This window comes from Halostagnicola sp. A-GB9-2 (assembly GCF_030068615.1).
In the GTDB taxonomy this organism is placed as follows: Archaea; Halobacteriota; Halobacteria; order Halobacteriales; family Natrialbaceae; genus Halostagnicola.
In genome coordinates this window covers 1-57671 of sequence record NZ_JASJOC010000017.1, presented here as the reverse complement: position 1 = coordinate 57671, position 57671 = coordinate 1, and the positions used below count along the sequence as shown (strand labels likewise).

Genomic DNA, 57671 nt, shown 5'->3' with positions numbered 1-57671 from the left:
ACTATCAAGTGCGGCCGCCAAACGACCTCAAGGTTCCTCGCGGCGTCGAGTCGAAATTCGATTCACAGGCCGATCTTCGGCGCTTCATGGAGGATGTCGTTCCCGAGTGGCTGGGACAGATCGACGAGGCAATCGCCAACGGACGGTTCCACACGACGTTGCAGTCCCCTCGAGACGCGAACTGCCAGTACTGTGACTACCGTCGAGCGTGTGACGTTCGCCACCATCGCAAGCGCGAGTTCGTCGACGAGGTCAGCAAGGATGACGCCGCATACGTGCCGCTCCGTGTTCGAGACGACGAAGATCTCCAGGCGGTGATGAGCGATGACTGAGGAAACTGAGACCATTCAGCTGACAGCGGAACAGCAAGACGCACTGATCCAGGACCGAAACGTCGCGATCACTGCTGGTGCTGGCACCGGCAAGACGACGACACTGGCCGAACGGTACGTGACGATACTGGACGAGAATCCCGACCTCACGCCCGAAAATATCGTCACAATCACCTTTACTCGCAAAGCGGCCGCTGAACTGACCGAGCGCGTTCGAGAGGAAGTATACGAGAAACTCGAGACCGTCAATTCAGGGGACGAGTATCATCGCTGGCGAGGCGTCCTCGACGTACTCGAGGACGGGTACGTCCACACGATTCATGCGTTCTGTACACGCCTGTTGCGAGAGCGGGCTGTCGAGGCTCCGGTTTCGCTTGGATTCGACGTGGTCGATGAGGACGGTGCGACGACACTCCAGCGGGAGGTTGTGACTGAATTCCTCGAACGAAATCAGGACGATACCGACATCAGACTCCTTGCCCAGCTATGGAGTCGCGATCAACTAATCGACGTTCTCGCAGGGTTGCTCGATGAACGCCCACAGAGCGAGGCTGTCCTAGACGCATGGCAGGATGCCGACGTCACGGACTACATTGACATTCTCTGGGAGACCGTCTGTGACTTAGACGCTGTAGCCGCCCGCGAAACGCTCTACGACAACGAGCTCTTGGACGAGTTGCGAACGGTTGTTAGCCGAGTGGATACACAGACGACGATAGCCGATGAAGACGGACTCCAGGCCTATCAGACGTTCGAGGATGTGGTCGAACGGCTTTCCGCAGACTCAGGTGCGAGTAAGTTACGCGCCTGTCAACGGGCGATCCTCGATCTCTATGAGGTCTGTGAGAAGAAAAATGGCGGCCTGTATAGCAGCTCAGGCTACGTCGTCGGCGACAAAGACGACTGGGGGGAATACGGTGCCGTCTATGATGACCTGAAAGACGTCATCAACACCGTGATCGAAGCAGTCGAACCCCACGAGGAAGGGGTTGAGACCACGCCCGGCGAACTTGAGGAACATAGCGCTCACTACGCACTCACCTTACTGGGTGTATTTGAGGACGTTCTGGAGGCCTACAACGCGGAGAAGGACCGTCGGGATACCCTTGATTTTCCCGATGTGATCGAAACCACACTGCAATTTCTTCGAGCCAACGAGAGCGTCAGGGAGCGCCTTCAGGAGCAGTTCGATTCCGTGCTGGTCGACGAGTTCCAGGACACGGATCCGCGGCAGTGGGAACTGGTAAAACTCCTCAGCGACGTCGACGGCGAAACGGCGTCGAACGTCTTCCTCGTCGGCGACGAAAAACAGAGCATCTACGGGTTTCGTGGGGCAGACGTAACGACGTTCGGTGATGCTCGAGCCGATCTCCAGTCGGTTAATGCATCGCGTGGCGTCGATACCGTTCCCGAGAGCGAAGCGGCACATCCGACTGCCCTTGAGCTTTCGGGGAACTTCCGAACGTTAGACGAGCCTCTGTCGTTCCTCAACGAACTCTTCGGGCACCTATTCCAGCCAGAAGGTGACGCCCATGCACCATTCGAAGCCCCGCCACAAAGCCTGACCACGGAACGCGACCGCGTCGAGGACATTGAGGGGTTGACGGGAAGCGTCGAATATCTCGTCGTCCCGGACGATGCCGAGACTGCAGAAACGATCTTCGGCGCGGATCATCCCGTTGCAGACGGCGCGCTCGATCACACTATCGAAGCTGAAGCACAGGGGCTTGCCGCCCGGTTAACGCATCTGTTCGATGACCCGCCGGAAGTCCAAGATCCCGATACGGGTGACCACCGAGAAGCAACGCCTGACGACGTCGCAATCCTACTCCGCCGGCGAACGCATCTGGATCGGTATCAGCGGGCACTCGAGGAGTACGATATTCCCTACACCGTCATTGGCGGCGTCGGATTTTACGATACGCCCGAGGTGCAGGCACTTACGAATCTCCTTCGGGCGCTCGGTGACCCAGCGGACGATGTCTCACTCTACGGTGTGCTTCGCTCGCCGTTGTTCGGATTTACCGATAACCGTCTCGCCCCTGCGATCGCGGACGCCGATTCAGTCTGGAATGCACTCGCCGAGACGGACGATCCACAGCTCGCGGATGCGTTCGATCTCTTGTCGACGTGGCGGACGCTCAGTGGCTGTGCAACGCCGACCGATAACGGCGTCCTTCCGTGGAACCAACTCCTGACCCGTGTGATCGACGATACGGGATATTTGACTTCAATTAGTGCTGACGAACGCGGTCGGCAGGCCGTCGCGAACGTCGAGAAGTTCCGGGACCAAGTCCGAACCTGGAGTGAGAACGGCGTCCACACGGCAGCTGGGTTACTTCACCGAATCGACCGACAGGTCGAGACCGACCCGCGTGAAGGGGAAGCCGATATCCCAGGTGACACCGAAGGCGTACGCCTACTAACGGTTCACACCGCCAAGGGACTCGAGTTCCCGATCGTCACAGTGCCTGACCTGGGTAGTGATCTCAACTTTGGTCGTTCCATCGACGACCATGGCTACGTCCGGCTTGTCGACGGCACCGATGACGCACCACCGATTCCAGCGGTTGGTGGTCCAGATCCGAACGATGCCTTCGCGATTGAAAAGACAGCTGTTCACGAGTACGCTGATCGACGATACCACCCCCAAGAACGAGCGGAGGCAAAGCGGCTCCTTTACGTGGCGTGTACGAGGACACGGGATCATCTCCTCCTCTGTGGCACTCACGATATCGACATCGACGAGTCCGGAGGCGTGGCGCTCGGTGAACCGGCCGAATTTGCTGAAGCCGATCGATGGCGGGACTGGCTCCAACCGATCCTCCTCGAGGATGGTGAGCTACTCGAACAGGCAATTCGGGGCGACCAAGCACACAGCCAGCTCGGCGACGCGAACTACACCGTTCGGACTCCACCTCGCCCCGTAGACTGGCAGCGCGAGGAACCCGCCGGAGATTCGGTGCCGGAGATATCGATTCCCTCGCCATCTGCTCACACGCCGGCGATGGGAGTCGCTGCGACAACGCTCGTGAACGAGGTCGCAAACGCCTCCGAAGGAGGTCACAGTTATAGTGACAGCGATAGCGACGAGTCGACTGGCTTGAGCCCGACCACCTTCGGAACGGTTGTCCACCGTCTCAACGAACTTCGTCCGCCGAGAGACGAATGGGAGGGAATAATTCGCCGGCTGGGCCAGATGGCTGGTGAAGAACCCACGGAGACTGATCTTCGGGAAGCCGTTGAACACGCCGCTGATGCAGTCGACTTTGTGGACGCGGTTGAGGCTACTTCCACGCTCGAGGCGACTTACGACGAGTACTCTGTCGTCGCCCGGATCGATGAGACACGGATCGTCGGTGATATCGACCGGCTGCTCGTTACTCCGGACGGTTTCCATATTATCGACTACAAATCGAACGACCTCTCATCGACGACGAGCACTGAACTTGCAGAGCACTATCGCCCCCAGATGCTCGCATACGCGCTGGCTCTGTTACAGCATGATCCCGATCGTGATGTCCGTGCCTCACTTCGATTCACCGATACCGGGGTCGAAGAACGGTTTGAATGGGATTCAAAAGAGTACTCTATGATCGAGTCGGAGCTTCGTTCGATGGTGGGGTTGATTATCTGAAGGAGCCATAGAAGACTCGTTTCAAGGCATAGATTGCAAGTGTTTATAGGTGGTATTTTATATATCTTTAACGAGTACAGTTTCTGACCAATTTGACATCCAGTATTTACAGAAGCTGACGTTGATGATTCTGTTATCGTGCCAGCCTTTACGAGGAAGTGTGAACACGACGGCTTGGATATCAATCTCGAGGAAGGACTTCCGAGAGAGAAGCGTGCTGAGATTCGTGATGGCTGGCAGAATACGCCCCCCTGATCTCGTTGCCGATCTCCCCGAGTTCGATTCTGTCTACGAAATATTGGGGGACTATATTGAATCACTGACGCAGCTCCACTAGGTTAAATCCGTCTGCTCAAGTGCTTTGATTGGCGGTTGATTTTCCAGTACTAGAGAAACTATTCAAAATTGAGACGGTTTGGTGGTGCTGAATTGAGATGATGTCTTCGGCACTCAAACACCGGTAATTCCTCGAGTGTTCAGTGAACTAGCCAACCTGACGAGCGATGACCGATACACTCGATTGTAATGGCTGGCGTAAACGTTTGGGAGTCCCTGTTGTCGACCACAGAGCTCTGGCTGGAGAGCCAAAATCCGAGGATGGCAGACGATAAGCGCGGCCGAGACAAGCAAGCACACGACGCTGAAAGACGCCAGCAAAAGCGTGAGATCGAATCGGTCGAGGGGAGCTACAGTATCGAGGAACTAGTACCGGAGACAGACGAGGAGACGTTCGACTCTTCAGCTGCCGTCCGGGTGCAGGTACAGTGGCCAACAGTTGCCGAAGCCATGAAACGGGTCGTGGAAGCCAGCAAGATGCTTCGGAATACGGATTTCAGTTGGTCACAGCGCAAGGCGTACGAGAAGACCTTCCAGGAACTCAACGCGATCGATGCCGATGACGATGATGAAGGAATCCAGGCTATCAGCGACTGGATCATCGAACGAATTCGCGACAAAGAAACGCTCCCGACGTCCCGGGCGGTACGCCGAGAAGCGGCGAAGTTCTGTCGGACGAACGGATATCAGGTCCGAAACGACGAGTGTCTCGGGATGTGACCTCCTCCTCACCGTAAACGGTGAGGGATCAAAGATCCCTCAGGCAGTCGGGCTACGCCCAACGACGGTGGGGTCGTCCGAGAGAGCGAGCTCTCTTGTGATCACGACAGATCGAAGATCTGTCGAACGACTTCACACGGCACCGCACCGCTAGGTTGGGATATTTGCTGGTTTGTAACCCGGTCGGCATGACAGGGCCACTGGCAGGGTCACACCCCCGTTACTCCTTTCCTCGGCAAGGGGACTCGGAGTTATCTCGCTGGCCGAGACACCACAGCGGTTCGAGATGGGTGTCTCGAACATTCTGCGTCTCGGAGTCCCGATATTGTCCGATTGAGTGGGGCGGTTGTATCGCCTCGGTGTACGTCATATTACAACGCGATAGCACTTGAATATCCGTTTTTGCTACCGAACGTGGATTGTGTAGGCGTTTTCGGATTCACGCCTGCCGTGAACGGCAGGATTCTCTCCTCGAAGAAAGACAGAGGTCCCGGAACCACCAGACCTCTCGAACCGAGGAATGCCGCACGAGTTCGAGTGGCAAGAAGAGACACTCGGGTCAGAGGACTTCTACCGCGAGGATATCGAAGACTTGCTCGCTTCTCAAACCGCGCTAACTAAACGGTGCCGTCTCGATATTATCGAGAAGGGAGCAAATTATTTGAGTTTCGACTACGTATGTGTTCCAATGACCTCGAAACCCGGATCATGGAAGAAAAAAACGAGTGGACGTGAGCGCGTTCGCATGGTGGTTGACACGCTCAACGAACCAACGACTATCAACAACATCGCAGAACAAGCGGAGGTTGCGTGGGAGACTGCCGATAGCGAGGTCAAGCGGCTTCAGACGGAAAACAAAGTCCGCGAAAGGGACGATGGACTCTACGAACCGAATCCAGTCCAACAGTTCCTCGACCAGATTCTCCAACTCATCGAAGACCACTCAAAGTCTGAGCTTGAATCACAGCTCCAAGAGTATCAAGAGCAAGTAGAGAATCTCTCGGAGGAGTACGGCGTCCCCTCTGTCAAAGAGTTGCGAGAGCAGTTGACCAACGATGATGTCTCTGCCGCAGAAATGCAAGAGATACGGAACGTCAGCGATACGTGGGAGGCACTCGAGTTGGAGATTCGACTCCTGAAAAACGCCCTGCAACTCTATGATGATCTCTCTCAGCTGTCTCAATCAAACGGAGAAACGCCAATTACTGTATGACCGCTATTCACTGTCACCACAGAGGTGATCTATATTCCACTATTTCTCGTTAATTGGATGCGTCCTGGGATGCGAACACTTCATCGGGTCCACCTCGTCCGTGAATTGCAGAATGATGATCGGTTTGATACCGTCGAGTTTCGGCTGGCCCAGCCCCGGGAATCCGGGAGTTATCGTGTAGTCGGATCTACGAAGACACAATGGGTTCTCGATGACCCCACCTACCCGTCAACCGATGCACGTATTGAGATCGGATTTACGGACCCAAAGCAGGACAGTAATTATTGGTACTGGTTCAACTGGATCGAGCCGGAGCGGTCGTTCATGCTTGGCTGGCATCGAGATGGCGACCATCCAGACCTCGGACCAACTCACGTGCAAATCAATCAAGGAGAGTCTGTTGTTGCTCGAGAATCAGTTGAAACCATTGATAGCCATCCAGGAGCGATCTTCCACAGGAGACTGGATCAACTCCCACGTTTGCTGAACCGGATTACGTGGGATGATGATCAAGCTATCGGGTTCAATTGATATCATCCTCCGCCTTCAGGCGAGGGATCCCGAGTCAAGCGAATCAAAGGTTCCGTCCATCGCAAATCGCTGGTCATTCCTCGTCGCCGTAGTAGTCGTCCGTCGTCGAAGTGGAACTGGCGTTCGTCTGTGCAGCGTAGGAGGCAAGACGGTCGTCCTGGGCGATGGCCCAGTATCGGCCACGGTGGCGAACAAGCCCACGCTCCTCAAGACGGGACAGTGCAGCGCCGACGCTTCCACGCTTGATGCCGGTCGCTTCGTGGAGTTCCGTCTGCGTGAACGCCTGGTCGCTCGGGCCGCGAGGAATTGCAACAGCCGATACGGATGTCTCCCTTCCTAGAGATCGAGTGCGTCCACGGGTTCTTCGTCGAACCGGTTTGACTGGATAGACCGAGCAGAAACGACAACGTGGATTACCCTTTTAGGAGAGGTACAAGTAGGAGTGCGAGTCCACGATGGTCCACGAGCGGGTAAAATCATGGACCGCGTCCACGAACGGCTAGCCACGTTCGAGCAGATGCCCCAGATGAATTACGTAAGGCCGATGCTGAACTGCCCACAGCTGCCGTAATGGTTCTCGGGTCAATGGCACACGAGTCCGTTGGGGTTTTGATGGATGATCGGAACGCTGAACAACCGATCACAGGTGTGATTTCGAACACGTATTACGAGGGTCGAACTCGTGTTATCAACATACGGACTGCAATTGACTATATGATGTCCCAGATAGAGTGATAAGTCTACTTGTGAACCGCCTCGAGGTCAAGTGGTTTGAGAATCAAAAATTACTATCATCAAACGAACACTTTGCGTTCGCGGACATCGCTAATTTTGGCGGGACGAAGTCCCCGCTGACCTCACGGGAATTATGTTCCCGCTTCGTTCCGGTTCGCTCAGTTACGGAAGATCGAAGATCTTCCGAACATCCCCGAGGTATTCTCCTGTAACGCTGATAAATGACTGAGCGTCTACTCTGTTCATTTTCGAATTATAATCTGTTTGCATCATCTGATAAGCATCGATTCACAACGTGAGATCAGCCCGTCGCAGGAGTTGTGCGTTGATTGCGACGATGACAGTACTCGCCGACATCAGGACGGCTCCGAGAGCAGGTGAAAGCAGGATGCCGATCGGGGCGAGGATACCCGCGGCGAGCGGGAGTGCGAACACGTTGTAGCCGGCCGCCCACACGAGGTTTTCCTGCATCTTTCGGTAGCTCTTCCGACTCAGCCGAACGAGATGCGCGACGTCTCGCGGATCGTTTTCCACGAGGACGACGTCTGCGGATTCCACGGCGACGTCGGTCTCCGAGCCGATGGCGATTCCAACGTCGGAACGCGTCAGTGCGGGTGCATCGTTCACCCCGTCACCAACCATCGCCACGAGCTTTTCCTGTTCTTGCAGTTCGATGATTTTCTTGTCCTTGTCTTCCGGGAGGACTTCCGCGAAGTACGTGTCAATCTCGAGTTCCTTGACCGCTCGTTCACGATCCCACTGATAGACCTCTATGACCTCCTCTGTAGTGACCGGTCGCCAGACCCTGATTCAGCCGGTTGTTCCCAGTCAGAATTCGTCGGAGAAAGACGTGGATTGCTCGAGGAGACAGCTGTCTCAGAGGAGCTTTAGATCCGCTCGACAGAATCAGCGCAGGTCGCCTGCTTGTTAGTTTTCAGGTATCGTTATGCGGAGTTCGCCGTTTACTTCGTAGAGATAGCCGCGATCGATCAGCCGGGACAGTGCATGGGTCGCATCCCCCGCTTCGAGATCCAACTGCTCAGCGTCACGAAGGACCTCGAGAGCTTGCTCACGCGGAATCGGCTGCCCGCCTTGATCCTCCGCTGTGTTGTGACTGTGAGTAGCGAGGATTTCGTAGGCGTCTACAATCCACGCTGGAAGCGGTGGTCGTGGATCAGTGAGGTCGGTCATCTCAGTTCGTACTCCCATATTCAGGTTCGACTCGGTTAAGAATATCCCCCGATCGAACGGTGAGTTGATTCCGGAGGTGCCAGTTAGTGATCGCTATCTTCTGGCTTTGCGTATGCGGTTCGAAGCTCATAATCAGCAGATTCGTGTGTCTGGATCGGATTTGGAGGGAGAGTAGTACTGATGAGTCAGGATACTTATCAAAGCAACTGAGGTGCGTCTGTGCGTCGACGGAAGACACGTCGGAGATTCCTCCAAGTCGCCAGTGTTGGAACTGTTGGTATCGCTGGGTGTACCAGCTTTGGCTTTACCAACAAGACGCCAATGACCGAGCTATCAACGTTCATCGCGACGTGGCGGGGACACGATCCAACCACTTCAGTCACGCTACAATGGCTCGTACCGACAGTGGAACAGTCAGATCCGGTGACTGTCGACGTTTCGGCCAAAAATAGCGCCGCTTTCTCGAGCGAACGGACGACCGGCCTCGCCGTTTAAACTGCTCCCGAGGAGATCCCGGAGACCATGACGTTCGCCGAAGGCGGTGATATCGGAACGTCGTTGAGTGTCCCGCCACTGCACAAACAGGCGTCGTCGTGGGATCCGTTATTCGGGCTCGTTGGCGGCGACTTGGCGTACGCTGATGGAGTTTATCGGGGTTGATCTCTCGATACTGCTCCTTGATTCGAATCACACGACCACTGTCGCGGGAGCCCAAACCGAGTGACTCGATTGTGCGCTGTTCGAGCGGTGACTCGAGCGCGCGCTGTCCGAGCGTACCGACCGCGCCCACGTGATGACTATGAGCCACATTCTCGCCTATCCCTGTGCGAAGCCGATCGAAGCCGAAGAGCGGGGCGATATTCGTCAGCACTGGACACCGCTGTTTGAGGCGTACAACGTCAATACCGTGTTCGAACACGACGATCACGTGTATAAACGAACGCGTCGCCTCCGAGACGGCGAACCGGATCCCGACGGTGGCATCCTCTCCCTCGGCGATGGTGCTTGGGAGCTTCGAGCAACTAATTCTAACGGTGATACGATCGATCGGTTCGATGGCGATGGCACTTCGCTGTAGAAGTTTCTGCGTGATTCCATGTCAATCGATCTACGTAGGTAGATCCGGCAGTATCGGTTCCTTCTCGTACCCGAAGATGCGGGGTTCCGCTCTGTGATCTCTGAGCGATAATGGTGATGCGATGCTCGTGAATTACCCAAAACATGAACGTCTTCTCGATTGACGTGAACGCTGCTTCGACGTCAGCGTGTAGTAGCCATCAGTCAGCAGTTGATCTGCACCCGAAAGCGACCGACAGGTCTTGGGAAGTTGAACGAGTCGCTTGTAGATTGGTTCGACGGCGTCGTTCACTATTAAGCGGTCACGCCGAACCGGCCGTTGACGCCGTGAGATACTACGAAATTTTACCGGGTTTTTCACCGAGTGGGCGGTATGGCCTTAACTGCCGAATTTCAACTTCGATCGGAGGAACTGCCGCTTGACAACGTTGCTGCTTCCTCGCCACTCTCCCGTTCCGCGCTTGCCGAGCGCTTACGGCGAGCACATCCCATCTCTCCGTGCATTTTACTACCAGGCCTATATCAAACCCCGGCGAATTCGGGGTCGTTCTGATTCGATTCCTTCGCTTTGAGTAACATGTGAATTAGATGCAAAAACAACACAAATCCACCGACGAGAACACCGGCACGGAACCGACCTACGCGGTCGAAACCCAGGGACTCGTCAAACATTTCGGGGACACGAAAGCGGTCGATGGCGTCGACCTCTCCGTCCCGACCGGCGGAATCTACGGACTGCTCGGTCCCAACGGTGCCGGCAAGACCACCATCATCCGCATGCTCGCGACGCTCTTGCGACCCGACGCGGGAACGACGCGCGTGTTCGGCCACAACGTTGTGAAAGCGGGAGACGAAGTTCGGGGCCGAGTGAGTCTGACCGGCCAGTTCGCCTCAGTCGACGAGGATTTGACCGGTCGCGAGAATCTCATTTTCTTGGCGAGATTACTCGGCTACTCGCGGACGGGGGCAAAAGCGCGAAGCGCCGATCTCCTCGAGGCGTTCGGACTGACTGAGGCCGCAACACGTCAAGTGAAGACGTATTCCGGCGGAATGCGTCGCCGCCTCGATATTGCGGCGAGCATCGTCGTCACACCCGATTTGCTGTTTCTGGACGAACCCACGACCGGACTCGATCCACGCAACCGGAATCAAGTGTGGGAGATCATCCGAGCGCTCGTCGCCAACGGGACGACCGTGCTCCTGACGACGCAGTACCTCGAGGAGGCTGATCAGTTGGCCGACCTGATCGCCGTCATCGACGAGGGCCGGATCATCGCCAAAGGGACGCCCGATGAACTGAAAGCGTCCGTCGGTTCGTGTATGTTGAACGTTCGAGTTCGGACTCCGGAACAGCGAGCGGAAGCCGAACGGGTACTCGAGTCGGTGCTCGAGGCGCCCATCGAGCGCCGTTCCGACCCGTTGTCGCTGTCTGCGAGGGTGTTGGACGCCGAGCGCGCTTCCCACGCTTTCGTGAAACTGTCTCAGTCCGGCGTCGAAACGTCCGAGTTCGCGCTCGGTCAGCCCAGCCTCGACGAGGTGTTTCTCGCGCTGACCGATCGGCCTGCACGCGGCGGTCCCTCCGGGGGTGACCGCCGGTGACGGACTCGCCGACGGATCCCGACGTCGAGCGTATCCAAACAGCTGTTGGGACCGGCGACCGACCCGTGCCGCCTTCCGCCCTCTCGGCGTCGATCACGTTCGGCTGGCGGGCGCTGTTGAAGATCAAGCACGTCCCCGAGCAACTGCTCGACGTGACTTCGCCGGTGCGTCGATTGCCGCGCTCACCGGTGTCGATGACCGGGATCACGGGATTGCGCCAGGAATCGAGGAGACGACGTACCAGATCGGCAGCCCCATCGGCATCGCGGTTCTCTCGGCCGTCGCGGTCTCGCACACCGAGACCCTCCTCGCAAACGGGAGCGGGACGCTGGTCGCGCAGACGGCGGGCTATCGGCTCGCGTTTGCCGTCGCCATCGGGTTCGCGCTCGTCGGCGTCGTTATCGCGCTCGTCTTTCTCGGGGAGATGGACGCCGATCAGGATCCGAACTACGAATCGACGTCCGAGATGGAGGGCGTCTCATCGTACCCGATCGATTCAGAAAACGACGATTGACGTCCCCGTCGCCGTGATGGGCAAGCGGCCACACGGCTGTGAGCTGGACGGGGGGTCCGTCCTCGAGGGCGCAGGGTTCATGAGAATCTTCGATCATCAACAGCCAATGGGGTTGTGGCTGCTCTGAGTGTTCTTTTCAAGAGCAGCGAACACTTCTCCGACTGTCGTCGTCACCGATCAGGACGCGACGCAGTGATCATCCGAGCTGTAATGCGGCACTGTAGATCGAGGTAACAGCGGTATTTCGGGTCAGAAAGAGCTGACGTACAAGAACTCGTTGGTGCGTGGATGAACCGTAGCGGACAGCCAATAGCGCTGGTCGGTGAGTTGGATCACTACCCCATCGAGGGCAACGTGAGCCGGTAATTTTCCACTGAAGGGCTGTAGATCAGCCTTTTGCACCCAGTTGTGAATGGTGGATCTGATACCTTAGCCATCTGATCTAACCGACTCATCACCTACAGCTATCAGGTTGGTTTATCTGACATCTAAGTATTGTGATCGAGACCTCGATTGAGGCGACCGAAAGCATCTTTTTTGGGTGTGTGCTAGAAGGCGGTGAATTCCTCTAGGTACCTGAAACGTAGGATAGGCGAATCGTCTCTTGTTCCTAGAACGGATACAGTCATGAGGCAGAAATCCATCAAGCTATTGAGTCGTATTTTGATATGTCTATCGCGGTCAAATTCAGTTCCACTGTCCTCGCTAACGGCACTGTCAAAATTTGACAGCTCAAGCTGCACAACCATTTAAACTAAATACCCATCAGAATTTGTGAATTTATGAACGATTTATTCAACGATTGGCACTACGCGGATACCAATCTCCTTCATGCGGACATTCGTGGATCCGAGTACGACCCAGTCGACGTGTCTACAGCGGCAAAGCGTGCAAAAGAGCTACTCGACATCAAAACCCCGGATGGGGACAAGTACGTCGTTCCCCTGTTCGCGGTCGACGAGCCGGTACCGACGAACGAGTACGTTCTCTATCGACCGGAGCAGGACCACATCGGTTGGTTCGACAGCGGATTCGGTATCTCCGGAACCGAACGGTTCACCTCCTGCGAGAAATTGCGGACGAAAGAGATCGGTCATCGACTCCGGTTCTGGCTTCCCGAGCATCGGGAGGAACCGGAACTACCGATCGACGAATCCGAATTCCCACCGGAGCGGATCCAGCCGTCCGATCGATTGAGTACTGACGATCGAGCGGCGTTCTTCGAAGAACTGAAAGAATTCGTTCGCACCGAACGCGAAACGCAACGCGAGTCAAACTGGAAGACGTATTCCGACATCGGTCTTGATACCGCAGTGCGTCGGAATTACGTCTCCGGGCCGTTTCTCCCTATCCGCACAAGACGTGGCAAAACCGAAGGTATGGCCTACGTCTTCCAGATCGCGGATGATGAGGACGACGATAGAGACGGCGATATCGACCTTCGCGACGACGAAGGGCTCTTCGAAAGGAACTTCTGTATCGTAGATACCGACGCGAACGACGAGCAGTTCCCGCTCGAGGGTGAGATCCTCGATATCGACGGACCGAATGTCACTATCCAACCGGTTTGGGATTCCGTCGGTGATCGCGCTGTCGTCGAGAAGATCCTGGCTAGCGACGAGATCGAATGCTGGGTACAAGAACTGCTGAACCCGATCCCGTTTAACCGGCGTCTCAAAGCGATCACCCAGGTGGAGGCCAACGATTCGAAGCGAGATCTTCTCACCGGAAACCGTTCCGTCGCATTCGACGTTAACAAGTACGCGCTTCCAGCGCCCAACATCGGACTGAACGAGTATCAGTATCGGGCGTTACTCTGGGCGGATGGAGCGAACGATGTCGTCTGTATTCACGGTCCACCGGGGACGGGGAAAACGCGGACCCTGACTGCATACGTCCAACATGCCGTCGATAAGGGACAATCGGTACTGGTAACGGCCCACTCGAATCAGGCCGTCGACAATCTACTGGTCGGCGATAGCACTCGAGACGCGCCGGAGACGGACACGCTGCACGCAATGGCACAGGATTCGGAGACGGAGCTGTCGATCGCTCGGGTTGGGAATAATACCCGGAATCCGGTCGTGGACGAGCACTACATCGACCGATCGCCTGGGGCCGCCGACGTCGTCGCCGCAACGACCAGTGGGGCGTCGCAGTTTGACCAGAACGCCTTCGACGTGGCAGTCGTCGACGAGGCGACGCAGGCGAGCCGACCGGCAACGGCGATCGTTCTCAACTGCGCTCGCAAACTCGTCCTCGCGGGAGACCACAAGCAACTCCCGCCGTACTGCGCGGACGAGTCGATGCAAGAGGAGGAGATGCATATCTCCCTCTTCGAATACCTCCTCAACCGATACGAGGATGAGATCTCCGTTCTCCTCCGGAAACAGTATCGAATGAACGAGGAGATCGCGACGTTTCCGAACGAAGCGTTCTACAACGGTGAGTTGCAAACGGCCGACCGATGTCGTGAGTGGACCGTTGATGAGCTAAACCCCATCATGGGTATCGACATCGCCGGAGCGGAGCAACGCCAGACGAACGGTAACTCTCTCTATAATCTCGAGGAGGCACGAGCGGTCGCAAAACAAGTGAAACTCCTGGTTCAGAACGGTGTCGACCCCAGTGATGTCGGCGTTATCACTGCCTACAGTGGACAAGTTGGAGAAGTAATCAATCGAGTCAATCAGCTCGAGATCGACAACTCGAGACGCGTTGATGTCGATACGGTTGATTCCTTCCAGGGCGGGGAACGCGAAGCGATTATCGTCTCGTTCGTCCGGAGCAACGACGAGGGACACAGCGGCTTTCTCGAATTCCCGGATGAAGGCCCTCGCCGACTGAACGTTGCACTCACTCGAGCCCGAAAACGGCTGGTGCTAATCGGTAATTGGGAGACACTGGGAACAGTCGCTCCACACCGATCACCCGACGAGAGCTGTGCCTCGTTCTATGCGAGCCTAGCCGACCAACTTCAAACAAGTGACCGGATGGTCTCTTGAGTACTAGAAAATCCTCTCTCGTACCCACTCCTCAGAATTTGATATCTAAGCTGAGTTCTGGATAGACAAGGGTTGATTCGGCATTACAGCCCTATTTTGCTTCAGTTGTTGTGACCATAAACAATCTCACCAGCAATGTCGTGAACTAGGTTCGGTGTCTACTGTTCAGGGTGGAGAGGATGGTAACGTAACGGAATGTGTCATAGAACCCATCTCATCGATTAAAATTTTCACGGATCGGATCGTCTCCTTGCTCGTAGTTGGTGATTGTGACGACGAGCCGTAGGCAGAGCGAAAGGAGCACTCGAGACGAGCGAAAATAGAGCCGCCCAAGTGGTGCTCAAAGGAACCTTGGGCGTTCGTTCACACGGATTATCAGTCAGAAAAACAACTGCCGTGTTACGGCGGTTCGGCATAGACTGTTTGCACGGAGCTGTCTGAGTGTGGACGCATTGGCTGGCAGATCGCCAACCAACCACCGGGGCTACGCCGCCGCAAGTCACCATTATGTGAACTACCTGTTGAGATAAGTTCCAATTAACATTGGGTATATAGTACAATATAATGGGGTCAAATCTGATTCTCGATGTCGTAGTCTTCGGGCGGCGAGGCACCGATCTAGCCGCCGTACCATAATATTAAAAAATTTATAAATATATTTCATTTGAAGCGATATTTCTCGTCGGTGACTATGATCACATGTCTTTCCTCGCTTAATTGGGCTTGAACAGTCAGCTGGACTATGTCGAATGAAACCTGATCAAACAAGTGGTTATATACTTATAGAATTCCCGTTCGAAACTTGAATTGATTGCTTCATAGTTCGTCGGTGACTAACTGATCGAGACAACACTATATTGTATGATACACATATTACCACACCAGAACGCTTTGCGTCTGATGTCGAGGCGAATCGAAGATTCGCCGACCGTTGGAGAGTTTTGCTCTCCAAGAGGCCGCACGAAAACTCTGCTCTCGTGGACATCGGCGGGTCTGGAACGCTGTCAGCCAACCATTGTATCCAGTTTCGGATTATTTGATGAGAGCGTTCAACACCGATCAAGCGAAGAATCGCTTGTGTCTCTCGAAGCGAACAACCGGTCGCGTGAAGCCGGACAGCGAACATCCTGACGCAATCGCTGTCCGCTCACGCTCCCAGTATTCATCAAATTCCGTCGCGTAGAACTTGCTGAGCAGGCCTACGAGTGACATTCCAAACTAGCTCTACGACCTGCTCGCTTCTCAAGTGGAGTCGAATACCGAGTTCCATCAGCTGACGCGGTGTCCGCTCACGCTCCACAAAACTCAAATCGATCCAGTCGTTACATCCGATAAGGCGGTCGATTTTTGGCATAGAGCACCACAAAATCACATCGCCTCACTTTCGCCTGACGAAACAGCGCCGCGCCAGCCCGGTCCGCACACTTGTCGATCAAGCCAGCAACCACGTAGATATCCTACTTATTTCAGGAATTGTAGGGATTGGGTCCCAGTCACGGTCTCCTCTCGCCACGTCGCTGTCGCAGTCACGCGATCACCATCGACAGACACCGATTGGTCTTCGCCAGATGCACCGACGAAATCCTCCAGCGCGTCCTCGTCTGGATTGTCGATAATCGCCACAAAATCGCCGGTCGACGTTGTCTCGTCCTCGACGGTGAGCGACGAGACGATCCCTTCGGCGTCTTCGAGTCCCTCAAAGTCAAGGTCGACGAATACATCGTCCTCGACTGGATCTCCGTGCTGTCCGACGGTGACGTCGCCGTGACCACCCGTCTCGACGAGCCATTCAAACGATTCGGATTCGTCGGTCGCTCTGTCTATTTCGCCGTCCGAAGCGCCGATGGCCGTCTCGAGTATCGCCATCGAATCGTCGCTTGCGTCGACGGCCATACTATCAGCGACGACGAGCGCCTCATCGCCGACGGCGATCATTACATCGTCCTCCTCTACATCCTCGACCGACGTGTACACATCGTACTCTCCGATCTCGTCCGTCCGTTCGAATTGCCTGATGAACTCGATCCCCGTCTCCTGGGTCAGCTGTGCGTCGATTTCGGCGGCATCGATGCCCGTCGCAACGAACGTCGCGTCGGTCAACACCAGGTCTTGAGGCGTCGATTCGAACGTCGTCTCGTCGAGGAGCCTGCCCAGTCCGTACGGGGCGAGGGTGAGCCCGATGAAGAAGTACATCGAGATCATTCCCTCCGAAACGGGCGCGATCATCGGATCGGCTTCGAACTCCGCGGGCAGTTCCGGGTCGTCTTCCGTCTGTGCTTGCTCGAGTTCGTCTTCGACATACTCGCCGACGGTCTCCCAGTCGACGGAGACGAACTCGAGGTCACCGGTATCGAGTGTGAGCCATCGACTGTACTCCGGGAGGCCGTCGTCGACTGCTGGACGTGGGCGCGGGTGCGCCCCGACTGTCGTCGCGCCCGCCAGTCCGACTGTACTGATTACTGCCGTTGCGCTTGCGCGTTCGAGGATGTCCCGTCGGTTCGATGTCATCAGTCCTCGTACACGAGCAATTTCAATATAGCCCCCACCATCGTTCGATTCAGCTGACTGGTAGGTGCCCGATACACAGACGAACGGTTGGATCCGTTCAAATGTCTCGTCGCGTGAAGACGACGGTCGCAACCCCCAGTAAGACGAGAAACGCCCCCACCAAAATGACGGCATCGAAATAGGCGTACTCCTCGCGGACGAGGATCGCGGTTTCGTCGTAGTAGCGACTGGGCGAGAGGACACCGGCCCACTCGAATTCCGGATCCAGCTGGGAGACGCCGTCGAGCAACCAGAGGACGAACACCAGACTCAGCGCCGTCGCCCTGGCACTTCTCGCGCGGTCGAGGACGACGGAGGCCACGAGTCCAATGGTGGCACAAACCAGCAGGTAGGGGACCGACAGCAGGTGTACCATCGTGATGGCGACGGGGTTGATATGCTCCCCGATCACGAGTGCCCCCACGTAGACGATAACGGCAACCCCGACGTTCAGCACGACCAGCGGAACCCACAGTCCCGCCACCTTCTGGAGCACGACTGACTCCCTCGAGACGGGATTCGAGAGCGTCAGATCCATCTTGCGACCACGGATGTCTCCGGCGATCAGCCCGGCACCGACGTACGAGAAATAGATGCCAACGAGGACTACCCAGAAAAACGAGTAGATCTCCGCGGCGATGAATCCCTCGATCGTGTGCAGTGCTTCGATGCCGAACAGGTCGAAAAAGAAGTCCGGAAACCCCTCCATGAGCGCCTCGATGTCTTCTTCGATGCTCGGAAACATCGAGAAGTAGAGGGCTGAGAGAAGCGCGAAAACGACGACCAGCACGACCGAACTCCGAATACGCTTTCTGGATTCCAGACGCAGTATGGCCGTCATGGTGATCCCTCCACGCCGTCGTTGAGGAACCGGTGGACGCGGTTATCGACTGTCGTGGGCGTGATAGTCATCTCAGATATCCCTCCGTGTGAAGATGAAGACAGCGAGTCCCAGCAGGACGAAAAAAACTGCGAGGAGAATTCCGGCTTCCCCGTAGGCGTACTCCTCGTGTACGAGGACGTCCGTCGGCGTAACGTACCGACTTGGTGTGAACTGTCCCACCCACCCGAAATCGGGACCCATGTTCGATAACCCGTCGACCAGCCAGAGAACGAACACCAGTCCCAACGCGCTGGCTTGGGCGGTTTCGACGCGGTCGACGGTCACGGACAGCACGATCCCGACTCCGGCACAGACCAGCAAATAAGGAACGCTGAGCAGGAGCGCCACTCCCAGATCGATCGGGTCGAGCGACTCGCCGAGGACGTTTGCACCCGCGAGAAGCACGACCAACAGGCCGACGTTCACCACGACGAGGGGGACCCAGAGCGCGGCCACCTTCTGGAGGACGACTGACTCTCGCGAGACGGGGTTCGACAGGATGAGATCCATCTTTCGGGTCCGGACGTCCTCGACGATCAGGCCCGCACTGACGTACGCGAAGAACATGCCGGCGAACAGGACCCAGATGAGCGAGAAGAGGTAGCTGGCGACGAACCCCTCAATCGTGTGCAGCGCTTCGAATCCGAAGAGTCCGATGAGGACCGGCGGAAACGCCTCCTCGACGAACTCCGCTTCCTCCGCAAAGCCTGGGAAGGCGGCGAACATAAACGCCGAGAGCAGCGCAAACATCCCTGTCAGTAGTACCGAACTACGCAGCAGTTTGCCGGATTCGGTGCGCAGGATCGCCGTCATTCTGCCTCCGCTGTGGTGTCCTCCTCGATTCCGGTTGCGGGTGCGTTCTCAGTTCCACCCTCATCACCGTAGTAGTGTTTGAAGATATCGTCCAGTTGTGGATCGCCGATATCGACGTCGGCGACCTCGAACTGGACGAGATGCGCCAACAGCGTCTTCACGTCGCCGGTGTAGGTAAACTGAATCGTCGCGTCAGTTACCTCCACATCGATCATGTCGTCAGTGCGAAACCGCGCGTCCTCGACCGGATCGTCCAGGCGGACCCACACGTCTTTGCCGCTGCGCGTGAGCAAGTTCTCGACGTTTTCCAGAGCGGCCAGTTTACCCGCCCGAATAATCCCCACGCGATCGCAGATACGCTGAACCTCGCTCAGGACGTGTGACGAGAGGAAAATGGTCGTTCCAGCGTTGCGTTCAGTTTCGAGGAACTGATGGAGTCGATCCTGCTTGAGCGGGTCGAGTCCGGCCGTCGGTTCGTCCATGATAACGAGATCTGGATCGTGCATGAACGCCTGAACGATCCCGAGCATTCGCTTGTTTCCCGATGAATATGTCTCGACTGGCTTTTCCAGTGGCGGACGAAACAGGTCGAGAAGCTCTTCGCGTCGCTCGTCGCCGCGCATTCGTGCGAAGTAATCGAGTATCTGGTTTCCGGTCAGTCGTTCCTCGAATCCGAGCGTATCCGGGAGATAGCCGATGTTGGCTTTGGCCTCGGTGAGCGCCCGTCGGTTTCGGATGTTGGCGCCGAGGACGTGTGCCGTTCCAGCGGTTGGTTTAATGAGCCCGAGCAGCAGTCGGATCGTCGTCGTCTTCCCTGCCCCGTTCGGACCGAGATAGCCGAATATTTCTCCGCTCTCGATGTCGAACGTAACTGCGTCGTTCGCAGCGAGATCTCCGTATCGTTTGGTGAGATCATCGATCTCGATCGGCGGCATACGCTGGCCACCAGCGATGACTACTTCAAATGGTGGGGCAGATGTCATGTAGTCGATAACGATATATGAATCAACCACTTGATTCGGACGCACATTGGAAAACAAATACTCTTCATCAATTTTTATACATGTGTAGTATGTCATTCACATAACGCAGGTTGACGAGACCGTATTGAGCCATGTGGTCTGTGCGAAGATGATGCAAGTCACAACCCACAGCCTCTCAGCGTATCTCGGTGACGAAGACCTGAACAAAGCTCTGGATATCCGAACGCGTTCGACGTACACCCGCGTCTTCGGGGTGCATCATCGGAACGGGCGATATGGACGACAACAACTGGCGAGGTTCGATGGCCGTCATGGTCACGACCGCCGTCGGTCGACGCTGCCATTAAAAGGCGGGCAGCGTATGAGTGGGTATGGACTGTGGCCTGACCGTCGGTGACTCGCTCGATCGCATGGCAAAAACGATCGAGGGGTTCGATCTGGCGGAGTTTGCGCTCGGCGAAGGGACGGCGCTCAACGAGATCAACGTCGATCGACTCGAAACGATACTCAGCGACGCCGACGCCGATCTGTGCGTCCATTTACCGTTCAAGCAGGTCGTCGTGACGCCGGTTCCGGAAATCAACGAGGCCATCGTCGAGTATCAGACGCGGCTGCTTGACTGGGCTGGGTCCGTCGGCGCGGAGAAAGCCGTTCTCCACGCGACGGCCCGCAACCCATACAATACGGACCATCGGTGGCTCTTCGCCGAGCAACTCAACGCGATCGGGGCGGCCGCCGCGGACGCCGGTATCGAACTCGTCGTCGAAAACGTCGGCCACCAAAAGCAGGGGTTACAGCTGACCGTCCTCGGCGACCTCGCCCGCGAGACCGAGACGAGGGTCTGTTTTGATGTCGGACACGCGTACATGGAGGACGGCAACGACGGCATCGATCGGTTCTGCTCGCGCTACGGTGATCTCGTGTCGCACCTACACGTCCACGACGCGCGAAGCCGCGGTGATACGCACCTTCCGATCGGCGCCGGTGAAATCGACTATGACATCGTGACGGAGCACTTCGCGGGATTCGACGGCACTGTCTCGATCGAAGTGTTCACCGACGATGAGACGCTATTGCGCGATACGGAACGGCGAACGAAGGCGTGTCTCGAAGCCGATGAGTGAGCCGCACGGACGCTCTCCGACAATTATCGAACAATCGGCACCGGAACGGGTGCGCGTCGAGCGACCCGTTCGGCGACACTTCCGAGCAACACACGTAACGGTCCCGAGCGACCGTGGCTGCCGATCACGATGGATCGACCCTCGCCGAGTCGGCGATCGGCTTCGTCACCTTGTGACCGCCATGAAACGCCGGTGTGATCATCGGACCACAGCACGCAGGTGGCGCGTGCGTCCTGACGGTCCCGCCGTCGACCATCGTCCCGTCCACTCCTGGTTCGATCCGACCAGTTCGAGCGTGTACTCTGCGACCTCGAGTTCGGTCTCGGTCTGTTAAGACATTCCCACCTGCGTATTGACACAGTATTCAGATAAATGATAACATAGGGCATCACAAGCAACTGTTCGGGAACGCTCCCGGTTTGACAACGGTAAAACAACCACGACGAGACGGTCTGCACAGTCTCCAGGTTAGCGGTTTCTTCACGTCATCCGATCGACGCTCGAGCCTTGCGGAGAGATGATGACCGATGCGGGCGCTTGCAAAAGTGCGAGAACTTTAGCGCGGGAAGGACGTCAATTCGATTGCTCCCGACTCGAGCGCTGGGCGAACGTCGGAGGTTCGATCGCGTGTCGAATTCCCGTCCACTCGTCGACCGTCAGTTCGTAGACCCGAGTCGACTCTATTTCGCTCGCCGCCTCGAGGAGTTCCGGCCGCCAGATGGGGGTCTGAGCGTCGGAGACTGTCGATAGCTCGTCCTCCGAGAGCTGGCGTAACGACCCCGTTGCAAGGACGCTTCGCCAATGAAACATCGTCTCGGCGCTGTAGACGAGGAAACTGACGGTATCGGCCTGATCGGAGAGAGTCGCTTTCCGACTCTCAGACCCGACAACGTAGATGAAGTACAGCGTCGATCCTCCGTCGTATCCGTACGACATCGGGATTAAGTAGGGTGCCTCCCCCGTCGGTAAGCCGATGATACCGAGGCTTCGGGTCCCGAGAAACTGCTCGATTTCTTCGTCCGTCATCCGTTCCATGCCGTAGTCGGTGAGTTCGTTGATCGTCATCTGTACCGTGTGGAACGAGGTCAATACACATAGATTGCTCCCCGGGATCGACCTATCGTAGCGCTCGCTCGAGCGCCGTACGTTGCCAGGTACGGTTTCGAGAACTCTCAATATAAGAGGATAGCACCCCTCAATTTTTTGGCGCGGCGAGCGTAGCGATACGGGATGACAGGACTCCGCTGGACGAACCTGACCGAAGCCGAACGCAACGACTTGCTGGGTACCGGCGGGATCGGCGTCCTCTCGTTCGCGACTGGGCCGGACGAGCCTCCGGCGTCGCTCCCAGTCTCGTATGGGTTTTACGCGGCCGACGCGGCGTTTTACTTCCAACTCTCGTTTCCCCCGGGGACCGGCAAAGACGATGTCATTGAAAATCCAGTGTCGTTCGTGACGTACGCCGAAACTGACGACGGCTGGCGCAGCGTCGTCGCGACCGGTACCCTCGAGGAGTTGGCCGATGCGCATCCCGAATCGGTCGCTGTACAGGGGATGTGGGCGGTCCGGATTCCCACAGTCGACATCTTCGAGCGACCGCGGGACGAAATCGAGTTCCACGGCTTTCGACTCGATCCCGACAAGCTGACAGGCCGAAAGAGTGTCCCGGACTGAGCAACGATCGATTGAACAGGGAACGTCACGCAGAGGCCTCGATCGCCTCTCGGGACGACATCCGGGACGCACCAAAGGAGGACGACAACGTCGTCGACGAACCGTGCTATCAGACGTGCGACTGGACCTCTCGGTGCAACTTTACGGGTGGATGGTCGCGACTGCCGATCCGCTACTCGACAAATCCATCGTTCTGGGCGATTACGACGAAATTATCGATCTCGACGCGCTTGACCGGCGCGTTGCTTTCGATCGACCTGAGGTCGGAGCGAGCCGTCGTCCACGATCGATCGCTACGTGTCTCCTTCGCGTTCGTCGCAGCGAGTTTCCGCTTCGAGTCCAGCGGCCTCAATGGCGTCCCGCACGCGGGTTCGGCCGCCCCTCAAGCAATGACTCGAGTTCCTCGCCGACCCGGCTGGTCGCGTTGTATGCGACGAACTCTGGAACCTCATCCAGCGCTCGGCGGCAGGATTCAAATTACGCGCTCGAAAAGTCCATAGTGGGTCTCACTACCGGACCCAGCGAGTTAGCGTACGGCGTTCGAACGACGACCGGACGATGAGAACCAGGCCATCGATACCGATGAACGGTTTACTACCGCGGTCGCGGGAGCCGTCGGTAGGAACCACCACAGAGGACTGCGAGTATGGCCAGCAATCGACGGCGAGACACGTACTGATCTCGGTGGCCTTGAGCGTTCCACTGAGTCGCACAGTTATCACGACGACACCAACTACGAGCGTCCCTTCCGCGGTGATCTGAATCCATGGAAGCCGTCGCCTTGGCCGGCGGATACGCGACCTGACTGTGGCCGATCGCCAGAAACCGACTTCCGAAGTGGCCCTCGATAAATTCGTGCTGATGTATTGTTTGCCCAACCAAAATGACCGTCAACGATATATACCCAACTGTGGGACCTTCGATGGATGGTACCCTTCCATAACACTACGATCGCCCGAAACGAACCGATACCGATCCTGACGATGGATCACGACCGTGGTCAGGGTATCTACGAGGGAGAGACCGCCGATGCTACACTCTGCATATGACCGATATCGATTCAACTACTGATCAGATAATCGCGACGATCGCCCGATCGACCAGCGACATCCGACAGGGGTTCGTCGGCCGACGAGAGACAGCTGGGAACGAAAACCCGAGCGGTGAGATTCAGGCCAAGGCCGACGTGTATGCCGACGAGTTGCTGGCAGAACGCCTCTCGGCAATCGATGGGGTCGCACAGTACGCGAGTGAGGAACGAACGGCAGTCGGGAATCACGGTGATGGTGCTCTGTCCGTCGCTATCGATCCCCTCGATGGCACGTCGAACCTCCGATCGAATAACCCACTCGGGACGGTGTTTGGAATCTACGACGAACCCTTGCCCGCCCGTGGCACTGCCCTCGTCGCGGCAGGGTACGTAATTTACGGTCCGATAACCACCATGGTATGTGCTCGCGACGATACGGTGACTGAGTACGAAATTATAGGCGGTGAGCGAAGCGTCGTTACTGAGAATAGCACGCTTCCCGAGACGCCGCGAGTCTACGGGTTTGGCGGGCGCGTCCCCAACTGGACCGATGTATTCCGCGAGTTCGCCAGCGAAATCGAGACCGAACTCGAACTCCACTATAGCGGGGCGATGATCAACGACGTCAATCAGGTCCTCATACACGGCGGCATCTTCGCCTATCCCGCCCTTGAAGATAGTCCCAACGGCAAGCTACGACTCCAGTTCGAGGCGAACCCGATCGGCTACATTGTCGAGACGGCCGGTGGCCGATCCTCCGATGGTACCCAATCACTCCTCGATGTCGAACCAACTGATCTTCACGACCGGATTCCCCTGCACGTCGGTAACACCGAATTGATCGATCGTCTTGAGTCGACGCTCGACGCGGGCGAATAGCCGAAGTTACGACGGTGTTTCCGAAAATCGGAGCCGATACACGGGCCGGAATCGGCGATATCGTCCTGTCCTCGAGTACTACTCGACCTCTTCATCGGGAACGACCGTATCGATGATCAGTCGAAGCTGTCAAGCGACCGTCCCAAAGGCGTCTCGTCGATGATATTCACGATGGGTTACTGGACAGGGCAAACAAATATACTGCAGGCAGTGGCCCACACGACTATGAGGGAACACACAGATAGCGAAGCAACAGCAGACGAGCCACTTCGAATTGGGCTGAACGGATTCGGACGTGTAGGACGGAGCATTCTGCGTGCGTCGCTAACCGAGGACGCAGTCGACGTGGTCGCTGTCAACGACGTGATGGACGACGACGATATGGAGTATCTATTCCGGTACGATTCGGTCCACGGCCGGTTGCCTGGGGTCTCTCGCGACGGAAACATACTCTATGCTAGCGGTCACGAAGTGGAGTTGCTCACCGAGCGTGAGCCTGTGGACCTCCCCTGGGACGAACTGGATATCGATGTCGCCTTCGAGGCAACCGGTCTGTTCCGCACTCACGACGAGGCTGCCCAGCACCTGACTGCCGGTGCCGACAAGGTGATCATCTCAGCTCCACCGAAAGGCGAGAAGCACGTCCCGATGTTCGTCTATGGCGTCAATCACGAGCAGTACGACGGCGAAGACATTGTGTCGAACGCTTCGTGTACGACGAACTCCGTCGCACCGGTGTTGCAGGTTCTCGACGAGGAGTTCGGCATCGTCTCGGGTGTTCTCCTGACCGTCCACGCTTACACCGGGAGCCAGGGACTCGTCGACGGTCCGATGGACAAACGGCGCCGCGGACGCGCAGCTGCCGAGAACATCGTGCCGACGACCACCGGTGCCGCGAACTCGACTATCGAGGTACTCCCCGACCTCGAGGGTAAACTCGACGGGATGGCGATGCGCGTTCCCGTGCCGAACGGATCGATTACCGATATCACTGTTAACGTCGACGCGGACGTCACACGAGACGAGTTACTCGAAGCTATTCGAGACGCGGCCGACGACGGCCTCGCAGGTGTCCTCGGCTACACCGACGACGAAATCGTCTCCCGGGACATCATTGGGCTTCCCTTCGCCTCCTACGTCGACCTCGAGTCTGCGATGGTGGTCGCGAACGATATCGTCAAGATACTTGCCTGGTACGACAACGAGTACGGATTCTCGACACAGATGCTGGATCTCGCGCGATACGTCGGCGCAGAAACTGAGACGATCGACATGACGGAGACGATCACCCACTGACGTGAACCGCTCCAGTACCGATTCGACGACTGTTCGATACGCTTGCCCATGACCTCGTTCCCGACCATCGACGACCTCGATCCAAGACAGCGATTACTCGTTCGTATCGACGTCAACGCTCCTGTCGAGGACGGCGTCGTCCAGGACGACCGCAGATTCGCCCGCCACGCCGAGACCATTCGCGAGCTACTCGCTGACGACCACGCGATTGCATTACTCGCCCACCAGGGCCGACCGGGTCGGGCCACGTTTGTCTCCCTCGAGCAACATGCAGCGATCCTCGCTGATCACCTCGGTCAGTCCGTCGAATTCGTCGCTGATACGTACGGTGACGAGGCGCTGTCGTCGATCGAGCACCTCGAGCACGGCGACGTACTCCTGCTCGAAAACGTGCGGATGTGCGAGGGGGAACTGCCTGAAGAAGAGCCAGACGTGAAAGCTGAGACAAAATTGGTCCGAACGCTCGCCACCTCGTTCGACGCATACGTAAACGACGCCTACGCGACGGCACATCGTTCCCACGCGTCAATCGTCGGCTTTCCACTCGTTACAGACGCCTACGCTGGTCGCGTGATGGAACAGGAGTACAGGGAAAATACCGCCATTCGGGACAGGGAATTCGATGGGACCGTGACGATGATCCTCGGCGGGACGAAAGCCGAAGATACCATCCCCGTCGTCGAGCAACTCGCCGATGTCGTCGATCAGTTCTGTCTGGGCGGCGTCATCGGCGAGTTGTTCTTGCGTGCCGACGGTCACGACCTCGGGTACGATGTCGACGGGATGGACTTGTTCGACCACCAGTGGGCGAACCACAGCGAGACGATCGAACGTACTCTCGAGGCACACCGCGACAGGCTGGTCCTTCCAACCGATCTCGCGTACGAGGACGACGATAACCGAGTCGAAGTCTTGGTGGAGGGTATCGTGAAAGACACATCATATCTTGATATCGGTTCCGAGACGATCGATCGCTACACCAATCTTGTCTCGACATCCGACGCCGTGTACGTCAAAGGCGCTGTCGGCGTGTTTGAAGACGAACGGTTCGCCGACGGAACCGTCGCGATTCTGTCGACGATCGCCGACACCGACTGTTTTTCCGTCGTCGGTGGCGGTGATACGGCCCACTCGATCGTTCTGTACGATCTCGACGAGAAAGATTTTACACGTGTCTCGATCGCTGGCGGCGCGTACGTCCGCGCTCTGACCGGCGAATCGCTCGTGGGAATCGACGTCCTCGAGCGTGGGGGTCAGAAGTGACGTATCCTGCCTATTGTCCTGTATATTGATATCATCCCCTCACCGTGAGAATCTGCCGACCCTGTACTTGAGGCGGTCCAGCAAGGGAGAATCTTGCTTTACTCTCTGATTCGTTACGGAAAAGGCAAGTGTTGGGTAGATGGTTTTTAGCACTCGAAAACTCACTGCCGGCCCTTCTTTCCACACCGTTAGATTAGTTCTATGATACGATCTCAGCAAGTAATAGTATTTTTCAGACGAAGTGTGATACCCCATATATTACATATGTACTCCCGTAATATTACTATTACTGGCTCGTCATATGCCAGGATATTCCCCGAAATATCGAATGAAACAGTCGTAATCCCCTTGCTTACTCCAGTGAGGGGCCCGAGGGCGGCGTGTCTCTCGGAGGACGCTGTCTCCTATTGATCGGCCGACCAGCGGTATCCTTTCGAGTGGTAGATCACCCTTTGCACTCGTGGTGTACGTTCGGATGTCGACTCCACTGGCATCTTAGCCAGTGACGAAGATGTCTGTTCGTCCGTCGATGTCAAACGGTGCTGCCCCCACAACTGATACCGTCAGTCGTTGTACGACGGGTAGGACGATGCACACGCCATCACTCACGGATCGAACGATCGACGCGTACACGGATGTGACGGGTCAGGATCGCCTCAATCGGCTCCAGTCGCTCGCCGACGATCTAGATGACGTTCGAATCCTGCACGTCAATTCGACGGCGACCGGCGGCGGCGTCGCTGAACTCCTCCGCTCGATCGTTCCGGTCTGTAACGACCTCGAGATCGACACTGACTGGCTCGTCATGGACGCCACTGACGAGTTCTTCGAGGTGACCAAGGCGATGCACAATGCGCTTCAGGGGGATGGGCCGTCGCTGACTGACGACATGCAAGCGACCTATCGGACGGTTACCGAGCGAAACGCCCTCGAACTCGAGGGTCACGAGAGCGAGTACGACCTCGTCGTGATCCACGATCCACAGCCGCTCGGGATGCTCGATCACATGGCGGAAACGATGCCGAATATCCCGATCGTTTGGCGCTGTCACATCGACCTCACCGACCCGATCGACGAGTACCTCGCGTTCGTCTCCGAATACGCGAGTCGGGTCGACCACGCGATTTTCAGCCGGTCCGCCTACGTCGGCGATCTCGAAGTGCCGGAAGCGAGTATCATCTACCCCTCAATCGATCCCATAACGAAGAAAAACCGCTTGCTCGGCCCGGAGACGGTCACTGACGAGCACGATCGGCTGGACCCCCTTTCGTTCGAGGATCCGCTCGTCACGCAGATTTCCCGGTTCGATCCATGGAAGGATCAGTTCGGCACGCTTGAGGCATACCGTCGAGCCAGCGAGGACGTTCCGGAGCTCCAACTGGCGCTGGTCGGCGGGATGGCCGGCGACGATCCGGAGGGACTGGAGTTGTACGAACAGGTCGCCGAGGAGGCAGTCGACGATCCGAACGTCCACGTGCTGACCGATCAACCCGATACGACGGTGAACGTTCTGCAGCGTGATTCGGACGTCATCGTCCAGAAGTCGCTTCGAGAAGGGTTCGGGCTGGTCGTCGCCGAGGCCCTCTGGAAGCGCACGCCGGTTGTCGGGTCGAACGTCGGCGGTATCCCGCTACAGATCGAGGACGGAAAGACCGGTTATCTCGTCGATCCGGACGACGCGGTAGGCGCTGGCGACCGCGTCCGCGACCTTCTCGAAGACGATGATTGTCGAACGCGATTCGGCGATAACGCACGCGAGCGCGTTCGAGAGCGGTTCCTGTTACCTCGCCAGCTCGAGGAGTTGCTCGATGTGATCGCCGACGAACTGAATCGCAACCGGTGATGGGGTGTATGCCAAGACCTTACGACCCCCACACCATTATCCGCTACGGTGGTGAAGGGTGGACATGATAGCCATGAGCCGACTTATCGACTCGATACTGATACCGACAGACGACAGCGAGGGTGCCCTCACGGGAGCAAAGCATGCCATTGCGCTCGCGTCGCGGATCGGCGCGGATGTGCACGTCCTCTCGGTCGTCGCCGTCCGCAGCGACCTAGACGAGATCGCCGGCGTAGTGGAGTCGGTGTACGCGTCGCTCGAGGCCGAGGCTGAAGACGCCGTCGAGACCGTCGCGGACATGGTGCGCTCTCATGACGCGGATCTCGAGGTTACGACCACCGTCAAGCGCGGAACGCCGTTCCAGACGATCCGGGAGTACGCGACGCGACGCGAGATCGACCTCATCGCCATGGGAACGAAAGGCCGGACGGGGCTAGACAGAGTCCTCCTCGGCAGCGTCACGGAGAACGTCCTCCGTACGGCTCGGACGCCCGTCCTTGCTGTCCCACCGAACGCCGACCCAACCGGAATCGACGAGATCACGTTCGACGGGTTTCTCCTGCCGACGGACGGTAGTGACGGTGCCGAGATCGCGACCGACTGGGGAATCGCGCTGGCGAACCGACTGGAGTCGATGGTCCACACTGTGTACTCCGTCGACACGAACCGCGTCCCACAGGCGAACGAACCGGGTGAAATCCTTCAGGCGCTCGAGCACAGCGGCGAGGACGCGATCGATACAGTTCGGGAGCGAGCCGTCGATACTGGTGTCAGCGTCTCCGGGGCAATCGCGACCGGGTCACCAGCAGACGTGATCCTCACGGCCGCGACCGACCGTGACGTCGATCTGATCGTCATGGGGACCCACGGCCGTACCGGTATCGGACAGTGGTTTCTCGGGAGCGTGACCGAGAACGTCGTTCGGCAGGCTGACGTGCCGGTTTTTTGTGTCCCAGTCAGTGCCGAGTCACCGTGACGTGGACTTCGAAATCACCTCTTCGGCCCGCCGGGAACCTGCGTGAACGCACCAATCATCGCGTCGTGTAGGTCGAGTTCCTCGAGACTTGCACTCTCGTCGACGATCGATTGGCGCACACTCGTCGCCTCCAGTCGCACGTTTGGAAAGATCACTGCCCGTTCGACCTCGGTGTCGACGAGTGTCGCGTCCGCCATGACGTGTACGTTCGATCTGACCGTCGCGTCCTCGAGGGTCGCCGACTCGGCAATTCGCGAGTCGCCGTCGAGGTGCCAAGAGACGGCGTCGAGGTAACTCTCTCGCGTGCCGATGTCGAACCAGGCTCCGTCGAACGTGTACGCGTACGTCGGCTCCCGCGACTGGAGCCACTGGACGAACCAGCCCGGCTCGTCGGGGTCGTTGCCTTCCTCGAGGTACGTCTGTAGCAACTCGAGCGTCTCCGAGGGAAACACGTAGCAGCCGATCGAAACGCGGGTCCCTGGCGGATCGTCGGGCTTTTCCTGAAAGTCGACGACGCGGTTGTCCTCGAGATCGACGACCCCGTAGCCGGTTGCCCGCTCCGGCGAGCCGACGTCGTAGGCGGCGATCGTCGGCGCGTCCCGACGATCGTAGTACTCGAGAAAGTCCCCGATCGAGAAGTTGAAGATGTTGTCGCCGGCGATGACCAGCAGATCGTCGTCGATATCCTCTCTCCTGACCAGCTGAGCGAGTGCGCCGACAACCCCAAACTTTTCGTCCTCGGCACGGGTCTCTTCGATCGAAAGTCGCGGCTTCTCGTACTCGCTGTCGCCCAGCTGTGTCTCGAAGTCGGATGCGAACCGTTCGTTCGTACTGACGTAGACCTCATCGATGCGCGCTTCCCCCTCGAGTTCGGCGTAGATACGCTCGATGACTGTCGTTTCCCCGAGTGGGAGAAACATCTTCGGTCGGTGTCTCGTGATCGGCCACAGCCGCGTCGCGTATCCGCCAGCGAGGACGACGGCTTTCATCGGTTCAGATCCCCCCGAGAGACGGCGTTTGGCTCCGATATCGTGTCACGGTCGCGTAAATCGTTAGTCGGTTTGTACTCATACAGATCCGGGATGGTCCCAGATGTGACCTCCCACGACGCTCGTGGTAAACCTTTCATCCGTGTAGCGACTCGAAAGCCACCGTTCGCACATGCAACCGAAGCCAGTGTGTCCGGGAATCGAACAGCCGCAATGGAGTCGGCCCGTTCTCCGATCGCTAGAATACCTATTTCAGCCTTCGTACCGTCAGTATCCTCCGATGGTCGAGTCCCTTCTGGTGATCGGTGTCGCCATCTCTATTTTTGTCGGGTTCAACATCGGCGGATCGTCGACCGGGATTGCGTGGGGGCCCGCCGTGGGGGCGGGATTGATCAGGAAGGTGACGGCGGCGGCCATCATGACGGGCTTCGTCTTTTTGGGCGGCTGGACCGTCGGCCGGAACGTAATGGAGACGCTAAGCGAAGGGATCATCACGATGGAGATTTCGCTCACAGCCGGCGTCGCCGTTCTCTTTTTCATCGGTCTCGGTATCCTCGTTGCCAACGTATTCGGCGTGCCCGTACCCACCTCGATGACGACCGTTGGGGCGATTGCGGGACTTGGATTGGCGACAGACACGCTCAACTACGAAACCATCACGTGGATCCTCTCGTGGTGGATCTTCACACCGATCTTCGCCTTCTGGATCGGTGCGATCATCGGCCGGTACATCTACTCGGGGCTCAGTCAGCGCGTCCAGATCGAGAACTCGGACGGTCCGCTCTTCGCCGTCAATCGTGACGGCCAGTTTGCGACGCCCGCACTCGGCCCGAACACGACCTGGCGCGAGGTCGTCGGCACGACCGCCGTCGTCGTCCTCGGCTGTTACATGGCCTTCAGTGCGGGTGCAAGTAACGTCCCGAACGCCGCCGCGCCGCTCGTTAGCGGAGGTGCACTGACGGCCGAACCGGCAATCGTCATCGCGACAGTCGCGATCGGTCTCGGTGGGTTCACGATTGCCCGTCGGACAATGGAATCGGTTGGGAGCGATCTTAGCGACATCCCCCTTCTTGCTGCACTGATCATCATGCTCACGGCCGCGACGATCACCACCGCCCTCTCCTCCATCGGAATCCCGATCAGTCTCGTGCTGTCGTCGGTCGGCACGATTGTCGGCCTCGGCTGGGGGCGTGCAAGTAGACCGGTCGCTGCCCACGAGGCGCTATCTGGCAGAACAGCCGACACCGATATCGTAATGGGGGCGTTGACCGCCGAGGACGAACTCGACGAGGTGCCGCCGATCGGAGAAGACGAACCTGAGGACGTCCTTGAGGCGGACGACCTCTTCAAACCGGAGGCCATCATCAAGTACGTCACGATGTGGATCGTCGGACCCACGATGTCGACGGTTCTTGCGTACACATTCTTCGTGTTAGTTCCTGGTGTCGTCTGAACGAACGGTTCCAGACGTCGTGTGATCGGGTCCTCGTGATCACGCGTCCTCGAGTTCGGCGACAGTAAGCAACGTCTCGACCGCGACGTCCGGCGACACCGAGATCGAATCGATATCCGTATCGAGCAGGAACTCGACGTATTCGGGTATCGTCGACGGCGCGTCGCCACAGATCCCGACCGGCTGGTCGTGTCGGTGGGCCTCCTCAATTAGTGAGGAAATCGATCGCGTGACCGACTCATCAGTCTCGTCGAACAAGGGTGCGAGTTGCTCAGAGTTCCGGTCGACGCCAAGCGTTAGCTGTGTGAGGTCGTTCGACCCGATGGAAAAGCCGTCGAACAGCGCCGAGAACCGATCCGCGAGGACGATGTTCGACGGCAGTTCAGCCATCACGTATACGTCCATCTCGTCCGGCGAAAGGCCGTACTCGTCCAGCAACTCGAGGACGCGTTCGCCCTCCTCGGGCGTGCGACAGAACGGCACCATCACGGTGACGTTGTCCAGCCCAACATCCTCGCGAACCTGGCACAGCGCCTCACACTCGAGTCGGAACGCCTCGCGGAAGTCCTCGTCGTAGTACCGGGAGGCGCCCCGCCAGCCGATCATCGGGTTGTCCTCGTCAGGTTCGTACTTCCAGCCGCCCTCGAGGTTGCGGTACTCGTCGGTCTTGAAGTCGCTAAGCCGAAAGATGACGTCGTCGGGATAGAACGCGGCGCCGATCTTTGCGATGCCGGTTCGTAACGCGTCGACGAAGCGTTCCTCCTCGCCGCGCTCGAGTAGTTCCAGCGGGTGATAGCCGACGTAGGACGTCACGATGAACTCCTCGCGTGCCAATCCCACGCCGTCGACGGGGAGGTTCGAGAGTGCGAACGCTCGCGCAGGGTCGCCGAGGATCAGTTTGACTTCGGTGTCGGTCTCGGGGAGGTCGTCCACCACCTCCTCACGGACGTCGTACTCGAGTTCGCCCTCGTAGACCCGGCCGACATCGGTCGAACAGTCGACCGTCACGGGGTCGCCGTTCATCAGCGTCTCGGTCGCGTCGCCGGTCCGAACGATCGCGGGGACGCCGAGTTCGCGCGAGACGATCGCCGCATGGGACGTCTTCCCGCCCCGATCGGTCACGATGGCGCTCGCCTTCTTCATCACGGGGACCCAGTCCGGGTCGGTCATCTCCGTGACGAGGACATCGCCGTCCTCGACGCGGTCCATCTCGCGGTGGTCTTCAAGGACGCGGACAGGGCCACTCGCCACGGCGTTGCCGATCGCGATCCCGTCGAAGATCTCCTCGTCGGTTTCCTCGAGACTGTACGTTCGGAGGACGTTCCCCTCGGTTGCCCCGTGGACCGTCTCTGGCCGGGCCTGGACAACGAACAGTTCATCGAGCTGTCCATCGATGAGCCACTCGATGTCCTGCGGGGCGTCGAAATGCTCTTCGATGCGAGTTGCGTACGTCGTGAGCTCTCGGATTCGGCCGTCCGAAAGGGCGAACTCATCCTGTTCGTCGTCCGGGACCGACTCGAGCTTCGTGCCGCCGTTGCGCCGCACCATGCGCTGGGTCTTCCCGCCGAGTTGCTTCTCGACGATGCCGGTAGTCGGCTTGAAGACGACGTATCTGTCGGGATCGACTACGCCCTGGACGACCGGCTCGCCGAACCCGTAGGCCGCTTCGATGACGACGACCTCGTCGAAGCCGGTGTCGGGATCGAGGGTGAACAACACCCCCGAGGACGCCAGATCGGCCCGCCCCATTTTCTGGACGGTACAGGCGAGTTTCACGTCGAGGTGATCGAAGTCGTTGTTCTCGCGGTAGACGATCGCCCGATCGGTAAACAGCGATGCGAAGCAGTGTTTGATCGATTCGAGCAGTTCCGTCGTCCCCGAAACGTTCAGGAACGTCTCCTGTTGCCCCGCGAAGGAGGCGTCCGGCAGATCCTCGGCAGTCGCGGAACTCCTGACGGCGACGTCCGGCTCGTCGATCTCGATCCGGTCTGCCAGTTCCTCGTACTGATCGACGATCGCAGATTCAAGTTCCGCTGGCATCTCCGCATCCGAAATCAGGGCTCGCACCCGCTCGCCGCGCTGCTGTAGGTCGGCGACGTTTTCGGGGTCTACCCCGGCGAGTTCCGACTCGATCTCCTCGCGGATGCCCGTCCGTTCGACGTAGTAGTCGTACGCGCCGGCCGTCGTCGTGAATCCCGGTAACACGGGCACGTCGAGGCCAGCGAGTTCGCCGAGGTTCGCGCTCTTTCCGCCGACGGCCCCCGTGTCCTCGCTACTCACGTCCACTAACTGCCTGATGAATGTCTCTCCTCCCATCGCTCTGCCGTGCTGACCACGCGGACGAAAATAAGTTGCAGGGGGGCGAAACTGGGGTCCGCGTAGCAACGGGCGAGCGCTAGCCGCGCCGACGGTTTATCTCCGACGCTCCCCCTGAGTGCACTCGACTCCGGAACGACGGACCGGGATCCGATCTTGCGACCGACCCACCACAAACGATTTTATAGAAGATAGCATTAATTCTCTGGGACTGGGAGCACCCCATATCATGGTGGACGATCACGCCCAGCTAGAGTCCGATATCCGAGCGCTAGACGGTCTGCCGGTGTTCGTCGCGTACAACGCTAACGTCGACGCAATCGTCCGGGTCGACGAGGACGTGGAGGCGTTCCTCGAGCGACCGCCAGAACCCGGCGAACGCCACCCGTCGAGTCCACTGGCGTCGAAACGGGACCTTGCGACGGCGATCACGCACACGATGGCGGCTGGACGAGGCGACGAAGTCGCGATGACGGACGAATTCGCGGCCATCCTTGAAGCAGAATTCGAACCCGACAACCAGCAGATGGGCGGCCAGACGGGGATCATGACCAATCTCGTCTCCTCGCTGGGAGCGTCGCCGGTCACGTACACGTACCTGCTTTCAGACAGGCAACTCACGATGTTCGATCATCCCGACGCAGTGGCGTACCCGATGGTCGAGGACGGTGAGGTGGACTCCGTACCGATTCAGGAGGCCGTCAACACGGACCGAACGAAAATCAACTGGGTGTTCGAGTTCAGGACCGGCGACGAGCTCTTTGACGTCACGGCGATCGAAGATACCCGGTTCATCGCTGCCTCGAGGCCCCCGGAGTTCGACCTCGTCGCCGGCGACCTCGACACGCATGTCGATCAGGTCGGCGACGTCGTCGACGGGGCGTTGCTGGCCGGTTACCACAACCTTACGCCCGACCACGTCGAAGAGGGCTACGAACAGGCACACCGTCACGCCCGAGAGGTCATTCGGAGACTCCGATCGGGGAGCGAGGACGATTTGAAAGTCCACATTGAGTACGCCGTGACACACGATGCCGACCTCCGTGAGAGCATCTACAAGTGGATCCTCCCGGAAGCGAACGTCATCGGTGCGGACACGCACGAACTCAATCTCCTCTACGACGACGCTGACCTCGAGGTCGTCGACAAGGAACCGACGGAAGACACCCCGTTCGAGTCCGACGAAATCCTCACTCACTACCGCATGCTCGACGCGATCCGGGCCGAACTCGGCGTCGACTGTCTCCGACTCCATGCGATGGAGTATCACCTCTCCGTGATGGACTCGTATCTTCCTTCCGAGGCGGTCGAGCGCGGGCTAGAGTTTGCCGCCGTCAACGCCGCGACGAAGGCCGCGTTGGGTGACATTACGTCTCCCGGCGATCTCGAGACTGGCCTGGAGTACGAACCGTCAGCGAAGGGTCGGGTGGCGATCGAACTCCTCGCGGACCACCTTGACGAGACGGCCGATGACGGCGTCCTCTACACTCCAACGGTCGCCGCCTGTCCTAATCGAGTCGTCGAGGATCCTGTAGGGACGGTTGGGATCGGCGACATTGTCTCATCGTCGAGTTTCCTTCTCGAGCTCGCGGTCGCGAAGGGGCGCGAGAACGAGAGCGAGAGCTGAATCGAAAGCGAGAACGACATGGCATATCTATTCCAGAACGATTCTGTCTACGGGCGACACGTCACCTCGTCCTGAAGTCAGGGACGCTGAACGTGAACAGTGAGTATTCGTCTGTCGAGTAGCTTCGGCTAAAACGAGAATCCACCGACGACTCCGCCTCTAGAGCAGAGAAGGTGACCGATACCAAAATGTTGGTTTGGGGAAGAAGGTGTTATAACATCAGCGTTCAGTTTGCAGTTGTGCTGGCCTCGACTTTTATTGGAGGGGAGGACGGAATCAATTCTATGCGAACTCTTCTATGACACCCTTTTAGGAACCGATCCGTGGCTACGCCGATTCGTGCGGCCACGACTGAATACCGTCGTAGTCGCCTGGCAGGACGGGACCGTCAAGGAGCGGATCGTCGGTCGCGTCCATCCACTCGTAGAGTTCCCGCGAGAGTTCCTGTCGAATGTCCTGATAGCGGGGTTCGTACACGACGTTGTCATCCTCCTGGGGTGCATCGTGGAGGTCGTACAACTCCTCGTACTGGCGCGGCGGGACGCCGTCGGTTTCGCGGACCTCGCGGCCGGATTCACTGGCAAACACGTCCGTCGGCAGGTAGACGGTGGGAAGATGCCAGAAGCTCCGGACGTATTTGTATCGATCCGTTCGAACGGCCCGAACCGGATTGTACATATCGTGCCAGGTCATCTCGGCGAAAATTCGGTCCCGCTCGACGTACGTTTCGTCGCGATCGGTGATCAGGCTGACAAAGCTTTTTCCGTCAACTACCTCGGGAATCTCGATCCCGGTGAGATCGAGAATCGTCGGCAAGACATCGACATTACTGATGAGTTCGTCGTATCGTTCATCGGCATCGATAACCCCCGGATAGCACATAATGAGCGCCGCTTCGATCCCCGCGTCATAGCAGGTTCCTTTCGCACGCGGGAACGCGATCCCGTGTTCGGTCGTCAAGAGCACAAGCGTCTCCTCGTCGAGACCGTTCTCGGCTAGCGCGTCGAGAATCGTTCCGACAGCGTCGTCGATGGCGTACACCATCCCGCGCATTTCCGCGAGGTCGTGGCGAACGCCTCGTCGATCCGGAAGGTACGGGAGCGGTCGGACCGCGTCCGGATCGTCGGCCTGGTAGTACTCGGCGTCGAACCCGAATCGACCGTCGTCCCCCTCGACTCGGTGACACTCGAAGAACCCGATCGACGCGAAAAACGGTTCCTCGTACGCCGATGCATCGAGAAACGACGAGACGACTGCCGAAACGTTGCGGGCACGATTCGCCTGGTGAACTGCGGGCGAGACGCCCGGATAGAGGTTCCCCTCCGAGTGGACGTGATCGTACTCGAGTCGATCCGTATCTTGTGTGATATGCTGGAGCCCGAATAGGTGCGTTTCGTAGCCGACATCGGTGAGATATTGGGGCAAGATTCGTTCGTCCTCGTGGAGTTCCCAGTCGCCGTGAGCGAGCCCCATGAGACCATTGACGTGAGGGACACGACCAGTTATGAGGCTGCCGCGACTCGGCGAACACTGTGGCGCAGTCGCGAAGTGGCGTTCGAACAGTGCACCGTCCGCAGCGAGCGAATCGATCCGAGGTGTTTCGATATCGACGCCGTAACAGCCGAGGTAGCGCCCGAGATCGTGAGCGTGGATCAAGAGGACGTTTGGTCGTAAGTCAACCATGACCCCTGCGTACCATGGCCTATCGGATAACAATTGGTGAGGTGACAGACGCTACTGGCGTCAAGTCGCTTTGGGAGGACGGGCGTACTGCTGTCGACTGCTCAATCCGATTGAAATGCGATGTAATGAGATTGTATCGTCCACCTGATAGAAATCCTCGGAACGGGAACCGTCCTGAGCACTTTTTTGGTGACACTCCAGCAGATACCGCGGAATTCCATTTCATCAATACGTCCCTATCACGACGAAATCGATGTCAGCTTCCGTGAGATCGACTATGAGATCATCACAAAACATCTCATGGATTCGACGGTATGTCCCGATCAAGCTCTTGACTGACGACCGTGCTCCGTGACCGCGACTGCCCGGCGGTTGCACCGGAACTGACGTACACCAGTCCGCAGGAACACGAGTCTGTCGCGTTCAGTAACGATTCGACTGAATTTCTGGCCGACGAAACGCGTCAATCCGTTCGCTACGGGATCTCACAGTGGACGACTTCGACGGGAAGTCCCCAGGCGGATATCTCCCGGTGATCGTGGACCACGAACCCGGCTTCGAGCAGCGTTTCCCTGAGGTAGATCGGCCGGCAGTCGACGTGCGTCGGGAGGCGTTCATGAACTGCTTCGTACAGCCACGTCACGGGTCCGGCCCGCCGTCGGGACAGCGAGACGATACAAAGGCGACCATCGGAGGCGAGCACGCGGCTCCACTCTGACAGGACCGGTCGGACCGCAGGCGTGTCGAAGAGTTCGAGCACAAAACTTGCGAAGAGAGCGTCAAAGACTCCGTCCGCGAACGGAAGCGTGGCCCCGTCTCCCTGGACGATGTCCGGCTCGAGATCGGCCGCCGTGAGCCGATCCCGCGCAGTCTGACACATCCCGGGTGCGAGGTCGAGCCCGATGGCAAGGCCGTCGGGAGTAACGGCCCGCGAAAGCTCAAGGAGTGCACTGCCGGTGCCACAGCCGACGTCGAGAACGCGTTCGCCCGGCGTAGCCTCGAGTACGTCTAGTCCAACCGATCGTGCGGGTGCCTCGAACGGATCAGCGACGATGTCGTACCAGTCGCTCAACGCATCGTACCAGTCACGGGCGTCGGTTTTCGGTCGCGGTACGCGAGCGATCGGCCCCGGTGGTGTGGACGGCAGATCATTCGATGTCAACCGATGCGCAGTATCGTAGTTATCCGAATTCGTTCCGCTCACGTCTCGGTTTTGTCGATTAGCTCGAACAGCCGATCATAATCGTCAGGGAGTTGTCCATCGGCTTTCTCGATGTTGTCCGCCGGAACGATCTCGGCGACGATTGGGACTCTCTGTTGGGCGTGATAGTTGGCATCGGATCGATCGACATTCGTGCGGTTTGCGACGCGATCGAGAAACTCCTGATAGTCGAAGCGCTGCCCGTGTTCGGCTTCGGTCAGATACCAATCGATTTCCATCGGCAGCGGACTCGCGAGATCCATTGCCTTTCCTTCGTACAGCCGTTCGCCGAGGGTTGTCAACACGGCTCGAGTCGCTTGGACTGCCTGTCCGAAGTGGGCGTATTCTAGTCTGTGCTGAACCTGCCCGGAAAATTCTTTGTAATTCATCGTCTGTGGATGTGTGGTCACAAGATTGACTGGCGTGACGGTACCGATACCAGTGAATTCGATACCCAGTCTCTCTACTCGAATGCGATTCGTTCTCAAGTCGGTCACGAAGAGACATAAATCCCGAACGCACCGATACGCTAAGAAACGAACGGATCGTCGAGCGTCGATTTGTATGACGTCGACGTCTGTCTGGCGCAATTGCTCCCAATCGTGCGAATCGTTTTCCAAGCAGCCGATACCACCGACGAGCGTTCGCTCGGAGACTCCCCCCTCCAGATAGCATTTTATCACTGGAAGCAATACGAGTAAGCGATGGCTCGCAACCTTCTCGTTCCCATCGATGGTTCGCCGTTGTCGATTCAGGCGCTCGAGTTCGCATGTGACGAGTACGACGCCGCCTCTATCGTCGCACTTCACATCCTCGATCCGTCTGATCCAGGATACAGTTCCGCAACCGAGGTCGACATGCGAAACGAACCGATTCACGGCTCCGAAGAGTGGTACGAACGAGCGAACGAAGAAGAAGAACAGATTTTCGATACAGCCCGCGAGGTAGCAACGGACTACGACGGGGATTTCGAGACTGACGGTGTTACTGGGGACCCGTCGCGTGAAATTGTCGAGTACGCCGAGAAGAACGACGTCGATCAGATTATCATGGGGAGTCACGGCCGAACGGGGACGACGAGATTGCTTCTCGGAAGCGTCGCCGAGATTGTCGTCCGGAGATCACCAGTTGCAGTTACTGTCGTTCGTGCTGAGGACGTGTGACAGGTACCACGACTGGTAGCGTTAGCGCACGATCGTTACCGGAACATCCACGCGCTTGACGACGAGTTCGGCCGTACTCCCCATTCGCGCCCCGGGTGCGCCGCTCCGCCCTTTGCTTCCCATCACGATCTGATCCGCGTCAGTGCCGTCGACGGCGGCGACGATAGTCTGGGCTGGTGAGCCAATTCCCGTCTCGGTCTCGACGTCGACCGTCTCGTACTCGTCTCCGAGGTCCCCCCGCGCGTCCTCGAAGAGTTGCGCCGCTCGCGAACGCTGGTCGTCTAGCCATTCGTCGGTCAACGCCGGTAACTGCTCGTCAGCAGGCGTCACCTCGAACGGATCGATCGCGTGAAAGAGAATGATCTGGGCGTTCGGAAAAGTATCGAGAGCATACTTGAACGCAGCCTGCGCGTTCGACGAGCCGTCGTGTGGAACGAGGATCGATCGTGACATCGTTTCGGTATTCGCCACGAACGCTCGTAAAGCCATCCACCGGTGAGATGCATTCGAACGACAGACTACACTGCGGGTTCGCCGTTAGCTGTCATCGCTTGGTTCCGGAATGACGATGACTGGTATCGAAGTCGATCGGACGACCCGATCAGCCGTACTTCACATCACCCGCATCACACCCGTTCGGCCCGTTCGTCCGATGATGATATCGTTGTCCTCGGCATACGCGACGATGCCATGAGCTGGATGACCGCGCTGAACGGCACTGGTCACCTCGACATCGTGCGTTTCGTACGTCGATGCAATTTCCTCTCGAACGTGACTGCCGATGACGATCGTGTCGTCGGTCGCCTCTTTGGCCTGTCTGACGATTTCGTGGTGGGGTGTTCAGTGATGATTTTGGTATTTGTCTCACGATCGTAATCTACCGCGATAGCTGTTGCGTCAGTAAGGATATCGTGGCCATATTCCAGGGCTTCGAACAGATACATCGTAAATCACCAACAGTCAGAATAGGGACTCGTTGCTGGGGGTATTAAGAATTGAATCATGGTAGGGTCGCCGCATGACCGCTCAGCGTGCAGGCATAGCCAATAGTGGAGTCGGTCCTCTCCCCTACTGGTCGTCGAACGAATTAGCCACGGTGACCTCACATCAGGCACTCGAGGACACGACGCCGTCATCGTGTGAAGTAGATGTCGACGACGCATGGAACTTCGTCGCCGATGTATCTGACAATCGGGTTAGATGCCGCGTGGAGATCAATGTCGAAGGCCTCCGCGAGTCGTCGTCGATCGCAGCGTCGCTTGAGCCGCAGGACTGTTACCCGGTGACCGGCGGTGTGAGAGCAATCGATCACAGCATGACGGTCGTCGTCGAGGCCCAACGGTGAGCTACCGGCGACTGGTCCGTCAAGTTCACCCCGTGAGTTGATCGCCGCTCGGTCGACCCAACCAAGTGACGAACGCGAGAAGCGACTACGAACTAATTCGGATCGAAATTGTACACGTGTCACGCTCAGAGCAGAATCAACACCGAGATCGAGCGCGAACGGGAGCCGACCCTGGCGCCACGACGAACTGGCACTCGCGACCGATCGAGGAGATCTACGACGGTCTCGAGACTTCGGCTGAAGGACTAGATCTGGCTGAAGCACGCGAGCGTCTCGAGTACGAGGGGGCCAACAAGATCGAAGCCGAGGAGGGAATTTCGCCACTTCAAATCTTCGTCGAGCAGTTCAAGCCAGCGCTAATCTGGGTGTTGATCGTCGCCGCGGCGGTGATGGCAGCGGTTGGCCACGTGATCGATGCTGGGGTCATTGCGGGTGTCGTCCTGTTCATCACCGCCTTCGGCTTCTTGCAGGACTATCGTGCCGAACAGAGCATTCAGGCGCTAAAGGAGATGTCGACGACCTACGCGCTGGTCAGACGCAGCGGCGAGAAGACCGAAATCGACGCGACGAACGTTGTGCCCGGCGACGTTATATTCGTCGAGTCCGGCGACATCGTCCCCGCCGACGCCCGGATCGTCGACGAGTCGAACCTGAGCGTCGACGAGGCGGCCCTGACCGGCGAGAGCGTCGGCGTCTCGAAGGCAGTCGGTCGGGTCGACGAGGACACCTCACTGGCCGAGCGCGAGAATATGCTGTACAAGGATACCGTCGTCGAGCGCGGCTCCGGGATGGCGGTTGTCGTCGAGACCGGCCCCGAGTCCGAAATCGGACAGATCGCGACGGCCCTCGAGGAAGCCGAAGAGCGCGACACGCCGTTCCAGGCGGAGATGGACCGGTTGGGCAAATTCATCGCGCTCGGAGTCATCGGCATCGTCTCGATCATCGCGATCACCGAGCTGGTAATCGGCGACACACCGCCGCTGCAGGTCTTCCTGACGGCGGTCGGCATCGCGGTTTCGGCGGTCCCTGAGGGGCTTCCGGCGGTCGTCACGCTCTCGCTCGCGCTCGGGGCGCGCCGGATGGCCGACCAGAATGCTCTCGTTCGCAGGCTTCCGATCGTCGAGGCGCTTGGCTCGGTCGACGTAATCTGTACGGACAAGACCGGTACACTCACCGAGGAGGAGATGACCGTCCAGCGGATCGTCGCCAACCGTGAAACATACACAGTGACCGGGACCGGCTACGACACCGACGGGGAGTTTCTACAGGACGACGAGCCAGTCGACACCGACAGGGTCGCCAAGGTACTGCACTGTGGGATGCTCTGTAACAACGTCGACATCGGCATCCGTGAACGCGACGGGCCTACGACAGACGAGTCCGCCGACCAAGAGCGTACCTACCTCGGCGATCCAACCGAAATCGCACTGTTCGTCGCCGCCCAGAAAGCTGGGTTCGATCACCGAGATCTGACTGGGAGGTACCCCCGAATCGGGGAGGTCGAGTTTACTTCGGCTCGCAAACGAATGACGACCGTCCACGAGACGCCTGACAGCGGGACGGTCGCCTACATGAAAGGCGCACCAGAGACCGTCCTCAATCACTGTAATCGGGAACTCGTCGACGGCGAGACCGTCTCTCTCACGGATGAACGGCACACGGAGATCGAGACCCAAAATGAGGGGTTCGCGGCGGACGCGTTGCGCGTGATGGGGTTTGCGTACCGACCCGACGTTCCTGATTCGCAGGCGCAGGAGCCAGATGAGGACGTCGAGCAAGAGATGGTCTTTCTTGGGTTGCAGGGAATGATCGATCCGCCTCGACCCGAGGTGACGGACGCGCTTGCGGGCTGTCTCGACGCTGGGATCAACGTCGTGATGATCACAGGCGACAACGCAATCACTGCGCGGGCAGTCGGTGAGGAGGTCGGACTCCGCTCGGCAACAGTGATTACGGGACCCGAACTCGAGGAGATGGGAGACGAGACGTTGCGGGAGGTGGTCGACGACGTCGATATCTTCGCGCGGACGTCGCCGGAACACAAGACGCGTATTCTCCAGACACTCCAGCAGAAAGGGCACACGGTGGCGATGACGGGAGACGGCGTCAACGACGCGCCAGCAGTCAAAAACGCAGACGTTGGTGTCGCTATGGGGGTTCGCGGGACGGACGTCACGGAACAAGCCTCCGACATCGTCCTGCTGGACGACAACTTCGCGACGATTCGGGACGCGGTTAGGGGCGGCCGGCGCATCTTCGACAACGTTCGCAAGTTCGTCAACTATCTGTTGTCAGGTAATGGCGGGGAGGTGACGATGATCTTCACTGGGACGCTGGCGGGCCTGGGACTCGTGATTACGCCGATCCAAGTGCTCTGGATCAACGTCGTCACCGATGGCATTCCCGCGCTGACGATGGGCGTCGATCCGGCCGCAGACGACGTGATGGACCGAGAGCCACGCCCGCCCGACGAAGGCGTCATCACCGACCGGATCATCACGTCTATCGTCGGCATCGCGCTCTTTATGACAGTCTGTCTGTTGCCGCTGTTTACCCTCAACTTCTACGGTGAACTAGTCCCTGGATACGATGTGACCGCCGCACTGGTCGGCTGGAGTCCAGACTACGAAGTGGGGCGCGGACTTGCTCAGACGGTGGTCTTTACCGGATTCGTCGTCTTCGAGATCGTCCGAATTCAGGCGATTCGGTACCGGTACGGGCTCGGACTCTTCTCGAACAATTGGCTCGTGCTCGCGGTCGCCGTCGCCGTAACGTTGCAGTTGCTCGTCCTCTACACGCCGACCGGGCAACTGCTGTTCGACGTCGAACCGCTCGAACTCGTCCATTGGGCCCAGATCGCGATCGCAGCCGCAGTCTTTGCCCTGTTGATGGCCGTCTTCGTGAAGGTTCAGGACAGGTACTTCGACCGGTACTAACCTCCTACCGGGTCGGCGAGACCCGTTCGAGAGCCTTCGGGCAATAGTAACAACTGAAACTGTTCACACAGCAATCGCACGACAGCTGTGTGATTGGGTATGAACTGACTTTCAGTGGCTACTATAGATCGCGACGGAATTCGTGCTACTCGAGTGCGGCGTCGACATCGACTCGAGGCGACCCACGATGCGACCCACGGCGAGAAAGTGACGATCGGCACGATCGCGCAACTCGTCCTCGAGGGCCACGACGATGCGTTCGTCGAGGATGTGGCAGGCTTCGCGTCCTCGGTCGGGATGCCGACCACGCTAGCCGAAATCGGACTCGATGACCCGTCGAGCGAGGAACTCGAAGTCGTCGCGGACGCAGCCTGTGCCGACGAGGAGACGATCCACAACGAACCGTTCCCGGTGTCGCCCGACAACGTTCGTGATGCGCTCGTCAGCGCCGATGCGATCGGGCGCCGCCTCTCGGAGACAGAAAGCGACAGTCGGTAGCGATCCGTGCTCGTGGGGATCACTCTTCGGTCTCGTCGACCGGTTCGACGCCGTTCGATCCGGAATCGGGGCCGGCTTCGGACTCGTGTTGTGGCCCACCGCCGGTCTGGGCTTCCTGGGCGTCGCCCCAGCCGCCGCTATCGACCACCGCGAACAGTTCTCCCCAGTTCCCGTCGTCCGCGCTCTCGGGTAATTGATCTCGAAGCTGTTGGAAATCCGACGGTGGCACCTGCGACGCCACGAAGTCGACGATGACCCGGGCGTGGTAAGCGGCCTCCGAGCGATCGGTCCGATCACCCTCGCGATCGTTGACCCGCGAGACGAACTCCTGCCAGTCGAACCGCTGGCCGTGGTCTTGGACCGCGCCGGTCAGGTACCACTTAATTTCCATCGGCAGCGACGCCGCGAGGTCCGCGGCCGCACCCTCAGGAATCCGTTCGCCGACCGTCATGAGTATAGCCCGGATCGTCCGGACCGTCCGGCCAGTGTCCGGGAGCTCGAGTCGATGCTGTATCTCGCCGGTGAACTCGTCGAAGTTCATCGCACTCGTACGACCTCGAGCAGGATCATCAAGCTTGCCGCAGCTGGACGAAGAGGACAGCCAGAATTGTCAGGTTGGCCAGAGTTCCCATCGAAGCGACCGTCCAGTCGAGAGTGGTGAGGATGAGTGAAAACACTGTTATTGCGACCAATAGAGGCCGCCAGTATCGCCAGTCGGACACCAATCCGACGGCCGAGACAATGAAACCAATGCCCGCCACGGCAGTCAGTACGGCAAAGATCCGAATTCCCGTATCACCCACGTCAATGGCACCACCGAGCAGTGTCGTCTTGTAGGGAAGGTCGGCCATCTGGATCACTTCGAAGTATGCCCCGATTCCGAGGAAATGAATGAGCCCGTGGATTGTGAGTGCGAATGCTGCCAGATGTAGACGATATCCCGCCAGAACGCCCTGTGAGCGCATATATACTCGTCCTACGATCGAACGCAAATACCTGAAACGTGGGAACGACCACCGGGTATTTGACATTGGCTGTCAAACTATCGCGTACGACTGATCTCCTGTTGCTGTACAGTCAGACAACCGATCCATACACGTAATCACCATGAACATCGACACCATCGTTTCGGAGGAGTTCGTTGAGTACACGCCCGACACAACCGTCTCGAAACTCGTCGGGACGTTCGCAGATTCCGACGTGAGAGGCGTCGTCGTTCGCGGCGACGAGTTCGAGGGCGTCGTCACCCGGCGGCAACTGGCTACGTCGCACCGCCAACCGAACGAGAAACTCGGCTCGCTGGTCTGGCACGTTCCCCAGCTGGCGCCCGACGAAGACGTTCGGAAAGTCGCACAGTTGATGATTGACAGCGATTCACAGGTATTGCCAGTCTTTGAGGACGGCGAGTTGTGTGGTGTCGTCACTGTCGACAGCATCCTCGAGGCGGTGAAACCGAACCTCGGCGCGGCGACGGTTTCGGAGGCCGCCTCGACTGACCTGCTCTCGCTGACCCCCGAATCGGGTCTCGGCGAGGCACTGAATACGTTCCGGGAGCACCGAATTACACACCTCCCTATCGTCGAGGATGGGACGGCGGTTGGCATCCTGAGCCTCTACGACGTCACCGACCTGACGGTCCGGGCCGAGGTTCAGAGCCAGGGCGGCGACGCCGGCGGGGTGGACCCCTTCGGCGGTGAAATTTCCTCGAGCACGGCCCGCGCGCGTCGCGGCGGATTCGGCGCACGGGAAGGCGAACGCGAACGCATGCTCGATCTCCCGGTTCGAGACGTCATGACGTCGCCAGTTCGGACCGTTGCACCGTCCGAAACGCTCGAAACGACCGTCGAGAAGATGTTCGATATCGACGCTTCGTCGCTCGTCGTGACCGACGACGGTTCGCCCCACGGGATCGTGACGAAAACCGACGTCCTCGATTCGCTTACCTGGGAGGCCGGTGGCAATCGCGGCGTGCAACTTTACGGGGCCAGCTTAATCGATGACTTCTCGTACGACGATATCGTCGAGATGATCGAGAAGTTCGACGATCGTGATCACGGCATGAACATCCTCGACGCGAAGATCCACTTGCAGGAGCACGACGAAACGCGGCGCGGCCGGTCGTTACTGCTCGCTCGCGTTCGCCTGTACACTGATCGCGGACTGTTCATCGCTTCCGGAGAGGGATACGGAGCCAAGCACGCGATCAACGACGCTCGAAACGTACTCGAGCGTCAGATTCGGGAGGCAAAGACCGACGGACGCACGAAGAAACCGCCGGGAAAGGAGTTCTGGGAGAAACGCTTCGGCTGGCTCCTGGAGGAGTAGGTGACATCCGGCTCTACAGGACTGGGCTCTACTCGCTTTCGATGACGGTGACGTCGAACGTGTCGTTCCAATGGTAGGCGCCGGCCGCCCCAGACGAACGTCGGATGCACGATGCCGGCAAGACCGAACAGGGGTGCGAGGACGAGTGAGGGAACCGCGAATAGCCACGTCCGCCGGTCGACTCCGAGCGCGTGGTAGCGGTCGCGTGCGAGGTACGTGACGACTCCGGCGACCAGCAGCAGTGCGACGATGCCGACCGTTGCGGTGGCCAAAAAGAGACCGAGGATCGCGAGCGTTTTACGGGATGCAAATCGGTAAAAGATTGACGCGAACCGCATGATACGTTCGTAGGTGATGCGGAGGTTTCCAGGAACACGAACAGGATTGACGAGTTCGCGTGGCGACGGCTTCGTCGGTGTACTCAGCAAGCAAGGCGTCGTCCGAGACCGTCCGGCGCAGATCAGCGATATAGCCCTCGCAGTCGATCTCGCGTCGATCGAAGGTGACATCGCCGTCCCAGATCACCCAATTCGTCCGATCGACGACGAGCGAGGCGACGACGATACAGAGCGGCTTCGAGCAGTTTGACCGGGTAGTCCTCGCTGTAGAAGACCGGAACCGCCGTCACCGTCCCGTGCTTCTCGCCGTGTCGTTTGATCATGGCCAACCAGTCGTCGTCGCGTTCGACATCGTCGCCGGTCAGCACGATACGATCCCCAGTATTATACGTACGGCAGTGGGACGGGGAAACGAACCATGCCAATAGAGAACCTCGCGCGTAGCGATGTCGTAACAGCAACCACTGACACTGAAGTACAAGAACTCGCAACGGCGATGGCCGACGAGAGCGTCGGCAGCATCGTCATCTGTAAGGACAGCAAGCCAGTCGGGATCGTCACCGATCGCGATCTCACACTCCAGGTAATCGGGGATGGCGAACATCCCGACGGTATCACCGCCGAGGACGTGATGTCGACAGACCTGTGTACAGTCGACCATGATGACGGTTTCTACCGGGCAACAGAACTGATGAGCGAGCACGCTGTCCGGCGGTTGCCGACCGTCGGCAGCGACGGTCAGCTGTCCGGCATCATTACGGTCGACGACCTCAACGAACTGCTCGCCGACGAACACCAGCAACTCGCGGAAGTCGTGCAGGCACAGCGGCCACCGTACTGATCATTTTCGTTCTCAAGCAGCCGAAGCGTCACTGACGAGTGTCCAATACCCCGATGGACCTCCCTCCCGAAGATCGGTCTTCACTCGAGATAGTTTCCGAAAGTTCTCTCGGTAAACGAATTCGAAACATCGCAACTCTCGGCGACACCAATGCCGAGTAACCGACGTACATTCGCAACGACGGTTCCCGAATCGCGAGACTTATACATTCATCCACAGTTATATTGTAAGTTGTTTGCCCCGACGGTAGCGAGCGCGACTGCACGTTTCGCGTTACCTAACGACCGTTACTGGAACCGGCGCGCGTCGGACGACCTGTTCCGCCACGCTTCCGAGCAACACGCGAGACGCGCCGGTACGACCGTGTGATCCCACGACGATCCAGTCGACGTCGTTCCCCTCCGCAAATTGGACGATAGCTCGCGACGGTGAGCCCAGGAGAACTTCGGTCGCGATGGTGATGTCGTGTTCGTCTGCAATTGTCGAGACGAACTCGAACACCGACTCGACGGCCATGTCCTCGGCAGTGATGGGAAACGAAGCATCGGAATCGTTCGCATTGTCCCTCCAGTCGGTCACGATCGACGGCTCCACGACGTGAAGTACGGTGAGATCTATAGCGGAATACGTTGTCACCGCATGTTCTAGCGCTTCCCGCGCGGGATCGCTATCGTCGAACGGAACGAGGACGTGCATACATGTCGTTGGCAGGTTGAGTCCATATATATTCCCTAGATGACTTCCTCTTAGTCGAACTTTGCAGTCTTGGGTGTGGCGCCCCGTTCGGGAGCATCGAAGTCCTCGTTGACGAGAATCGGCGGAAGGATTCTATGTGTCAGGTGCATATCTCGGTGTGAAGGGAGTCCCATGCTCGACTACTACGACAAGATCATCGTCGGTATCGCCGGAAGCCTGTTAGGCGGGTTCCTCCTAAGCATCGCGACCGCCCTCGGGTTCCAGACCGGGCTGTTCATTGGGACGGCCGTCGCGACGCTGTTCGTCTACGATGCAATATTTCGTAACCCACCGGTTCCAGCGTCCGATCCGCGGATCGCAGCGACAGCCATCGTCTGGCACGCGTTGCTCGCCGTTCTCGCGGTCGCCGCCTTTTTCTGACCGCGTGCGTCGCACTCGAGGTCGCCGTGCCGGGTCGAGTACCGTGTTGATGACTCCATTATTCTGCGGCGCGTTGTGGCGAGTCGAATCGCTACGTCGATACCGCCCAGATACAACCTTTATGACATATTTGGACTGTTTTAGCGTGTTCGCGCTCCCTAATACGAGCTTGCCTATACAGCGTAGGAGTCTTTCCGAAAGTTTACGATTGCACGAGAGTAACGGAATACCATCGGAAATAAAATATTGTCGGCGGTAGCTGGGACGAACAGAGATGAAATAGATAGTTACTGGATACTGCTTCGAACGCGTGGTCACTCTGCAGACCCGCTCTCGATCGTTCGGGCGGTCATCACCGGCATAGCCGCGTTCGGAACGGCTCGCTGGGAAACATTTCCGACGACGAACCGCACCAAGTTCGATTTACTCTCAGTCCCCATCACGAGCAGATCGAGGACGGATGGGTGTTGACCTGCGTCGCCTTCCCGGAAGCCGATTTTGACCTCGAGGTCGCACATCCCGATGACGGGTGAGACGGCTGTCGTCCCGACTTCCCGGCGCAACCGCAGACGGATTGCAGCTATGCCGATACCGACTTCCAGCGGTCCGTATGACTACCCACAGAGCAGAATCGGTCGATCAGCCTGGCCCAACACTCGCGCGGTCGTTCCTCCGGGTAACTGGCCTGACGGCGTTGCGTGTCCGCGAGTGCCCATGGCGATCAGGTCGGCGTCAGCGTTGCTCGCGTGTGAGCGTATCGCAGTCCCCGGAACGCCCCGCATGACGGTCGTCGTGACCGAGAGGTCACGCTCGGAGGCGGCGGCGCGGATCGATTCGACGACGTCGTGACCGCCCTCTCTGGCAAGTTCCGAGATCGGCTGGGACGGGTCAGCGAGTGCGGGGTTCGTCTCGTCGATCACGTGAAGGACGTCGACCGCACTCCCGACGCGATCGGCGAGCTCGAGCGCATGATCAGCCGCCAGGGACCCGATCTCGCTCCCGTCGGTCGCGATGAGGACACGTCGCGGCCCGTCATCGGGGAGGGACGCGTCCGGCGGCACGGCGAGAACCGGCGTCTCCGCCGTGGTGAACACGCGCTGGATCGTACTCCCCAGCCCTGTATCTGCCGTCGAGCCGCGGGTCCCCAGCACGATTAGATCGGCTCCACGTCGTGCGAGCGCGACGATTTCCTGATACGGCACGCCCTCGCGGACGTCACGGTCGACGGTGAGGCCAGAGTCGGTAACTGACCCGACGACCGACGACAGCGTTTCACGACCGCGCTGTCTGGCGGCCGTTCGAGCCGACGCGTCTTTGGCCGCGAGGTCGTACTCGATCGGTTCGACGACGAACACAGCCCGGATGGTCGCCCCGGTCGCTCGTGAGAGCGACACGGCACACGCGAGCGCGTCGTTCGAGGTGGGACTACCGTCGACAGGGACGAGGATCGTACGGTACATAGCGACAGCTACGACCACGGCCGACATGAATCCGCAGTCCCGAAGCAGGTAAACCAGTCAGCTATTAGTAGCATCTCGGTCAACGATCGGTTATGGATCACCATCGGATCGCTGGCCCCGGTGTTCGTCGACGATGAGATTCTACTTTCGGTACGTGCAGGTTCTCGTTCGACTCCTTCCGATCGCGATCGCGCTTCTCAGAGACCAGCGCCGATTCCTGCTGTTCGGTCCCCCACGCTCCGTCGACGAGACCGTACACCGGGAGCGCGCCGAGAAATTGACCCAGACGATGCTCGATCTCGGGCCGGCGTTCATCAAGGTTGGGCAGGTCCTCTCGACGCGCCCCGATATTGTCCCACCGCTCTACGTCGAGGTCCTCTCGAGCCTGCAAGACGAGGTCCCCGAGGACACCGGCGGCGACCCGTTCGACATCGTCGAAGCAGAACTGGACGACGTCATCGATCTCGAGACGGTGACGCCGCTGGCCGGCGGCTCACTCGCGTACGTCTACACCGCCGAGTACGAGGACGAACGCATCGCGCTGAAGGTCCGTCGTCCGGACCTTGTCTCGATGATTGAGCGGGATCTCCGCGTTATCCGCCGACTGATCCCGCTCGTCGCCGTGTTCGCGGACGAACGTCAGCGGTATTCGCTCGAGAACATCGCGAACGACTTCGAGGAGATTATCCGCGACGAACTGGATTTTGAGCGCGAAGCGGCGGTGATGGAGGAGATCGGTAACAACCTCGCCGACAATGACCGGGTGGTCGTCCCGGACACATATCCGGAACTGTGTTCCGAGCGGATCGTCGCAATGGAGTACGTCGAAGGGACGAAAATCACGAACGAGGGCGTCTTCGACGATACGGGACTCGGCGCAACCGAGATGGCGACGCTGATCACGCGCACGTACCTGCGGATGGGGCTCGTTGATGGCGTCTTTCACGCCGACCCGCATCCGGGTAATCTCGCGGTCACAGACGCGGGACGGCTCGTTATCTACGACTACGGCATGAGTCAGCGGCTCACCGAGCAGGAACAGGCCGACATCACCGCCCTGTACCGGACGCTCGTCCGACGGGACGTCGACGGCCTGGTAAACGCCCTCATCGCGCTCGAGGTTCTCGAGCCGACGGTCGATCGGGTGGCGGTTCGTCGCGTCCTCGAGCTGGTGATCGAGACGCTCGAGGGGCGCTCGGAAATTACCTGGCGTGCGATCATCACCGAACTGTTTGCGATGCTTCACGACTTCCCGTTCCGGATTCCGCCGAACGTGATGTTGCTCGTCAGGGTCGGCACCGTCGGCGAGGGTGTCTGTCGGAGCCTCGATCCGGAGTTCGACTTTCTGGCTGCGACGCGGTCGTTTCTCGTCGATCACGGCTTCATCGAAAGCGAACTCGAGGTGTTGTTCGAGGACCTCCGAGACGACGTTCGGCGGTCCGCGCCAGTCGTGACAGGGCTGCCGGCACGGATCGATACCGTGTTCGGTCAGCTCGAGCGCGGCGAGCTCGTCGTTAGGACCGATCCCGTCGAACCCACCACAGGCGATTCGGGGCTAGGTTATGCCGTGCTCTCGAGTGCCTTCGTCCTCGCGGCGACGCTGTTGTCGTTTCAGGACGTGCTGTACGCAGCAATCGCGTTCGCGGTTGCCGTCGGCTGCTTCCTGTGTTACGTTCGAGCCCGATAGATTCAGCACAATCGAACGGCGGCGACGGACTACTTAACCCTACACGTGACACATGTTCCTGCTCCTGTATTGCCGTTCGTCACGATCAGACGGAACCGCTAGATCTCCCAGAAACCGGGAGAACCCTGCAGCATTTTCCCACCGAACGCCATAGCTACCAACAACACTATGACTGCGTGTTCGATCGTCGACGAAGACGGCGTCGTTCAGTCGGCATGTATTTTGATGGGGTCTTCACTGTCCTCGAACGGCGAACGGCCGACGCCGTACGATCTGAACACTACTGAGTGATTCGAGGAGCCCCGACGGGAGCAATTCGAACAGCGATCGAAGATCGAAATCGGAGACCGCCACCGAACTCGGTTTTTGCCATCACATCACGACAACAGCCGCTTGAGCCGCGATGGAACGGGATCGTACCGCTTTGCCAGTATGACCGTTCCGGCAGCGTGTCGTCCGACTGCCTCGGAGATGGTCCCGAGGAGCCGTCGCTGCACGATCCCGCCTCTCGAGACCCCAAGGACGGTGATCTCGTGGGTAGCCGTCCGGTCGGTGATCGTCCCTGCGACGTTATCGCTTTTGACGAGTTCTCGACTGATCGATTGGGCGCCGTCGAACGTCCGTGCCGTCTCGCCGAGGAGTGCTTCCGCTTCTGGTCGCGACATCTCAGGATCGTCCGATTCGAGGACGTACAACAGGGTGACAGACGCGTCGTGACGGCGAGCGATCGCGGCGGCAGTTTCGGCGCTAAAGCTGTCATGTGGCCCGCCGGCGACCGGCACGAGAACGGAGTTGACGTCGTCGGTCGGCGTCTTGATCCGCTTGACGAGGACGTCACACGTCGCGTTTCGCAGGACGGTATCGAGGTGGCTCCCCAGTACTACGTCACCTCGTGGCGGACGGCCGCGCCAGCCAAGCAGGACCGTATCGGCCTCGTAGGCGTCGACGGCGCCGACGATTCCGGTGGCAATGCCGCGAGCGATTCGGATCCGCGTGTCGACGGGAACGCCGTGGCATTCGACGCGCTCGGCGGCGTCTGCGAGCAACTGTTCGTTCTCGTCTTCGAGGAGGTATTGGCGCCCATCCTGGAGGGACAACTGCGATGGAACGCTGAGGACGTACAAAAGCATGATTTCGTACGACTGATCGATCGCAAGATCGATCGCTATGTCTAACTGCCGCTCTGCTGTCTCCGTATTCGCGATCGGTACCAGTATTGTCCCCTCCGTCTCTGCTGTCTCGTCGATCATTGGTAGTGAGTACCGTTGTTGCTACAGGACGTAAAAGAATCACAGGCGTATCTGGTGTGTAGTCACCACGTAATTCGATCGTCCGGATGCTGCTCCCGCCGATGTTCTTCGTTATGGATCGATGGGTGATTCCCGTGACCGAGGAGGTAGTGCCAACTGCTTTACCCGAGATCCACGTCAGTATCCTTGAAGGCCCTCACGTGTACGACACCATCCAGATACCGGCTGACGGCAGTGCTTTGACGAAGACAGCGGTTCACGACGGCCTCGAGTTGACAGCTCAAAACGACGCAACCGTCCACGGTTTGTAGGTGGCCGAACCGGTTCCACTCGACAGGTTCGACGTTGGCGCCGAACCAGCTAGTTTGGACTGGGACGTCGTCGAGGAGCCACGTGCAGAAGGGAAACAGACTCTCGAATCCCTCGCAGACGCAGCCACGGAGTTCGATGCCGAGCTCATCGAAGCGATTCAACACAGGAAACCCGCCGAAACGATTCGTGATGGTCTGTGAGATTCCCACTCTGTATCCAGCCCGAATTTACCTCATCCTGACAGATGTACCAGCGGTACATTCACAGATCTACTTTGGACGCACTTTGGACCGTCGTCGACCCGAAGTCGTATTCGTCGGTAAACTCCTCATTAGATACCGTTCCGACGGTAGAGTTGACGGAGACGTCCATAGACTGTCGTCCACCGCCGAGGCGGATCGTTGGCTCCTGTTCGTCATACGGCTTCTCGTAGTGGGTATCCCCAATCGCGAATGCGCTCATATGGTCACAACATTCGAGCCAGAGTTCTCGAAGGGACGTGTCGAGGCGTGAAAGCGTCGGTCTCTGTCTCGACCAGTAGATGAAGCCAGTAGTGTGACGTGAACGACGGTTTCGTTGTTAACGTGGTGGGTCCACCCGTCGAAAGACGAACGCAACGAATTCCTGTGCAACCGAACGCGACGAGCCACTGGCGTCGTTCCCGGTCTCGTACGGATACGATTCCAAACTCGAGACCTTTTACTTCCGACTCTCGTTCCTGTTCGGGATCGGAAAGAAGGATATCGTCGACAACCCCGTCTCGTTCGTCGTGTACGGCGAGACAGACGCGGGATGGCGAAGCATCATCGCGACTGGCATTCTCGAGGAGTTTACTGACCTGCCCTACGAGTCGGGCACGGTCCAGGGGATATGGACCGTAGACATTCTGATGGTCGGCGTCTTCAATCGGCCCCGCGACGAGATCGCGTTTATCATTTCCGACTCGTTCCTGACTCGCTAACCGGTTAAAAGAGCGTTCCTGAGTGACAGCTGTGCGTCCCCCGGTTGCGAACCCCTCATGGATACAGGGATCTCGACGTCCCAGGTTAGTCGTCGGCTGTCGCTTCGGCGGCCGCCGGAGCCTCGCGGACTGCCTGCCGTTCGAACCACTCCTCGGCGTCGAGGGCGGCCATGCTCCCGGTGCCGGCTGACGTGACCGCCTGCCGGTAGTCGGGATCCATCACGTCGCCCGCGGCGAAGACGCCCTCGACGGTCGTCTCGGTGGTCATCCCCTCTCGGGTTTTGAGGTGGCCACTATCGTCCAGGTCGATCGGCGTGTCCTCGAGGAAGTCGGTGTTGGGAACGTGTCCAACGGCGTAGAAGACGCCGCTGACATCGACCTCCTCGCGCTCGACCTTGGTGCCAGCTTCGAGTTTCTCCTTCGGGTGGCCGTCGGGGTGGCTCACCAGGGTCGCGCCGGTGACACCTTCCTCTCGCGAGCCGTGGATCTCGACGAGTTCGGTGTTCCAACGGAACGCGATCGCGTCGTGGTCGCGAGCCCGGTCTGCCATGACCTCGGAGGCGCGCAGTTCGTCGCGGCGGTGGACCATCGTGACGCTGTCGGCGAACTTCGTGAGGAACAGTGCTTCCTCCATCGCCGAGTCACCGCCCCCGATTACGAGTACGTCGTCGCCGCGGTGGAAGGCGCCGTCGCAGGTCGCACACGTCGAGGCGCCATAGCCCATCAGTTCGTCCTCGCCCTCGGCTCCGACCCACCGAGCGCTGGCACCGGTCGCGACGATCAGCGCACGCGTCCGAAGCAGATCCCCATTCGAGAGAACGAGTTCGAACGGCCGGTCGTCGAGCGTCGCGTCTTCGACGGTGTCGTGGACGAACTCGGCGCCGAACCGTTCGGCTTGTTCTTTTCCTCGTTGAATTAGCTCCATGCCGCCAATTCCCTCCGGGAACCCGAGAAAGTTCTCGACGTCGGTCGTCAACGTCAGCTGGCCGCCCGGTTCGGGTCCCTCGAGCACGAGTGGCTCGAGGTCAGATCGCGCGGCGTAAACCGCGGCTGAGAGTCCGGCAACCCCCGATCCGACGATCACTATTTCATGGACGTGCTGATCTGTGATCTCGTTCATTCGGTGTATTTGTCGATCAACTCACGGAGTCGGTCAGCCGGCAGTGCACCGGTGTGCTGTTCGACTTGCTCGCCGTCCGCGAACAGTGCGAGGGTTGGGACACCCCGGACGCCGTAGGAACCTGCAAGCTGCTGGTGCTGGTCGACGTCGACCTTCGCGATCACGCCATCTGTCTCGCTCGCCAGGTTCTCGAGGACGGGCTCGAGCATCTGGCACGGGCCACACCACGTCGCGAAGAAGTCGACAAGTACGACGTCGTGTTCGTCGACGATTTCGTCGAGGTGCGCCGTGCTTTCTACGTGAAGCGGTTCGTCGATCGGATTATCGGCTGATCCAGTGTACGCGTCAGTTGTCATCACTCCTTCGTACGGACCGACTGTGTTTAAAGGTTTTGTGTGGAATGCACAATATGAACAATTCAACCATTACCTGTCGGAGGTCGATCCTGAGGAAATGGTCCCGATGATCGATAGCGAACCGTTGTGTCGTCGCCGGCGTTCGTCGACTACTGACGCTCGCGGTTGCGTTTGCACATTTACGCGAGTATCCCGCGAATGGCCTGGTCAACCCCGAGGACGTCTTGCTCACTGGCGCGGCGTCGAGTAAACCGTCGACTCAGCTGTAAGGATTGAACGGAACAGTATCGAGAGGCTCCCTGAGGGCGATAGTTGTGCATCTCATAGACAATACATCCTATTGCACAACACTATTGGGGCGGCTGACGAGGACGGTGAGCGCACCACTTGAACCACTGAACGTCAGTTCCGGCGCAACAGCGATTTGGCCAACGGTTGCGCGCGAAACCAGTACAGCAGCCCGTCTCAGTCGTGAGGGTGGAACCGCTTGACA

48 protein-coding genes and 9 pseudogenes (1 of these 57 running past the window's edge) are annotated in these 57671 nt (G+C 58.6%); 28 read left to right on the top strand and 29 right to left on the bottom strand.

Features of this window, described 5'->3' with window-relative positions; genetic code table 11:
• From QNM96_RS21565 to QNM96_RS21550, 4 genes are all read left to right on the top strand, one after another.
• Window positions 1-332, top strand: the final stretch of a protein-coding gene (locus QNM96_RS21565; protein WP_283838871.1) for a PD-(D/E)XK nuclease family protein. It extends 2857 nt beyond the left edge of the window; only the last 332 of its 3189 coding nucleotides appear in the window; its start codon lies beyond the left edge, outside the window; the stop codon is at window positions 330-332.
• Window positions 325-3969 carry a UvrD-helicase domain-containing protein gene (locus QNM96_RS21560; RefSeq protein ID WP_283838870.1) on the top strand — a complete coding sequence of 1215 codons (3645 nt, stop codon included), beginning with the start codon at window positions 325-327 and terminating at the stop codon, window positions 3967-3969. The genes QNM96_RS21565 and QNM96_RS21560 overlap by 8 nt, the downstream gene beginning before the upstream one ends.
• Window positions 3970-4566: 597 nt before the next feature.
• Complete coding sequence (locus tag QNM96_RS21555; RefSeq protein WP_283838869.1) at window positions 4567-5025, top strand: hypothetical protein; 459 nt, start codon at window positions 4567-4569, stop codon at window positions 5023-5025.
• A 745-nt stretch (window positions 5026-5770) separates the two neighbouring features.
• Entirely contained in the window at window positions 5771-6238 is a 468-nt protein-coding gene (locus tag QNM96_RS21550) for an ArsR family transcriptional regulator (RefSeq protein ID WP_283838868.1), read from the top strand.
• Window positions 6239-6842: 604 nt separating this feature from the next.
• On the opposite strand, the pseudogene QNM96_RS22990 reads toward QNM96_RS21550, so the two are convergent.
• The 3 genes and pseudogenes from QNM96_RS22990 to QNM96_RS21540 all read right to left on the bottom strand — a co-directional run bounded on the left by QNM96_RS22990 (window position 6843) and on the right by QNM96_RS21540 (window position 8695).
• Window positions 6843-7156: pseudogene (locus QNM96_RS22990) on the bottom strand (helix-turn-helix domain-containing protein).
• A 636-nt stretch (window positions 7157-7792) separates the two neighbouring features.
• Window positions 7793-8251 (bottom strand): annotated as a pseudogene (locus tag QNM96_RS21545) (HAD-IC family P-type ATPase); the annotation flags it as partial.
• 180 nt (window positions 8252-8431) lie between these two features.
• A complete protein-coding gene (locus tag QNM96_RS21540; RefSeq protein WP_283838867.1) occupies window positions 8432-8695 on the bottom strand; it encodes a hypothetical protein in 264 nt (87 codons plus the stop codon).
• Between the two features lie 799 nt (window positions 8696-9494).
• Between QNM96_RS21540 and QNM96_RS21535 the strand changes: the two genes are divergently transcribed.
• From QNM96_RS21535 to QNM96_RS21525, 3 genes are all read left to right on the top strand, one after another.
• Window positions 9495-9773, top strand: coding sequence for a hypothetical protein (locus tag QNM96_RS21535; RefSeq protein WP_283838866.1), 279 nt, complete (start codon window positions 9495-9497; stop codon window positions 9771-9773).
• Window positions 9774-10360: 587 nt separating this feature from the next.
• Window positions 10361-11371, top strand: a complete 1011-nt coding sequence (locus QNM96_RS21530) for an ATP-binding cassette domain-containing protein (RefSeq protein ID WP_283838865.1) — start codon at window positions 10361-10363, stop codon at window positions 11369-11371.
• On the top strand, window positions 11358-11885 hold the full coding sequence (locus QNM96_RS21525) for a hypothetical protein (RefSeq protein ID WP_283838864.1): 528 nt from the start codon (window positions 11358-11360) through the stop codon (window positions 11883-11885). Before QNM96_RS21530 ends, QNM96_RS21525 begins: the two co-directional genes overlap by 14 nt.
• Window positions 11886-12149: 264 nt before the next feature.
• Here the strand turns inward: QNM96_RS21525 and QNM96_RS21520 are convergent.
• Window positions 12150-12308: pseudogene (locus tag QNM96_RS21520) on the bottom strand (IS6 family transposase); the annotation flags it as partial.
• Window positions 12309-12667: 359 nt separating this feature from the next.
• Here QNM96_RS21520 and QNM96_RS21515 point away from each other — a divergent pair.
• On the top strand, window positions 12668-14890 hold the full coding sequence (locus tag QNM96_RS21515) for an AAA domain-containing protein (RefSeq protein ID WP_283838863.1): 2223 nt from the start codon (window positions 12668-12670) through the stop codon (window positions 14888-14890).
• 985 nt (window positions 14891-15875) lie between these two features.
• Here QNM96_RS21515 and QNM96_RS21510 read toward each other — a convergent pair.
• The 6 genes and pseudogenes from QNM96_RS21510 to QNM96_RS21485 all read right to left on the bottom strand — a co-directional run.
• Window positions 15876-16102, bottom strand: a pseudogene (locus QNM96_RS21510) (IS6 family transposase); the annotation flags it as partial.
• Window positions 16103-16133: 31 nt separating this feature from the next.
• A pseudogene (locus tag QNM96_RS21505) lies at window positions 16134-16244 on the bottom strand (IS6 family transposase); the annotation flags it as partial.
• A gap of 107 nt (window positions 16245-16351) precedes the next feature.
• Window positions 16352-17398: a hypothetical protein gene (locus QNM96_RS21500; protein WP_283838862.1), complete on the bottom strand. Its 1047-nt coding sequence runs from the start codon at window positions 17396-17398 to the stop codon at window positions 16352-16354.
• Between the two features lie 97 nt (window positions 17399-17495).
• Entirely contained in the window at window positions 17496-18278 is a 783-nt protein-coding gene (locus QNM96_RS21495; RefSeq protein ID WP_283838861.1) for an ABC transporter permease subunit, read from the bottom strand.
• Window positions 18279-18350: 72 nt separating this feature from the next.
• Window positions 18351-19133, bottom strand: coding sequence for an ABC transporter permease subunit (locus QNM96_RS21490; RefSeq protein ID WP_283838860.1), 783 nt, complete (start codon window positions 19131-19133; stop codon window positions 18351-18353).
• A complete protein-coding gene (locus tag QNM96_RS21485) occupies window positions 19130-20068 on the bottom strand; it encodes an ABC transporter ATP-binding protein (protein WP_283838859.1) in 939 nt (312 codons plus the stop codon). The genes QNM96_RS21490 and QNM96_RS21485 overlap by 4 nt, the downstream gene beginning before the upstream one ends.
• A 419-nt stretch (window positions 20069-20487) precedes the next feature.
• Here QNM96_RS21485 and QNM96_RS21480 point away from each other — a divergent pair, with 419 nt between their 5' ends.
• Entirely contained in the window at window positions 20488-21240 is a 753-nt protein-coding gene (locus QNM96_RS21480; RefSeq protein ID WP_283838858.1) for a sugar phosphate isomerase/epimerase, read from the top strand.
• 23 nt (window positions 21241-21263) lie between these two features.
• On the opposite strand, the pseudogene QNM96_RS21475 reads toward QNM96_RS21480, so the two are convergent.
• The 3 genes and pseudogenes from QNM96_RS21475 to QNM96_RS21470 all read right to left on the bottom strand — a co-directional run.
• Window positions 21264-21371 (bottom strand): annotated as a pseudogene (locus tag QNM96_RS21475) (universal stress protein); the annotation flags it as partial.
• Between the two features lie 23 nt (window positions 21372-21394).
• Window positions 21395-21528 (bottom strand): annotated as a pseudogene (locus QNM96_RS22985) (acetamidase/formamidase family protein); the annotation flags it as partial.
• Between the two features lie 285 nt (window positions 21529-21813).
• Window positions 21814-22329 (bottom strand): pyridoxamine 5'-phosphate oxidase family protein, encoded by a 516-nt coding sequence (locus QNM96_RS21470; protein ID WP_283838857.1) that lies wholly within the window; start codon window positions 22327-22329, stop codon window positions 21814-21816.
• A 141-nt stretch (window positions 22330-22470) separates the two neighbouring features.
• Here QNM96_RS21470 and QNM96_RS21465 point away from each other — a divergent pair, with 141 nt between their 5' ends.
• The 6 genes from QNM96_RS21465 to QNM96_RS21440 all read left to right on the top strand — a co-directional run bounded on the left by QNM96_RS21465 (window position 22471) and on the right by QNM96_RS21440 (window position 30201).
• Window positions 22471-22914 carry a pyridoxamine 5'-phosphate oxidase family protein gene (locus tag QNM96_RS21465; RefSeq protein WP_283838856.1) on the top strand — a complete coding sequence of 148 codons (444 nt, stop codon included), beginning with the start codon at window positions 22471-22473 and terminating at the stop codon, window positions 22912-22914.
• A 1045-nt stretch (window positions 22915-23959) separates the two neighbouring features.
• Window positions 23960-24823: a class 1 fructose-bisphosphatase gene (locus tag QNM96_RS21460; protein WP_283838855.1), complete on the top strand. Its 864-nt coding sequence runs from the start codon at window positions 23960-23962 to the stop codon at window positions 24821-24823.
• Between the two features lie 225 nt (window positions 24824-25048).
• Complete coding sequence (gene gap, locus QNM96_RS21455) at window positions 25049-26119, top strand: type I glyceraldehyde-3-phosphate dehydrogenase (protein ID WP_283838854.1); 1071 nt, start codon at window positions 25049-25051, stop codon at window positions 26117-26119.
• A 48-nt stretch (window positions 26120-26167) separates the two neighbouring features.
• On the top strand, window positions 26168-27382 hold the full coding sequence (locus tag QNM96_RS21450; RefSeq protein ID WP_283838853.1) for a phosphoglycerate kinase: 1215 nt from the start codon (window positions 26168-26170) through the stop codon (window positions 27380-27382).
• A 589-nt stretch (window positions 27383-27971) separates the two neighbouring features.
• Window positions 27972-29225: a glycosyltransferase gene (locus tag QNM96_RS21445; RefSeq protein ID WP_283838852.1), complete on the top strand. Its 1254-nt coding sequence runs from the start codon at window positions 27972-27974 to the stop codon at window positions 29223-29225.
• 73 nt (window positions 29226-29298) lie between these two features.
• On the top strand, window positions 29299-30201 hold the full coding sequence (locus QNM96_RS21440; protein WP_283838851.1) for a universal stress protein: 903 nt from the start codon (window positions 29299-29301) through the stop codon (window positions 30199-30201).
• Window positions 30202-30215: 14 nt separating this feature from the next.
• On the opposite strand, the gene QNM96_RS21435 is transcribed toward QNM96_RS21440, so the two are convergent.
• Window positions 30216-31190 carry a sugar phosphate nucleotidyltransferase gene (locus QNM96_RS21435; RefSeq protein WP_283838850.1) on the bottom strand — a complete coding sequence of 325 codons (975 nt, stop codon included), beginning with the start codon at window positions 31188-31190 and terminating at the stop codon, window positions 30216-30218.
• Between the two features lie 280 nt (window positions 31191-31470).
• On the opposite strand from QNM96_RS21435, the gene QNM96_RS21430 reads away from it, so the two are divergent.
• Complete coding sequence (locus tag QNM96_RS21430) at window positions 31471-32643, top strand: anion permease (RefSeq protein ID WP_283838849.1); 1173 nt, start codon at window positions 31471-31473, stop codon at window positions 32641-32643.
• A gap of 39 nt (window positions 32644-32682) precedes the next feature.
• On the opposite strand, the gene ppsA is transcribed toward QNM96_RS21430, so the two are convergent.
• The gene (gene ppsA / locus QNM96_RS21425) at window positions 32683-34959 is read right to left on the bottom strand and encodes a pyruvate, water dikinase (protein ID WP_283838848.1); all 2277 of its coding nucleotides are present in this window, start codon (window positions 34957-34959) and stop codon (window positions 32683-32685) included.
• Window positions 34960-35188: 229 nt separating this feature from the next.
• Here ppsA and QNM96_RS21420 point away from each other — a divergent pair, with 229 nt between their 5' ends.
• Window positions 35189-36586, top strand: a complete 1398-nt coding sequence (locus tag QNM96_RS21420) for an ADP-dependent glucokinase/phosphofructokinase (protein WP_283838847.1) — start codon at window positions 35189-35191, stop codon at window positions 36584-36586.
• 327 nt (window positions 36587-36913) lie between these two features.
• Here the strand turns inward: QNM96_RS21420 and QNM96_RS21415 are convergent, their stop codons facing one another.
• From QNM96_RS21415 to QNM96_RS21405, 3 genes are all read right to left on the bottom strand, one after another.
• Window positions 36914-38269, bottom strand: coding sequence for a sulfatase (locus QNM96_RS21415; protein WP_283838846.1), 1356 nt, complete (start codon window positions 38267-38269; stop codon window positions 36914-36916).
• 475 nt (window positions 38270-38744) lie between these two features.
• Window positions 38745-39431, bottom strand: coding sequence for a class I SAM-dependent methyltransferase (locus QNM96_RS21410; protein WP_283838845.1), 687 nt, complete (start codon window positions 39429-39431; stop codon window positions 38745-38747).
• Window positions 39432-39469: 38 nt separating this feature from the next.
• On the bottom strand, window positions 39470-39859 hold the full coding sequence (locus QNM96_RS21405; RefSeq protein WP_283838844.1) for a DUF2267 domain-containing protein: 390 nt from the start codon (window positions 39857-39859) through the stop codon (window positions 39470-39472).
• Window positions 39860-40174: 315 nt separating this feature from the next.
• Between QNM96_RS21405 and QNM96_RS21400 the strand changes: the two genes are divergently transcribed.
• On the top strand, window positions 40175-40633 hold the full coding sequence (locus tag QNM96_RS21400) for a universal stress protein (protein ID WP_283838843.1): 459 nt from the start codon (window positions 40175-40177) through the stop codon (window positions 40631-40633).
• Window positions 40634-40654: 21 nt separating this feature from the next.
• Here the strand turns inward: QNM96_RS21400 and QNM96_RS21395 are convergent, their stop codons facing one another.
• On the bottom strand, window positions 40655-41086 hold the full coding sequence (locus tag QNM96_RS21395) for a universal stress protein (RefSeq protein WP_283838842.1): 432 nt from the start codon (window positions 41084-41086) through the stop codon (window positions 40655-40657).
• Between the two features lie 643 nt (window positions 41087-41729).
• Between QNM96_RS21395 and QNM96_RS21390 the strand changes: the two genes are divergently transcribed.
• The 3 genes and pseudogenes from QNM96_RS21390 to QNM96_RS21380 all read left to right on the top strand — a co-directional run.
• The gene (locus tag QNM96_RS21390) at window positions 41730-41978 is read left to right on the top strand and encodes a hypothetical protein (RefSeq protein WP_283838841.1); all 249 of its coding nucleotides are present in this window, start codon (window positions 41730-41732) and stop codon (window positions 41976-41978) included.
• Window positions 41979-42094: 116 nt separating this feature from the next.
• On the top strand, window positions 42095-44914 hold the full coding sequence (locus QNM96_RS21385) for a cation-transporting P-type ATPase (RefSeq protein ID WP_283838840.1): 2820 nt from the start codon (window positions 42095-42097) through the stop codon (window positions 44912-44914).
• A gap of 168 nt (window positions 44915-45082) precedes the next feature.
• Window positions 45083-45412 (top strand): annotated as a pseudogene (locus QNM96_RS21380) (iron-containing alcohol dehydrogenase); the annotation flags it as partial.
• Between the two features lie 19 nt (window positions 45413-45431).
• Here QNM96_RS21380 and QNM96_RS21375 read toward each other — a convergent pair.
• Both QNM96_RS21375 and QNM96_RS21370 read right to left on the bottom strand, forming a co-directional pair.
• The gene (locus QNM96_RS21375; RefSeq protein WP_283838838.1) at window positions 45432-45953 is read right to left on the bottom strand and encodes a DUF2267 domain-containing protein; all 522 of its coding nucleotides are present in this window, start codon (window positions 45951-45953) and stop codon (window positions 45432-45434) included.
• A gap of 28 nt (window positions 45954-45981) precedes the next feature.
• Window positions 45982-46377: an ABC transporter permease gene (locus QNM96_RS21370; protein WP_283838837.1), complete on the bottom strand. Its 396-nt coding sequence runs from the start codon at window positions 46375-46377 to the stop codon at window positions 45982-45984.
• 142 nt (window positions 46378-46519) lie between these two features.
• Here QNM96_RS21370 and QNM96_RS21365 point away from each other — a divergent pair, with 142 nt between their 5' ends.
• A complete protein-coding gene (locus QNM96_RS21365; protein WP_283838836.1) occupies window positions 46520-47737 on the top strand; it encodes a CBS domain-containing protein in 1218 nt (405 codons plus the stop codon).
• A gap of 460 nt (window positions 47738-48197) precedes the next feature.
• On the opposite strand, the gene QNM96_RS21360 is transcribed toward QNM96_RS21365, so the two are convergent.
• The gene (locus QNM96_RS21360; protein ID WP_283838835.1) at window positions 48198-48443 is read right to left on the bottom strand and encodes a hypothetical protein; all 246 of its coding nucleotides are present in this window, start codon (window positions 48441-48443) and stop codon (window positions 48198-48200) included.
• A 50-nt stretch (window positions 48444-48493) separates the two neighbouring features.
• Here QNM96_RS21360 and QNM96_RS21355 point away from each other — a divergent pair, with 50 nt between their 5' ends.
• Window positions 48494-48916 carry a CBS domain-containing protein gene (locus QNM96_RS21355; RefSeq protein ID WP_283838834.1) on the top strand — a complete coding sequence of 141 codons (423 nt, stop codon included), beginning with the start codon at window positions 48494-48496 and terminating at the stop codon, window positions 48914-48916.
• A 273-nt stretch (window positions 48917-49189) separates the two neighbouring features.
• Here QNM96_RS21355 and QNM96_RS21350 read toward each other — a convergent pair whose 3' ends face one another.
• Complete coding sequence (locus QNM96_RS21350; RefSeq protein WP_283838833.1) at window positions 49190-49612, bottom strand: universal stress protein; 423 nt, start codon at window positions 49610-49612, stop codon at window positions 49190-49192.
• A 171-nt stretch (window positions 49613-49783) separates the two neighbouring features.
• On the opposite strand from QNM96_RS21350, the gene QNM96_RS21345 reads away from it, so the two are divergent.
• Window positions 49784-50032: a hypothetical protein gene (locus QNM96_RS21345; RefSeq protein WP_283838832.1), complete on the top strand. Its 249-nt coding sequence runs from the start codon at window positions 49784-49786 to the stop codon at window positions 50030-50032.
• Window positions 50033-50346: 314 nt separating this feature from the next.
• Here the strand turns inward: QNM96_RS21345 and QNM96_RS21340 are convergent.
• Window positions 50347-50487: pseudogene (locus QNM96_RS21340) on the bottom strand (universal stress protein); the annotation flags it as partial.
• A 159-nt stretch (window positions 50488-50646) separates the two neighbouring features.
• The gene (locus QNM96_RS21335) at window positions 50647-51492 is read right to left on the bottom strand and encodes a universal stress protein (RefSeq protein ID WP_283838831.1); all 846 of its coding nucleotides are present in this window, start codon (window positions 51490-51492) and stop codon (window positions 50647-50649) included.
• A gap of 133 nt (window positions 51493-51625) precedes the next feature.
• Between QNM96_RS21335 and QNM96_RS21330 the strand changes: the two genes are divergently transcribed.
• A complete protein-coding gene (locus QNM96_RS21330; protein ID WP_283838830.1) occupies window positions 51626-53179 on the top strand; it encodes an AarF/UbiB family protein in 1554 nt (517 codons plus the stop codon).
• Between the two features lie 168 nt (window positions 53180-53347).
• A complete protein-coding gene (locus tag QNM96_RS21325; protein WP_283838829.1) occupies window positions 53348-53470 on the top strand; it encodes a hypothetical protein in 123 nt (40 codons plus the stop codon).
• A gap of 86 nt (window positions 53471-53556) precedes the next feature.
• Here QNM96_RS21325 and QNM96_RS21320 read toward each other — a convergent pair whose 3' ends face one another.
• Window positions 53557-54429: a universal stress protein gene (locus QNM96_RS21320; RefSeq protein WP_283838828.1), complete on the bottom strand. Its 873-nt coding sequence runs from the start codon at window positions 54427-54429 to the stop codon at window positions 53557-53559.
• Window positions 54430-54794: 365 nt separating this feature from the next.
• Here QNM96_RS21320 and QNM96_RS21315 point away from each other — a divergent pair, with 365 nt between their 5' ends.
• A complete protein-coding gene (locus QNM96_RS21315; protein WP_283838827.1) occupies window positions 54795-54941 on the top strand; it encodes a hypothetical protein in 147 nt (48 codons plus the stop codon).
• A gap of 61 nt (window positions 54942-55002) precedes the next feature.
• Here QNM96_RS21315 and QNM96_RS21310 read toward each other — a convergent pair whose 3' ends face one another.
• A complete protein-coding gene (locus tag QNM96_RS21310; RefSeq protein ID WP_283838826.1) occupies window positions 55003-55203 on the bottom strand; it encodes a hypothetical protein in 201 nt (66 codons plus the stop codon).
• 307 nt (window positions 55204-55510) lie between these two features.
• On the opposite strand from QNM96_RS21310, the gene QNM96_RS21305 reads away from it, so the two are divergent.
• Window positions 55511-55702, top strand: coding sequence for a hypothetical protein (locus tag QNM96_RS21305; RefSeq protein ID WP_283838825.1), 192 nt, complete (start codon window positions 55511-55513; stop codon window positions 55700-55702).
• Between the two features lie 85 nt (window positions 55703-55787).
• Here the strand turns inward: QNM96_RS21305 and QNM96_RS21300 are convergent, their stop codons facing one another.
• Together QNM96_RS21300 and trxA are read right to left on the bottom strand one after the other, a co-directional pair.
• Window positions 55788-56822, bottom strand: coding sequence for an FAD-dependent oxidoreductase (locus QNM96_RS21300; protein ID WP_283838824.1), 1035 nt, complete (start codon window positions 56820-56822; stop codon window positions 55788-55790).
• On the bottom strand, window positions 56819-57178 hold the full coding sequence (gene trxA, locus QNM96_RS21295; protein ID WP_283838823.1) for a thioredoxin: 360 nt from the start codon (window positions 57176-57178) through the stop codon (window positions 56819-56821). The genes QNM96_RS21300 and trxA overlap by 4 nt, the downstream gene beginning before the upstream one ends.
• Window positions 57179-57671: the final 493 nt, after the last annotated feature.

Bases quoted from the DNA above. Each gene is read 5' to 3' on its own strand.
- QNM96_RS21355 (WP_283838834.1), top strand. From the start codon at position 48,494: ATGCCAATAGAGAACCTCGCGCGTAGCGATGTCGTAACAGCAACCACT.
- QNM96_RS21460 (WP_283838855.1), top strand. From the start codon at position 23,960: ATGACCGATATCGATTCAACTACTGATCAGATAATCGCGACGATCGCC.
- QNM96_RS21480 (WP_283838858.1), top strand. From the start codon at position 20,488: ATGGACTGTGGCCTGACCGTCGGTGACTCGCTCGATCGCATGGCAAAA.
- QNM96_RS21395 (WP_283838842.1), bottom strand. From the start codon at position 41,086: ATGTCACGATCGATCCTCGTTCCACACGACGGCTCGTCGAACGCGCAG.
- QNM96_RS21405 (WP_283838844.1), bottom strand. From the start codon at position 39,859: ATGAATTACAAAGAATTTTCCGGGCAGGTTCAGCACAGACTAGAATAC.
- QNM96_RS21465 (WP_283838856.1), top strand. From the start codon at position 22,471: ATGACAGGACTCCGCTGGACGAACCTGACCGAAGCCGAACGCAACGAC.
- QNM96_RS21555 (WP_283838869.1), top strand. From the start codon at position 4,567: ATGGCAGACGATAAGCGCGGCCGAGACAAGCAAGCACACGACGCTGAA.
- QNM96_RS21420 (WP_283838847.1), top strand. From the start codon at position 35,189: ATGGTGGACGATCACGCCCAGCTAGAGTCCGATATCCGAGCGCTAGAC.
- QNM96_RS21500 (WP_283838862.1), bottom strand. From the start codon at position 17,398: ATGACATCGAACCGACGGGACATCCTCGAACGCGCAAGCGCAACGGCA.
- QNM96_RS21495 (WP_283838861.1), bottom strand. From the start codon at position 18,278: ATGACGGCCATACTGCGTCTGGAATCCAGAAAGCGTATTCGGAGTTCG.
- QNM96_RS21530 (WP_283838865.1), top strand. From the start codon at position 10,361: ATGCAAAAACAACACAAATCCACCGACGAGAACACCGGCACGGAACCG.
- QNM96_RS21490 (WP_283838860.1), bottom strand. From the start codon at position 19,133: ATGACGGCGATCCTGCGCACCGAATCCGGCAAACTGCTGCGTAGTTCG.
- gap (WP_283838854.1), top strand. From the start codon at position 25,049: ATGAGGGAACACACAGATAGCGAAGCAACAGCAGACGAGCCACTTCGA.
- QNM96_RS21325 (WP_283838829.1), top strand. From the start codon at position 53,348: ATGACTGCGTGTTCGATCGTCGACGAAGACGGCGTCGTTCAGTCGGCA.
- QNM96_RS21540 (WP_283838867.1), bottom strand. From the start codon at position 8,695: ATGACCGACCTCACTGATCCACGACCACCGCTTCCAGCGTGGATTGTA.
- QNM96_RS21550 (WP_283838868.1), top strand. From the start codon at position 5,771: ATGGTGGTTGACACGCTCAACGAACCAACGACTATCAACAACATCGCA.
- QNM96_RS21370 (WP_283838837.1), bottom strand. From the start codon at position 46,377: ATGCGCTCACAGGGCGTTCTGGCGGGATATCGTCTACATCTGGCAGCA.
- ppsA (WP_283838848.1), bottom strand. From the start codon at position 34,959: ATGGGAGGAGAGACATTCATCAGGCAGTTAGTGGACGTGAGTAGCGAG.
- QNM96_RS21440 (WP_283838851.1), top strand. From the start codon at position 29,299: ATGAGCCGACTTATCGACTCGATACTGATACCGACAGACGACAGCGAG.
- QNM96_RS21365 (WP_283838836.1), top strand. From the start codon at position 46,520: ATGAACATCGACACCATCGTTTCGGAGGAGTTCGTTGAGTACACGCCC.
- QNM96_RS21350 (WP_283838833.1), bottom strand. From the start codon at position 49,612: ATGCACGTCCTCGTTCCGTTCGACGATAGCGATCCCGCGCGGGAAGCG.
- QNM96_RS21450 (WP_283838853.1), top strand. From the start codon at position 26,168: ATGACCTCGTTCCCGACCATCGACGACCTCGATCCAAGACAGCGATTA.
- QNM96_RS21435 (WP_283838850.1), bottom strand. From the start codon at position 31,190: ATGAAAGCCGTCGTCCTCGCTGGCGGATACGCGACGCGGCTGTGGCCG.
- QNM96_RS21485 (WP_283838859.1), bottom strand. From the start codon at position 20,068: ATGCCGCCGATCGAGATCGATGATCTCACCAAACGATACGGAGATCTC.
- QNM96_RS21335 (WP_283838831.1), bottom strand. From the start codon at position 51,492: ATGTACCGTACGATCCTCGTCCCTGTCGACGGTAGTCCCACCTCGAAC.
- QNM96_RS21320 (WP_283838828.1), bottom strand. From the start codon at position 54,429: ATGATCGACGAGACAGCAGAGACGGAGGGGACAATACTGGTACCGATC.
- QNM96_RS21445 (WP_283838852.1), top strand. From the start codon at position 27,972: ATGCACACGCCATCACTCACGGATCGAACGATCGACGCGTACACGGAT.
- QNM96_RS21415 (WP_283838846.1), bottom strand. From the start codon at position 38,269: ATGGTTGACTTACGACCAAACGTCCTCTTGATCCACGCTCACGATCTC.
- QNM96_RS21430 (WP_283838849.1), top strand. From the start codon at position 31,471: ATGGTCGAGTCCCTTCTGGTGATCGGTGTCGCCATCTCTATTTTTGTC.
- QNM96_RS21345 (WP_283838832.1), top strand. From the start codon at position 49,784: ATGCTCGACTACTACGACAAGATCATCGTCGGTATCGCCGGAAGCCTG.
- trxA (WP_283838823.1), bottom strand. From the start codon at position 57,178: ATGACAACTGACGCGTACACTGGATCAGCCGATAATCCGATCGACGAA.
- QNM96_RS21560 (WP_283838870.1), top strand. From the start codon at position 325: ATGACTGAGGAAACTGAGACCATTCAGCTGACAGCGGAACAGCAAGAC.
- QNM96_RS21535 (WP_283838866.1), top strand. From the start codon at position 9,495: ATGAGCCACATTCTCGCCTATCCCTGTGCGAAGCCGATCGAAGCCGAA.
- QNM96_RS21300 (WP_283838824.1), bottom strand. From the start codon at position 56,822: ATGAACGAGATCACAGATCAGCACGTCCATGAAATAGTGATCGTCGGA.
- QNM96_RS21400 (WP_283838843.1), top strand. From the start codon at position 40,175: ATGGCTCGCAACCTTCTCGTTCCCATCGATGGTTCGCCGTTGTCGATT.
- QNM96_RS21375 (WP_283838838.1), bottom strand. From the start codon at position 45,953: ATGAACTTCGACGAGTTCACCGGCGAGATACAGCATCGACTCGAGCTC.
- QNM96_RS21310 (WP_283838826.1), bottom strand. From the start codon at position 55,203: ATGAGCGCATTCGCGATTGGGGATACCCACTACGAGAAGCCGTATGAC.
- QNM96_RS21330 (WP_283838830.1), top strand. From the start codon at position 51,626: ATGAGATTCTACTTTCGGTACGTGCAGGTTCTCGTTCGACTCCTTCCG.
- QNM96_RS21515 (WP_283838863.1), top strand. From the start codon at position 12,668: ATGAACGATTTATTCAACGATTGGCACTACGCGGATACCAATCTCCTT.